This window comes from Actinomadura luteofluorescens (assembly GCF_013409365.1).
In the GTDB taxonomy this organism is placed as follows: domain Bacteria; phylum Actinomycetota; class Actinomycetes; order Streptosporangiales; family Streptosporangiaceae; genus Spirillospora; species Spirillospora luteofluorescens.
On sequence record NZ_JACCBA010000001.1, the window covers coordinates 1,489,129 to 1,544,796 of the forward strand.

The window sequence follows — 55,668 nt, forward strand, 5'->3', positions numbered from 1 at the left end:
GGGCTTGCACCGGGTCGAGGCCAGCTTCGCGACGAACTTGGTGTTCGCGACGCCGACCGAGCAGGTGATGCCCTGCTGGTCGCGCACCTGGTCGCGGATGAGCTGCGCGATCGCCGCGGGACGGCCCAGCCGCCGCCGCGCGCCCGCCACGTCCAGGAAGGCCTCGTCCAGCGACAGGCCTTCCACCAGCGGCGTGACGGAGCGGAAGATCTCGAAGACGGCGGCGGACACGCGGCCGTACTTGCCGTGGCTCACGGGCAGCGCCACGGCCTGCGGGCACAGCCGCCGCGCCCGCGTCATCGGCATCGCCGAGTGGACGCCGAACTTCCGTGCCTCGTAGGAGGCCGCGGAGACGACGCCGCGCGGCCCGGCCCCGCCCACGACGACGGGGCGCCCGCGCAGCTCGGGTCGCTCCAGCAGCTCGACGCTGACGAAGAAGGCGTCCATGTCGACGTGCAGGATGGCGCAGCCGGTGTCGTCGGCCGGCGGACCCGGCTGGGGCCCCGGCCGATGCAGCTGCTGCTTGCGGCTCACGGTGCTAGCCGGCCGGTTTGTCCGCCACCAGGTGCAGCTGGGTGGCGAGGTCCCGCAGGACGGGATGGACGGCCGCGACGGACTCCAGCGCGATCAGCGCGTCGGCGGAGTCGGCGTCGCCGTCCAGCAGGCCGCTCGGCACCAGATCGGCGAAGATCCGGACGCCGTGCAGTTCGGCGACCCGCAGTCCGGCGCCGAGCACCAGCTCCGACAGCGACTCGCGGGTGAACCGGCGGGGCATCCGGTCGCCCTCGCCCCACCGTCCGGACGGGTCCGTCAGCACCCGCCGCGCGTCGTCGAAGTGCCCGGACACCGCGCGGTGCAGCGCGGCCGCGATCTGCCCGGCCGCCAGCACGCTGACCGAGCCGCCCGGGCGGACGGCACCGGTGAGCGCCGCCATCGCCGCGGCCGGGCCGTCGACGTACTCCAGGACGCTGTGGCACAGCACGAGGTCGGCGGCGTCGGGGCCGAGCAGGTCGGGCAGGTCGACGGCGTCGCCCTGGACGGCGCGCACCCGCACCCCCGACTCGGCCGCCCGCCGCTCCAGCGCGGCCAGCGCGTCCGGATTGGCGTCGACCACGGTGACCCGGTGCCCGAGCTCGGCGAGCGGGACGGCGAATCCCCCGGTCCCGCCGCCGACGTCCACGACATCGCTCAGGCCGGCCTCGGGAGTGATGCGTTCGAGGACCGCGCGCAGAGCGTCCCACAGGACGGCACTGCGCACCCGGCTGCCACCCCGCACACGCTTCTGCTGCCGCCCCGTCACGGCCGCTCCCTTTACGTTCGTCATCAAGGAGAGCTTATTGCAGTGCCGCCGTCAGAGGACCGCCAGCCCCAAGAAGGAGTGCACTGCGAAAAACACAGCACACCAACACCAGCCCCCTGCCCAACCCCGCAACAACCTCAGGACCCGCGATCGCGTCCGAAGGCAGGTTCGAGCGAAGCAAGAACCTGATCGCGCAGCGAGCCGCCAGGCGAGCCGAAGCGATGCCAGCGATCGCACGCAGTACCCGACGATGGAGGGCCCCCAAGGCCCGAAGGAGGAGGGCACTGCAATAGGCACAGCAGCGATCGCCCGCTTTTCTCGACGATGGAGGGCCGCCAGGCCCGAAGGAGGAGAGAGAAGCCTAGAGACTGAGCGAAGGCTTGAGTTGTTGGAGGCGGGAGAGGAGGCCGTTGACGAAGCGGGGGGACTCGTCGGTGGACAGTTCGGTGGCGAGGCCTACCGCTTCGCTCACCGCGACGCCGTCGGGGACGTCGTCGACCCACAGGAGTTCGAACGTCCCCATCCGCAGGATGTTGCGGTCGACGACGGGCATGCGTTCGAGGGTCCAGCCGGTGGCGTAGGTGGCGAGCAGTTCGTCGATGCGTTCCCGGTTCTCCTGGACGCCTTCGATCAGCCGGACGGCGTGCGGGTACTCGGCGAGCTCGTCCTGGTTGGGGCGGCCGCGGGCGGCGAGCACCGCCGTCGGCTGCTCCTCCCGGAGTTCGGCGGCGAACAGGATGTCCAGGGCGAGTTTTCTGGCCTTGGTGCGCGCGGCCATCTCAGGCGCGGCCGAGGTACTCGCCGGAGCGGGTGTCGACCTTGACCTTCTCGCCGGTGGTGATGAACAGCGGGACCTGGATCTGCGCGCCGGTCTCCAGGGTGGCGGGCTTGCTGCCGCCGGTGGAGCGGTCGCCCTGCAGGCCGGGCTCGGTCTCGGTGATCTCCAGCACGACGGCGGCGGGCAGCTCGACGTACAGCGGGTTCTCGTTGTTGAAGGCGATCACGGCGTTCTGCTCGGGGAGCAGGTAGTTCGCGGCGTCGCCGACGACGGACGCGGGGATGTGCGGCTGGTCGTAGGTCTCGGTGTCCATGAAGACGAAGTCCTCGCCCTCGCGGTAGAGGTACTGCATCTCGCGCTTGTCGACGCTGGCCACCTCGACCTTGGTGCCGGCGTTGAAGGTCTTGTCGACGACCTTGCCCGACAGCACGTTCTTGAGCTTGGTGCGGACGAACGCGCCGCCCTTGCCTGGCTTGACGTGCTGGAACTCCTGGACGGTCCACAACTGGCCGTCGATGTTCAGCGTCATGCCGTTCTTCAGGTCGTTCGTCGTCGCCACTGCGTTGTTCTCCCGGTCGCGGGCCCGCGCGTCCTACAGGACGAGCAGGTCCTTGGTCGATGTGGTGAGGAGCTCCGGCCCGCCCGCGCGGACCACCAGCGTGTCCTCGATGCGGACCCCGCCCCGGCCCGTGAGGTAGACCCCCGGCTCCGCGGTGATCGGAACCCGATCCATCAGCTTACCGGTCTTGTCGTACCCCATGAGCGGCGCTTCGTGGATCTCCAGGCCGACGCCGTGCCCGAGGCCGTGGGTGAACGCCTCGGCGTGCCCGGCCTCTCCGATGATCTCGCGGGCGGCGGCGTCCACGTCCTTGGTGTCGGCGCCGGGCAGGGCGGCGGCCAGCGCGGCCGCCTGGGCGCGGTGGACGAGGTCGTAGAGGTCCCGCTGCCAGGCCGCGGGCTCGCCGATCGCGACGGTGCGGGTCATGTCGGCGTGGTAACCGCCGTGGAGGGCGCCGAAGTCCATGGTGACGAGATCGCCGCGCTGGAGTTCGCGGCCGCCCGGGTGGTGGTGCGGGACGGCGCCGTTGGGGCCGGAGGCGATGATCGAGTCGAACGCGGGGCCTTCGGCGCCGTGGTCCACCATGGCGCGTTCGAGGGCGATCGCGACGGCGCGCTCGGTGACCCCGGCGCGGATCTCGGGCAGGACGGCCTCGAACGCGCGGTCGGTGACGGCGCACGCCTCCCGCAGCAGGCCGATCTCCTCCTCGTCCTTCACCATGCGCAGCTCTTCGACGAGGTGGCCGAGCGGGACGAGTTCCACGGCGGCGCCGCCGGGAGGTTCGATGCCGAGGAGCGCCGTGTGGTGCTCGACGGTCAGGTCGTGGGCCTCGAAGCCGACGCGGCCGTGGCCGTCCGCGGCCGCCTGCCTCACCAGCGCCTCCGCCACCTGCCGGTCGACCACGACGGGCAGTTCCGGGCAGACCTGCGCGGCCATGCCGGCGTAGCGGCCGTCGGTGGCGAGGACGGCGGGCCCGTCGGCCGGGACGAGCAGCGCGGCCCGCGAGCTGTCCAGGCCGGTCAGGTAGCGGACGTTGACCAGGCGGGTCACCAGCAGCGCGGCGGCGCCCCGGTCGGCGACGAGCGCGGCGAGCCGGCGGCGCCGCGCGTAGTGAGTCTCCCCCATGGCCAGGACTCTAGGTCATCGCGGGACGGCCGTCTCAACGCGGTCACGAACATGAAGAACCCTCGACTTCTCGTCGAGGGCTGGCCTAGCGTGACCGGGCGTGTGCTCCGTCCCCCGAATGTCCCTCCCCCATGGACTTCCCCAGGAGTGATTCCCCTTGACCCGAGTCAGCCGAAGAAGACTGCTGGGCACAGGCGCGCTCACCGCCGCGGGAGCCGTCGTCTCCGCCGCCGCGGCCCCCTCCGCCTCCGCCCGCACGGCGCCCCTGACCGCGGACGTGGTGATCGTCGGCGCCGGGCTCTCCGGGCTCACCGCCGCCCGCGACCTCGTCGCGGCGGGCCGGTCCGTGATCGTGCTGGAGGCGCGGGACCGTCCCGGCGGCCGCGTCTACGGGATGCCGCTCGGCGACGGCACCACCAACGAGGGCGGCGCCGAGTTCGTCGGCCCGACGCAGGACCGCATCGCCGCGCTCGCAGAGGACATGGGCGTCGACACCTACGCGACCTACAACGAGGGCAAGAACGTCTACTACCGGGACGGCAAGCGGTCGCTCTACGCGACCGACGGGCTGCTCGGCGCGGTCCCGCCGGACTGGGGCGTGGTCGACCTGGAGCTGGCCCTGCTGAAGCTCGGCGGCATGGTCAAGGAGGTGCCGGTCGGCGAACCGTGGAAGGCGGCCAAGGCCGAGGAGTGGGACGCGCAGACCTTCCACACCTGGTCGCGGTCCAACTCGCTGAGCAGCGGCGCGCGGTTCCTGATGGACGCGTTCGCCTCCTCCACGCTGTCGATGCGCTCGCAGGAGGTGTCGCTGCTGTACCTGCTGAACTACGCGGCCTCGGCGGGCAACGAGACCAGCCCGGGAACGATCGACCGGCTGATCAACACCAGGGGCGGCGCGCAGGAGTCGCGGTTCGTCGGCGGGTCGCAGGAGGTGCCGATCCGGCTGGCGGCGCGGCTCGGCGACATCGTCCGCTACAACGCGCCGGTCCGGTCGATCGCCACGGAGGCGGGCGGCGCGACGGTGACCGCCGACGGGATCACGGTGTCGGCCCGGCGGGTCGTGGTGGCGATGTCCCCGGCGATCGCCGGGAGGATCGACTTCTCGCCGGCGCTGCCCGCGAGCCGGGCGCAGCTCATGCAGCGCTACCCGATGGGCTCGGTCTCCAAGTTCGTCGCCGTCTACGACACGCCGTTCTGGCGGGCGGACGGGCTGACCGGGCAGGCCGTGGCCGACAGCGGCGCGATCGACGCGACGTTCGACAACAGCCCGCCGGACGGGTCGCGGGGCATCCTGATGGGCTTCATGAACCAGGCCAACATCAGGAGGCTGGACGGCGCGCCGGCCGCGGACGTCCGGGCGGCGGGGCTCGCCTCGTTCACCAAGCTGTTCGGCGACAAGGCCGCGAACCCGAAGCTGACCGCGTTCCAGCGCTGGGACAACGAGACGTGGAGCGGCGGCGGCCCCGTCGGCGTCGCCCCGCCCGGGGCGCTCACCGCGTTCGGCCCGGCCCTGCGGGAGCCGTGCGGCCCGGTCCACTGGGCGGGCACCGAGACGTCCGGCTACTGGACGGGCTACATGGACGGCGCCGTCCGCTCCGGCGAGCGCGTCGCCAAGGAGGTCGACGCGGCGCTCTGAGCCCGCCCCTCCCGGGTCGTCGCCCCGCACGGTTCCGCCGGCCGCGAGAGGTAAGGATCGGATGCCGATCCGGTCGGCGGATCCGCGCGTCTCATCCAGGGACACGGATGGACGACGGGACGGGTTCCGATGGCGGGGTACGGAAATCGGCCGGAATGGGCCCCGGCGGCGCTGCTGGCGGTCGGCGCGCCGCTGACCGGGGCGGCGCTGATCGTCGCGCGGGCCGCCCTGGACGCCTACGGGCCGTCGGCGCTGGCGGGCAACTGGGCGGGCTCGGCGCTGCTCTTCGTGATGATGATGGCCGGATACGCCCTGCTGGTCTTCACCCAGCTGCGCTACGAGAACGTCCTGGTCTTCTTCGGCGCCTTCTTCCTGCTGACCATCGGGGCGTCCATGGTCGCGGGCGCGGTGTCGGACCAGGCGATTCACGAGCGCGGCCGGACCACGGCGTGCACGGTCCAGAAGGTCGACCGGCGCGAGGTCACCAGCACCGACGGCGACGGGAACAGGACCACGGACGTCTTCTACGACCACGACCTCGCCTGCGCCGAGCCGCGGGTGCGGACGATGACGACCGGGTCCAGGGTCGCGGGCCGGGGCGAACGCGTCCAGGTCGTGTACGACCCGCGCGGCCGCCTCGACCCGCGTCCCGCAGGCTCGGTGGGCGATCCGGGCGGCTCCCTGGCATGGGGGGCCGCCCTGTTCGGCGGCGGTGTCCTGCTCCGCGTGCTGTTCGAGCTGGGCGTCCCGCCGTTCGGGCCCGGGAAGGGGCTCCGGCTCCGCCTCCGCCGGTGGCGGCGGAGGCGGCCGGTCAGAGCCCGGCCGCCATCTCCTTGACCTTCTCGATCAGCGCGAGGCGGCCCTTGTGGTCGCCCGCGATCGGGGACACGTTGAGCGTCGTGACGCCGGAGTCCCTCATCGCGGCGAGCCGCTCGCGGACGTGCCCCTCCGGGCCGATGAGGGACATCTTCTCCAGCAGCTCCTGCGGGACCTTCGCGGCGGCCTCGTCCTTCTTGCCGTCCAGGTACAGGTCCTGGATCTCCTCGGCCTCCTTCTCGTAGCCGTAGCGCCGGGCGAGGTCGTTGTAGAAGTTCTTGCCCTTGGCGCCCATGCCGCCGATGTAGAGGGCGGCCATCGGACGGCCGAACTCCAGGAAGCCCTTCACGTCCTCGCCGATGGCGAGCGGGGACTGCCCGACCACGTCGAGCTCGCCCAGCGCGGGGTCGCGCTTGGCCTTCCCGGCCGCGAGGGAGGCGCCCCACACGTCCGCGGCCTTCTCCGGCACGTAGAAGATGGGCTCCCAGCCGTTGGCGATCTCGGCGGTCAGCTCGACGTTCTTCGGGCCGATCGCGGCGACCATGATCGGGATGTCGGCGCGCACCGGGTGGTTGATGAGCTTGAGCGCCTTGCCGAGGCCGGTGCCCTGCCCCTCCGGCAGCGGCAGGTGGTAGTACCTTCCGTCGTGCTGCACCCGCTCGCGGCGCCACACCTTGCGGCAGATCTCGATGATCTCCCGGGTGCGGCCGAGGGGCGCGGTGTAGGGGACCCCGTGGAAGCCCTCGATGACCTGCGGGCCGGACGCGCCGATGCCGAGCGTGAACCGCCCGTCGGAGACGTAGTCCAGCCCCGCGGCGGTCTGGGCGATCGCGGTCGGGGTGCGCGAGTAGATGTTGAGGATGCCGGAGGCGATCTCGACCCGCTCGGTCCTGGCGGCGATGTAGCCCATCTGGCTCACCGCGTCGAAGCTGTAGGCCTCCGCGACGTAGACGATGTCGAGGCCGGCCTTCTCGTAGTCGGCGAGCTCCTCGACGGTCTCCTTGAAACCGCCCGAGTAGCTGAGCGCCATACCGATGCGCATGGTGTCCCGCGCCCCTTCCTAAACCGAATCCGATTCCAGTCGAACGTAACCTACTCCCGGCAGCCGCCCGGGAGGAGGGGTCACGGCAGTGCGGGACCGTTCAGCGCGTCCAGCGCCTGCCGGTACATCGCGGTGCGGATCGTCGCCACGACCGCCCCGTTCTTGCTCGCCAGCGACGCCGCCCACTCCACGGCGGCGGGAAGCACCTCCTCCTCGGGCGCGACGCGCTGCACGATCCCGGCCTCGCGCGCCTGCTCCGCGGCGTAGCGGCGTCCGGTGAGCATCGCCTCGTGCGCGGTGGCCTTCGGCAGCCGCGCCGTGATCAGCGCGTTCATCCCGGGGGTGAAGCTCATCCCGAGATCGACCTCGGGCAGGCAGAAGTAGCCGCGGTCGGTGCGCATGACGGCGAAGTCGTGGGCGAGGGCGAGCATCCCGCCGCCCGCGAAGGCGTGGCCGTTCAGCGCCGCGACCGTCGGCATCGGCAGCGACAGGACGCGCGCGTACAGGGCGTGCACGCGCCGCAGGTACTCCTCGAACCGGTCCTGGTTGGCGCCGAGCCATTCCAGGTCGAGGCCGTTGGAATAGAACTTGCCGGTGCCGATGGTGACGAGCGCGCCCGGGCCGTCGTTCTCGGCCACCGAGTCGAGGGCGCCCTCGACCGCGTCGAGGAAGCCGGGGCCGAACCGGTTCTCGCCCGCGTCGAAACGCAGGACGTACACGTCTCCGTCGCGCTGGAGGTCGATCACGAACGTCTCCTTCTCCCGGCCGGCCCCGGTCCCGGAGCCCGTGCCTGCATCGCCTGCCTGAGCCGACCCTACTCGCGGGTAGTAGCTATGACGTCCGACATAGCCAAAATTCGCCATGACGGTCGTCATGGTCAACGCGAAGACCGTATGATGAATGTCATAATCGTCCCCATGGGGACGGACAGCAGGGAACGCATGGTGCGCAGCGCCGCCTACCTCTTCCGCGAGCGCGGCTACAGCGGCACCGGGTTCCGCGACGTCATCGCGCACAGCGGCGCCCCGCGCGGGTCGATCTACCACCACTTCCCCGGCGGCAAGGCGCAGCTCGCCGAGGAGGCCGTCCGCTACGCCGGAGAGTTCCTCAACGCCGGCATCCTCGCCGCCACCGAGGGCGGCGACGCCGCGTCCGCCGTGGACGCCTTCACGGGCTGGTGGCGGCAGGTCCTGATCAAGAGCGAGTTCCGCGCCGGCTGCCCCGTCGTCGCCGTCACCGTCGAGTCCCACGACGAGGCCCCGCAGCTCGCCGCGGCCGCCGCGGCCGCGTTCGGGCGCTGGCAGGACACCCTGGCCACCGGCCTCGGCAACGCCGGGGTCCCCGACGACCGCGCGTCCCGCCTGGCCCGCCTCATCGTCGCGGCCGTCGAGGGCGCCACGATCCTGTGCCGCGCCCACCGCGACGTCGCGCCGCTGGACGACGTCGTCGCCGAACTCAAGGACATGGCACGCAGCGCCGCGAAAGAGGGCTAGGCGCGCAGGAGGACTAGGAGCTCTCGGCGACCAGTTCGGCCACGGCCTGGAGGGCGAGGACGTAGGACATGGTGCCGAAGCCGGCGATGGTGCCGGTGGCGACGCCGGCGACGACGGAGGTGTGGCGGAACTCCTCGCGCGCAGCCGGGTTCGTGATGTGGACCTCGATGAGCGGGGCGGTGCGCTGGGCGGCCGCGTCCCGCAGCGCGTAGGAGTAGTGCGTGAACGCCGCCGGGTTCAGCACGACGGGGACGCGCTCGTCGGCGGCCTCGTGCAGCCAGCGCATCATCTCGGCCTCGTCGTCGGTCTGCCGCACCTCGACCTGCAGTTCGAGGCGGCGGCCGGCGTCGCGGCAGACGGCGACCAGGTCGTCGAAGCCGGCCGTCCCGTAGGTGTCGGGCTCGCGGACGCCGAGGCGGCGCAGGTTGGGGCCGTTCAGGACCAGGACGCGGGTCATCGGGTGATCTCCCGGTAGGCGGCGGCGAGCAGGTCCTCGTCCGGGCCCTCGAGGCGGCCCGGCTCGGCGATGCCGTCGAGGACGACGAACCGGAGCGTGGCGCCCCGCGACTTCTTGTCGATGGTCATGGTGGCGCGCAGGCCGGGCCAGTCGGCGGCGTAGGAGACCGGCAGGCCCACGGACTCCAGGACGTCCCGGTGCCGCCGCACGACGTCGGCGGGCAGCCGCCCCGCGAGGCGGGACAGCTCGGCGGCGTACACCATGCCGATCGCGACGGCGTGGCCGTGGCGGAACCGGTAGTCCTCGTTCTTCTCGATGGCGTGCGCGAGGGTGTGGCCGTAGTTCAGGATCTCGCGGAGGCCGCTCTCCTTCAGGTCGGCCGACACGACGCCGGCCTTGACCCGCACGGCCCGCTCGACGAGTTCGCGGGTGTGCGGGCCGTCGGGGTGCGCGGCGCCCTTGGGGTCGTCCTCGACCAGGGCGAGGATCTCCGGGTCGGCGATGAACCCGGCCTTGATGATCTCGGCGAGGCCGCTGATGTAGTCCTCCCGCGGCATCGTCACCAGCGTGGCGAGGTCGCACACGACGCCGGCGGGCGGCTGGAACGCGCCGACGAGGTTCTTGCCCTCGGGGACGTTGATGCCGGTCTTGCCGCCGACCGCCGCGTCCACCATGCCGAGCAGCGTCGTCGGGACGAGCACCGCCCGCACGCCGCGCAGCCACGAGGCGGCCGCGAACCCGGCGAGGTCGGTGGTGGCGCCGCCGCCGACGCCGACGACGACGTCGGTCCGGGTCATGCCGAGGCGGGCGAACGACGACCACAGCCCGGCGAGGACGCCGACCTCCTTGGCGGCCTCGCCGTCCGGGACGGGCAGCGCGTGCACCGCGTACCCGGCCTGTTCGAGCGCCCCGCACACGGGGCGGGCGATCTGCGGCAGCCCCTCGGCGTGGACGACCGCGACGGTCCGCGCCCGCTCCCCGATCATGGCGGGCAGCTCGCCGAGGACGCCCGTCCCGATGACGACGTCGTAGGGGTCGGCGCCGCCGACGTGCACCCGCGCCTCCGTCACGCGTCCCCCTCCAGGGCCTTCACGACCTCTTCGACGATGTCGGCGGGCTCGCGGTTGTCGGTGTCGACGTGCACGCTGCCGAGCCGCTCGTAGATCGGGAGCCGCTCCTCCAGGAGCTTGCGCATCTGGCTGCGCGGGTTCAGCACGAGCAGCGGCCGCGCCGACGCCAGGCCGACCCGCTTGATCGCCTCCGACAGGCCGACCCGCAGGTAGACGACGGTGTGCCCGGCGAGCAGGTCCTGCGTCTCCGGCGCGAGGACGGCTCCGCCGCCGAGCGAGACGACGCCCTCGTGGCCGGTCAGCGCCTCGGCGACGGCGGCGCGCTCCAGCTCGCGGAAGCGCTCCTCGCCGTCGTCGATGAAGATCTCGCCGATCGGCTTGCCCGCGGCCCGCTCGACGTCGGCGTCGGTGTCGCGCAGCGAGACGCCGAGACGCTCGGCGAGCGCGGCGCCGATCGTGGACTTGCCCGAGCCGGGCGGCCCGATGATGACGGCCTTCGGTCGCATGGCACCGCTCACTTGATCGTCAGAGAGGACAGGTATCCGCGCAGGTTGCGGGCGGTCTCCTCGGCGGAGTCGCCGCCGAACTTCTCCAGCGCCGCGTCCGCGAGCACGAGCGCGACCATCGCCTCGGCGACCACCCCGGCGGCCGGGACGGCGGTCACGTCGCTGCGCTGGTTGATCGCCTTGGCGGGCTCGCCGGTCGTGACGTCGATCGTGTCGAGCCGCCGCGGGACGGTCGAGATCGGCTTCATCGCGGCGCGCACCCGCAGCACCTCGCCGGTGGTCATGCCGCCCTCGACGCCGCCGGCCCGGTTGGTGCGGCGGCGGATCCCGCCGGGGGTCGCGTCGATCTCGTCGTGCGCCCGCGAGCCGGGCCGCCGCGCGGTGGTGAACCCGTCTCCGAGCTCCACGCCCTTGATCGCCTGGATGCCCATGAGGATGCCGGCGAGCCGGGAGTCCAGCCGCCGGTCCCAGTGGACGTGGCTGCCGAGGCCGGGCGGGAGCCCGTAGGCGAGGACCTCCACGACGCCGCCGAGGGTGTCGCCGGCCTTCTTCGTCTCGTCGATGTGCGCGACCATCCGCGCCGACGCCTCGCCGTCGAAGCAGCGCACCGGGCTCTCGTCGACCCGCGCCAGGTCGCCGGGCTCCGGCAGGACGCCCTCGGGGGCCTCAACCTCGCCCAGCGCGATCACGTGGCTGAGGACGTCCACGCCGAGCGCCTGCTTGAGGAACGCCTTGGCGACGGTGCCGAGCGCGACCCGCGCGGCCGTCTCGCGGGCGCTCGCCCGCTCCAGGACGGGCCGGGCGTCGTCGAAGCCGTACTTCTGCATGCCGACGAGGTCGGCGTGGCCGGGCCTCGGCTGCGACAGCGGGGCGTTCCTGGCCTGGGCGGCGAGGACGTCGGCGGCCACGGGGTCGGCCGACATGACCGTCTCCCACTTGGGCCACTCGGTGTTGCCGACCTCGATCGCGACCGGCCCGCCGAGCGTCACCCCGTGCCGGACGCCGCCGATGATCGTGACCTTGTCCTGCTCGAACTTCATCCGGGCGCCCCGCCCATGGCCGAGCCTCCGGCGGCGCAGCTCCTCGGCGATGTCCTCCGAGGTCACGCGCACACCGGCCGGCAGCCCCTCCACGATCGCGGTCAGGGCCGGGCCATGGGACTCCCCCGCGGTCAACCAGCGCAGCATGGGACGAATCCTATTGACTCCGCGCCCCCGCGCGTGACGGGCGTCCAGCATCTGAGAGTCTCGTCGTGGAGGTGGCGATGAGGAGAGCGGGTCCGGGAACGGCCGACACGAGGCGGGCACTGCTGGGCCAGGCGCGCGCGTCCGCCCAGCTCGGGTCGCCGATGTACGCCGAACTGCTCGCGCGGGCGGCGGACGATCCGGGCGGGGTCGTGACGGGGGTGCTCGGGGAGCGCACGGAGACCGGCCGCATCCTGGGCATGCTGGGGACGGTGCACCGGCTCGTCCTCGAGGGACGGGTGCCGGAACTGGCCGCGCACTACCCGACCGCCGGCGGGACGAGCGACCCTCTGGAGGCCTGGCCCGCGTTCCGGGACGTGCTGGCCGGGCACGCGGCCGAGATCCGCGACGGCCTCCTCGACCCGCCGCAGACCAACGAGGTCGGGCGGGCGGCGCCGCTCGTCGGCGGGCTCCTGACGATCGCGGACGCCTGCCGTCCCGCGCGCGATCCGGCCCGGTCCCTGCCGGTCAGGCTGCTGGAGATCGGGGCCAGCGCCGGCCTGAACCTGCGCGCCGACCACTTCCGGTTCCTGCACGAGAGCGGCGCGTACGGGCCGGAGTCGCCGGTCGTCCTGCCGGACGCCTGGCGGGGCCTTCCCCCGGTGGGCGCGCCGCTCGGCGTCGCCGAGCGGCGCGGATGCGACCCGAACCCGGTGGACGCGTCCTCGCCCGCCGGGCGGCGGCGGCTCCTGTCGTACGTGTGGCCCGACCAGGCGGCGCGGGTGGCGCGGCTGCGGGCGGCGTTCGAGGTCGCCGCGCGGGTCCCCGCGACGGTCGTGAAGGCGGGCGCGGCGGACTTCCTGGACGGGCTGGCCCCCGAACAGGGCGTCGTGACGGTCGTGTGGCACTCGACGATGCGCGCCTACCTGTCGCAGGAGGAGGCGGCACGCGTCGACCGCAGCATCGAGCGGGCGGGCGCGGCGGCCACCCCCGACGCGCCCGTGGCGCATCTGTCGTTCGAGGGGCGCGACGCCTCGCGGCTCGACGTCCAGCACGTCGTGACGCTGCGGCTGTGGCCGGGCGGGGAGCCGGTGGTCCTCGGTGAGGGCCCGTCCCACGGCCTCCCCACGACCTGGTCGCCCTCGGCCTGACGTCAGGGCCGGCCGAGGGCCTTCTCGATCGCGACCCGCACCGGGGACGACGGGGGCAGCGGCCCCGCCGGAAGCAGGGGCGGCTGCGCCATGAAGCGGGGGGTGGTGCCCCGGTGCGCCTGCGCGGCGTGCACCAGGAACGGGTGGCACAGGTACACGTCGCCTGCCTGCCCCGTCGCGTAGGCGAGCGGGCGGTGCTCGCTGGCGGGGACGGCCTTACCCGCCAGGTCCATGAACGTCAGGCCCGCCTCGCCCGCGGGCTCCAGGATCGGCGGGACGTCCCGGTGGGAGCCGACGCGGATGCGGGTGGGCCCGTCGTCCTCCCCCACGTCGGAGAACAGGAACAGCATCAGCAGCGCGCGGCCCTTCGACGCGACGTTCACCCGGTAGGACAGGAAGTCGGCCGGGTCGTCGCCGGGGAAGCTCGCGTCGATGTGCCAGCCGTCGTCACCGGGCGGCTGATCGCTGGGGAACCGCACCGGGAACGTGCCGAGGCCGACGCGCGGCAGCCAGGCGCCCTTCCCGGCGACGGCGTCGAACGCGGCGTGCAGGGCGCCGGTGTTCACCGCGGCCCGGAACGGCTCTTCGGCGTGCTCGCCGAGCCGCACGACCGGGCGCGTCCACGTCGCGGGGTCGGCGGGATCGCAGCCGGTGTCGCGCCACAGGATGTCGCGGCACTCGGCGGCCAGTTCCCGGGGGAACGCCTGCTCCACCCGGACGTACCCGTCAGCGAGGAATGCGTCGACGTCCACCATGGCGCCAGCGTCGCAGAGCGGCCGCGGCGGGGGCCAGCGAATTACCGCGCCCCCGGCCGCCCGCAGGCGGGCTACCTGCGCAGCACGTTCAGTTCGACGCCGCCGACGATACGGCCGCGCAGCAGTTCGGCGAGGCGGTCGGAGACCCGCTGGACGGTGCCGCGCTCGTCGTGCCCGGCGACGACGGCGAACCGGACGGCGATCTCGGCGGAGGTGCCCTCGACGACGCGGACCCCGCTGACCGAGGGGTCCGAGCCGAACGCGGCCTCGACCGCGGCGAGGATGTCGGGGTCCTCGTGGGGCGGCGGGATCGGGCGGCCGTCGGCGAGCAGGTGCAGGCGCAGCCCGTCCACGGCGAACGGGACCGGGCCCGCCACGTCCACGACCAGGGCGTCCGCGCCCTCGTCGAGGGCGGCGCGGCAGGCGTCGCCGGCCCGCACCGCGACCGGGCGGGCGTCGGCGCGCCAGGCCTTCATCGTCTCGGTGCAGGTGAAGCCGAGCACGCCGCGGCGCCCGTCGTCGCCGACCAGGGTGGGCAGCGCCATGTCGCTCGACTTCTCCCGCCGCAGCTCGCCGGGGGCCGCGGGCTCCTCCTCGGTGAGGACGGCGACGATCGGCACGAGGAGCCGCGCGCCCTGCAGCCGCCGCAGCACCGTGTGCACGCCGACGCGGCCGGACGCGTACCCGGCGAGCGCCTCGCACAACCGGGGGTCGGCGCTTCCGTCGTCCCCGGGGAACTGTGGTTCGGGAATGGTCAGTCCGGACACGCCAGGAAGGCTATAGCCTCCGGCGACCACAAGGGGCTACTCCACGGATACTCTCCGCACCTGAGGTGCTTTCAGCCGAGGTCGGCGATGGCCGCGACGGTGCCGCCGCCCGACGGCCCCTGGTGCACCGCCGCGACCGACACGAACACCGCCGGGTCGCCGGTGACGGAGGCGGCGACGCCGCCGACGCACGCCTTGATCTGCCGGTGCCAGTGCACGTCGGAGTCGTCCAGCATGATGTTGCGGCGGCCCCGGACCGAGCCGCCCGGGTCGGCCTCGCACTTGATGAACACGTTGACGAGCCGGTCGCCGAGGTCGGACGTGCGGGGCCGTTCGGGCAGGTCCAGGCCCGCCGACCGGACGGCGTCCCAGATCCCGTCGGCGTCGAGCGCGTCCTTCATCACCCCGTGCCCGGCCCGGTAGCGGCCGCCGATGCCGCGCACGTTGCCGACGACCACGATCTGCGCCCGGTCCAGCTCCACTCCGGACGAGCACGACGCCACCGACGAGTACAGCGACAGGTCCTTGTGGATCTGCTCGGCGGACGGCGCCTCGATCTCGCCGAGCGCGACGGCGATGCCGAGCGCGGTCGTGGAGTTGGAGATGTCCATCGACTTGAGGGTGTCCTCGGTGACGACGTCGCGGCCGCGCGCCTTCGCGTCGTTGATCGTGTCGAGGGTGAGCAGCGGCGTCTTGGTCTGCACGTAGTGGACGTCGGCGGGATCGTCGATCCCGGCGGTCTTCATGGCCTCGCGGACGCCGGCGGCGACGGTCTCCACCATCGCGGGACGGCCGATGTCCTCGGGCAGGATGACCTCGCTCATCGCGACGCCGACCGACAGCCTCGGCTCGCCGGAGGCGGGGACGCGGGCGGGGTCGGCGGTCGCGAAGACGGTCGCGTGCGGGCTGAGCACCCCGTCCGTGCCTCCCGACCACACCAGCGGGACCCGCGCCACCTCCTCCGCCGTCCGGGTGCCCCTGGCGAGGAGCACCTCGCGGAACGCCCGGTCGGCGAGCAGCCGCGTGTAGTCGTTCACGCCGCCGTTGCCCTCGGTCTTGCCGACGACGGCGAGGACCCGGTCGGCCTCCAGGACGCCGTCGTCGATCAGCCGGGCCAGCCCGGACGCGTCGGTCACGCTCTCGATGGGGATCTTGCGGACTTCGATCGGATCGGGCACCGTCATCGCTCCTCAGCTGCTCTGGTGATCGGTCTCTACCCGGGGTCAGCCCTCGACGACCGTCCCGGCCCTGCCGTGCGCGGCGTCGCCGAGCCGGGCCAGCGAGGCGATCGCGGCGCGCCGGCCGCCGCCCGCGACGAACCGCCGCACCGCCTCGACCTTCGGGCCCATGCTGCCGCCGGCGAAGTGCCCGGCGGCGGCCAGCGCGGCCAGCTCCGCGACCGTCGTGCGGTGCAGCGGGCGGGCCCGCGGCGTCCCGAACCCGGTCATCGCGTGCTCCACGTCCGTGGCGATCACGAGGGTGGTCGCCTCCAGGCGGCGCGCCAGCAGCTGCGCGGCCAGGTCCTTGTCGACGACGGCCTCGACGCCGCGCAGCGCCCCGTCCGCCCGGGCCACGGGCACTCCCCCGCCGCCCGCGGCGACCACGACGTGCCCGGCGTCCAGCAGCAGCGCCGCTGCGTCGGCGTCCAGGATCTCCAGCGGCTCGGGCGAGGCGACGACGCGCCGCCAGCCCCGGTCCCCGAACCGCCTCCACACCTCGCCGAGCGCCATCGAGCGGCGGGCCTCGGCCTCCGGGAAGTAGCGGCCGACCGGCTTGGCGGGGGCCGCGAACCCGGGGTCGGCGGCGTCCACGAGCGTCCGCGTCACCACCGTGGACACCGGGCGGGCGAAGCCCCGCGCGGCCAGCGCCCGCTCCAGCGCGTTCATGATCATCACGCCGACGGTGGCCTGGGTCTGCGCGCCGCACCAGTCCAGCGGGACGGGCGGCACCACGCCCGCCGCCAGCTGGTTCTTGATCAGCAGGTTGCCGACCTGCGGGCCGTTGCCGTGCGTGAGCGCGACCCGCGCGCCCGCCGCGGCCAGGTCCGCCACGCGCGCCATCGCCGCCTCGATCGCGGCCGCCTGCGCGTCCGGGGTGGCGCTGCCGTCCGGTGCGGTCATGGCGTTGCCGCCGAGGGCGATCAGGATCCGCTCGCCGCCGAGCGTCCCGCCGCGCCCGCGGTCGCGTCCTTCTGCAGGGACCCAGGTCACGGGACGGACGCTAACCCGGGCGGCCGCCGCCCCTCACGGGCGAATTCCGCCCAAGGAACGGCGTTTCTTCGGCAGGTTCCGGCAATGCTCCGCGCCGCGCGGGCCCCTCAGCGCAGGCGCGCGAGGCGGCTCACTGCCTCGTCGATGACCTCGTCCTTTTTGCAGAACGCGAACCGGACGAAGTGGGCGCCCGCCTCGGCGTGGTCGTAGAACACCTGGCTCGGGATCGCGACGACGCCCGCCTTCTCCGGCAGCGCGCGGGCCAGCTCCCTGCCGTCGGTGAAGCCGAGCGGCCGGATGTCGGCCTGCACGAAGTAGGTGCCCTGCGGGCGGTAGGCCGCGAACCCGGCCGCCTCCAGACCGGTGATGAGCCGGTCCCGCTTGGCCTGGAGCGACTTGCGCAGCTCCTCCACCCAAGGGATCTCGTTGCGCAGCGCGTACGCGGCGGCGTGCTGGTAGGGGGCGCTGACCGCGTAGGTGAGGAACTGCTTCACGGTCTGGACGGCCCGGATGTGGGGGGCGGGCGCCGTCACCCAGCCGGTCTTCCACCCCGTGACGGAGAACGACTTGCCCGCGGACGACACCGAGACCGTCCGCTCGCGCATGCCGTCGAGCGTCGCCAGCGGGACGTGCTCGGTCTCGTCGAACGTCAGGTACTCGTACACCTCGTCGGTGATCGCCACCAGGTCGCGCTCCCGGCAGACGTCCGCGATGGCCTCCAGCTCGTCCCGCGTGAACACGGTGCCGGCCGGGTTGTGCGGCGAGTTCACCAGGATCGCGCGGGTGCGCGGGCCGACGGCGGCGCGCAGCTCGTCCGGGTCGAAGGTGAAGCGCCCCTCCACCGGGCGCAGCGTGACCGGCCTGCGCACGGCCCCGGCGAGCGCGATCACGGCCGCGTAGGAGTCGTAGTACGGCTCGAACACGACGACCTCGTCGCCCGGCCCCGCCAGCGACAGCACGGACGCGGCGATCCCCTCGGTCGCGCCCACGGTCACGAACACCTCGGTCGCCGGATCGAACTCCAGCCCGTAGCGCTCCAGCCGCTGCGCCGCCACGGCCTCCCGGAGCACGGGCAGGCCGGGGCCGGGCGGGTACTGGTTCGCACCCGTCCGGATGGCGTTCACCGCCGCGTCCAGGACCCCGGCCGGGCCGTCCTCGTCCGGGAAGCCCTGGCCCAGGTTGATGGCGCCGGTCCGGACGGCGAGAGCCGACATCTCAGCGAAGATCGTCTCGCCGAATCCCTGCATGCGCTCGACCAATGGCTCGCTCACGCCCCAAGCCTAGGCTGTGTTCCAAAGTCCCGGCCCACTCCGCTCGCCTGGCGGCTCGCTACGTGACCGGGCCTGGGCGAACGCGGCATCGCTTCGCGATCTGCCCGGCTCCGCTCGCCTCCGGCCTCGCTCCACCGGCCAGGTCACGCGTTCGCGCGGCATGGCCAGGGCGACTTCGAGACAGGCCCTAGGCCCCCGCCAAGGCCCGGGCGGAGATCACGGCCCCGCGGGGACGTCTCCCCGCAGGTCAGATCCAGCCCATGTCGATCGCGGCGCGGGCGGCGCGGACGCGGGTGGGTTCGCCCATCTTCGCCATGGCGGTCGACAGGTAGTTGCGGACGGTGCCCTCCGACAGGTGCAGGTCGGCCGCGATGCGGGCGGTCTCGGCGCCGGACCCGGCGAGGCGCAGGACGTCGCGCTCGCGCTCGGAGAGCGGGTTGTCCCCGGCGGCCATCGCGCTGGCGGCCAGCTCGGCGTCCAGGTACCGGCCGCCGCCGTGGATCTTGCGGATGGCGCTGGCGAGCTCGTCGGTGGGAGCGTCCTTGGCGACGAAGCCGCGGACCCCGGCGGACATGGCACGGCGCAGGTAGCCGGGGCGGCCGAAGCTCGTGAGGATGCACACCGCGCAGCGGGCGCCGGAGGCGTTCAGCTCCTCGGCGACGGCGAGGCCGTCCGCGCCCGGCATCTCGATGTCGAGGACGGCGACGTCCGGGCCGTGCGCGGCCACCGCGGCGGCGACCTCGTCACCGCGGCCGACCTCGGCGACGACCTCCAGGTCGGGCTCCAGGCCGAGGAGCGCGGCCACGGCGCCGCGGATGAGGTGCTCGTCGTCGGCGAGCAGGACACGGATCACGCGCGCCTCCCGGCCGGGAGCGCCCGGCCGTTCTCCCGCGCGCCGCCCTCGTCCGGCCCGTGCGGGGGCGGGAGCGGGACGGCGGCGCGCAGCAGGAACCCGTCGCGGCCGTGCCGCCCCGCGGTGATCTCGCCGCCGAGCACGGCGACGCGCTCGGCGAGGCCGGTCAGGCCCGAGCCCTCGGCGGTCTCGGCGCCGCGGACGCCGTCGTTGCGCATCTCCAGGACCACGGAGTCACCGTAGACCGCGTCGCCGTACACGCCGAGCGAGATCGCGCAGTTCCTCGCCTCGCTGTGCTTGATGACGTTGGTGGCGCCCTCGCGGATCACCCAGGCGAGCACCGAGCGGGCCTCGGGCGGCAGGCCGTCCGGCAGCGGGCCGATCTCGCAGTGCACTCCGGCGGCCTCCAGCACGGCCCGGACCCCGGCCAGCTCGGCGTCCAGCTCCACGGCCCGGTAGCCGCGGACGGCGGCGCGGACCTCCCTGAGGGCCTCCCGCGCGGCGCGCTGGACGTCGGCCATCTCGGCGCCCGCCCGGTCGGGGTCGTCGCGCACCGTCCGCTTGGCCAGTTCGCTCTTCACCGCGATGAGGGACAGGCTGTGGCCGAGCAGATCGTGCAGGTCGCGGGAGAAGCGGAGCCGCTCCTCGGTGACCGCGAGCCGGGCGAGGGCGTCGCGGGCCGCGTAGGCCTCCTGGTGCAGCTCCCACATGCGCCGCTGGTACCGGTTGACGAACACGACGACCCCGGAGATCGCGGTGTACACCGCGGCCAGCACCGGGAAGATCACGTACCAGGGGGCGTCGCTGTCGGGGTAGAGGCGGCCCGTGGCGATCGTGCCCACCGCCCCGCAGTACGCCCCGGTGCCGGCGCACAGCGCGACGATCCGCTTCCGTCCCATCGGGGACAGCACCACGGCCGAGACCCAGAAGACGGGGATGACGCTGAACCACGGACTGGTGAGCAGCATCAGGCTCAGCGCGGCGGCGACGACGCCGCTGCCCACGACGTCGCGCCTGGACGCGCCGCCTTCGAGGCCCTCCCGGACGAGCCGCGTGTAGCACCAGGCGAGCACGCAGAGCCCCGCGATGACCGCGGCGATGACGGGCACGCCCGCGTCGCCGTTGGTGTAGGCGTCTTCGAGCCCGTACAGGCCCGGCAGGACGAAGCCCGCTGCGGCGAACATGAACGAGCGGTAGGTCACCCGCCGGTACCGCTCCAGCTTGCGGGCGGCCTGTTCCTCGATGTCCGCCGTGGTCGCGACCGCCATGTACTCGATCCTCCTCGCATCGCACTGTAATGCCGGCCCGCGCGTCCTCAGGCGCGGCGCGGCTCCCACCGGAACCAGCGGGCGGCCAGCAGGCGGCCGAACGCGGCCCAGAAGGCCAGGAGGAAGAACGGCCGCACGCAGCAGAGCCAGCCTTCGGCGATGCCGACGGACGGATGGCCGGGGCGGTGCACGAAGTCCTGGCCGAAGTACCCCGTCCGGACGATCTCCACGACCGGGCTGAGCGGGACCCACCGGCAGGCCTCCTGGACCCAGCCGGGCAGGCCGTCCAGCGGGAACATGACGCCGGCCCCGAGCATGCACCCGAACATGATCGGCAGGACGGTGAGCTGCGCCAGCTCCGCGTTCGGGGTGATCCCCGAGACGGCGAACGCGAGCGTCGCGAACACGGCGGCGCCGCCCGCGAGCCCGGCCAGCACCAGGACGGGGTCGGCGGGGACGCGGCCGCCCATCGCGGCGCCGAGCAGGACGAGCAGCGCGACGGCCTGCACCGCGTACAGCGCGGTCGCGGTGAGGACGCTGCCGGCGGTGATCTCCGCGTCGGACAGGGCGGTGCCGCGCAGCCGCTTGAGCGTGCGGTCCTCGCGGCGGGCGGTGAGGATGTTGACGAGGTTCATGAAGACGGCGAAGACCAGGAAGAACCCCAGATGGCCGGTGCCCTGGAGGAGGGCGCCGTCCACGCCGTCGATCTTCTCGCCGCGGACCGGGACGAGCATGGCCGCGAACAGGACGGGCAGGCCCGCGGCGGTGAACAGGGCGGTCCGGTTCCGCCAGAGCAGGGTGAGGTCGAGCCGGGCGACGCGCAGCACGGCGGCCGGGTCCAGCGAGATGGGGCTCATCGGGGGGCTCCTTCGGCGGTGCGCAGGAAAACGTCTTCGAGGGAGGCGCTGCGCGCCCGCAGGCCGTCGAGCCGGACGCCCTCCTCGTCGGCCCAGCGCAGCAGCTCGTAGAGCGCCGTCTGGAGCCCGGGGTCGTCGCCGTCGCGGGACGGTACGGCGTAGGACGCGAGGGCGCGCCCGCTCTCCACCCGGACGTCGGCGCGGACGCCCCTCAGCGGGGGCAGTTCGGCGATCTGGAGGCGCTCGGGCAGCCGGAAGTCGATGCGGTCGCCGTGCCCGGCGACGACGTCGGCGACCGTGCCGGACGCCTCGATCCGGCCCCGGTGCAGGATCGCGAGCCGGTCGGCGAGGTGCTCGGCCTCCTCCAGGTAGTGGGTGGTGAGCAGGACGGCCGTGCCGCCGGCCACCACGTCCCTGACGATGTCCCAGGTCGCGCGCCGGGCCTCGGGGTCCATGCCGCTCGTCGGCTCGTCCAGGAACAGGACGTCGGGCCTGCCGAGCAGGGCCAGCGCGAGGTCGAGGCGGCGTTTCTGGCCGCCGGACAGCTGCCGCACCCGCACGTCCGCCTTCTCGGCTAGGCCCGCCATGGCGACGGCCTCGTCCCGCTCGCGCGCGCGGCGGGTGAAGCCGCGCCAGTGCTCGACGGTCTCGGCGACGGTGAGGTCGGCGAAGAAGCCGCCGTCCTGGAGCATGATGCCCATGCGCGGGCGGACCTCGCGGCGCTCCCGGTGCGGGTCGTGGCCGAGGACCCGGACCGTTCCCTCGTGGACGGTCCGGTGGCCCTCCAGCGTTTCGAGGGTGGTGGTCTTCCCCGCGCCGTTCGTGCCGAGCAGCGCGAACAGCTCCCCCGCCGCGACGTCGAACGAGATCCCGGCGACGGCCTCGAAGTCCCCGTACCGCTGCCGGAGGGCGTCGACGCGGATGGCTGGGTTCGTCTTCATGCCCCCAGCGTCGCGGCCGCGCGGGCGCCCCGGTAGAAGCGCGTGTCACCGGTTCCGGAGGCGCCCTGTCAGGTGATCGGCATGACAGGTGTCACGCCCCTTCCCCCGGCCCGCGGATCCTCAGCCCGCGACGCTGACGACGTGCCCGATGGTGGACGGGTCGCCGGTGATGTCGAGGAGCGCGGTGGCCAGGTCGGCGCGGGCGATCGACATGCCGCCGAAGACGTTGCGGTCGAGCGCCCTGCGGTAGCGGCCGTTGCCGGGGCCGCCGGTGAGGCGCGGCGGGCGGACGATCGTCCAGGCGAGGCCGCAACCGCGGGTGAGATCCTCGGCGGCGCGCATGTCGGCGAACGCGTGCTTGAGGAGCGGGCCCAGGACGAGCGGCTTGACCACGAACCGGGTGAGCGGGTCGTCGCCCGGCCCGGCGTGGAGCCCGGACGCGCTGGTCAGCACGAACCGCTCGGCCCCGGCCGCGCGCATGGCCGCGATGATGGCACCGGTGCTGGCCGCGCAGACGCTGGTCGGCCGGCGGCCGTCGCGGGTGCCGATCGCGGTGACGACGGCGTCGCACCCCTTGACCGCCTCCTCGATCGCGGCCGGGTCCATGGCGTCGGCCTGGACGACGTCGGCGCAGGCGCGGACCTCGCCGGGCAGGGCGGTGGGGTCGCGGACGACGGCGGTCACCTCGTGGCCGGCGTCCAGCGCGCGCCGGGCGACCTGGACGCCGGTGCCGCCGGTCGCCCCGAACACCGTGAGTCTCATCGTGTCCTCCTGGAAAGTCGACGGGTCTGGGGGGGGTGAGTGAGTGCTTACTAACCTCTATCGTGGTGAGCGTTCACTCACCTGTCAAGGGGGCCTCATTGAGCGCGCGCGAACGGATCCTCGACGCCGCGGCGGACATCATGCGGCGGCACGGGGTAGCCCGCGCCACCACCAAGGAGATCGCGAAGGCGGCCGGCTACTCCGAGGCGCTGCTCTACAAGCACTTCCGCGACAAGGAGGAGCTGATGCTCAGCGTGCTGAAAGAGCGCATGCCACCGTTCACCTCGACGGCCGTCCCGGGCGAGGGCACCGTCGAGTCCAACCTCGTCAAGGTCGTCCACGGCGCGCTGCGCTTCTACCGGCGGGCGTTCCCGATGATGATCTCGATGGTGGCGCAGCCCCGGCTGATGCACGCCAGCCGCGAGTCGCTGCGCAAGTACGGCGCGGGCCCGCAGGAACCGGTGCGCGCGCTGGCCCGGTACCTGGACGCCGAACGCGACCTCGGCCGGGTCGCAGCGTCCGCCGACACGCGGGCCGCGGCGGCCCTGCTGATGGGCGCGTGCTTCCAGCAGGGCTTCCTGCTCTACTTCGCGGAGGGCGAGGAGGCCCCCGACCATCCCGAGCCGTTCGCCCGCGACCTGGTCCGGCCCGTCCTCCCCGAACTCCTCCCCTAGAGCTCGCCCAGGCGGGCCTTGACGACCTTGCCCATGGCGTTGCGGGGCAGGGAGCCGACCAGGTGGACGACGCGGGGCCGCTTGTGCACCGACAGGCGCTCGGCCACGAAGTCGATGAGCTGCTTCTCGCCGATCCCGTCGGCTACGACGTAGGCGGTGACCTGCTCGCCGAGGTCGTCGTGCGGAGTGCCGACGACGGCGGCCTCCCGCACGGCCGGGTGGGCGAGCAGCGCGTTCTCGATCTCGCCCGCGCCGATCCGGTAGCCGCCGCTCTTGATGAGGTCGGTGGACGCGCGCCCGACGATCCGGTGCCAGCCGTCCGGGCCGATCGTGGCGATGTCGCCGGTGCGGAACCAGCCGTCCGCCGTGAACGACTCCGCCGTCGCCTCCGGCCGGTTGAGATACCCCTTGAACAGCAGCGGCGCACGGACGTGCAGCTCACCGGGCGTCTCCCCGTCCGGCGGGACGGGCGAGCCGTCCTCGGCGGCCAGGCGGGTCCGCACACCGGGCAGCGGCGTGCCGACGTAGCCGGGGCGCCGGTCGCCCTCCGCGCGGGCGCTGACCGTGATGAGGGTCTCGGTCATGCCGTACCGCTCGACCGGACGGTGCCCGGTGAGGGCCGAGAGCCGCTCGAAGACGGGTACGGGCAGCGGCGCGCTGCCGGACACGAGCAGCCGCGCGCCGCGCAGGGCCTCCGCGGTGGACGGGTCCGCCGCCGTCCTCGACCAGACGGTGGGGACGCCGAAGAACAGGCTGCCGCCGTCGTCCTGCGCCGCCGCCGCGTACAGCTCCGGCTTGGGCCGCCCGGTGTGGACGAGCCGCGAGCCGACCCGCAGGGGGCCGAGCACGCCGAGGACGAGGCCGTGCACGTGGAACAGCGGAAGCCCGTGGACCAGGACGTCGGCGGGCGTCCAGGCCCAGGCCTCGGCCAGGGCGTCGAGCCCGGCGGCGATCGCGCTCCGCGAGACCAGCACGCCCTTCGGCGCGCCCGTCGTCCCGCTCGTGTAGAGGATCAGGGCGGTCGCGTCGGGCGCGACCTCCGCGTCCACGCCGCCGTCGTGAGGCGACAGCCAGTCGACGGGGAGGAGCGGCGGCTCCGTGCTGGAGACCTCCGTCCTCCCGCCCGCGAGGATCAGGCTCGCGCCGGAGTCGCCGAGGATGTGCGCGCGTTCGGCGGGCCCGGAGTCGGGGGGCAGCGGCACCACGGGGACGCCCGCGAGGAGGCCCCCCACGACCGCCGCGACCGTCTCCAGGGACGCCGTGGCGTGCACGGCGACCGCGTCCGCGCCCCGGATCTCCGCGGCGACGGCCGACGCCCAGCCGAGCAGCTCGTCGCGTGGCATTTCCCGTCCGGCGATCCGCACCGGGCCGCCCGTCCCGCCGAGCAGATCCATCACTCGCCCCTCTCCTCGCGCTCTCTGTCCTCGAGCCAGGCCATGACCGCGGCGGTGTGCTCCCCGAGCAGCGGCGGCGCGGTGTGCCCGCGCGGCGGCGCGCCGTCGAAGCGCAGCGGCGGCCCCGGCAGCTCGATCGGTCCGAGCTGCGGGTGGTCCACCTCGATGACCAGGCCCTGCGAGCGGGTCTGCTCCCACTCGTACACCTCGTCGATCGACCGGATCGTCCCCGCCGGGACGCCCGCCTCGCCGAGCCGGCCGAGCCAGGCGTCGCGCGTGCCGCCCGCGAGGACCCGCTCGATGTCGGCGGCCAGTTCGGCGCGCCGGGCCGCGCGGTCGGGGATCGTCGCGTAGCGGGGGTCGTCCGGGTCCAGGCCGACGATCGGTGCGAACCTGCGCCACAGGCTCTGGTTCGCGACGCCGATCTGGAGCTGCCCGTCCTTGCAGCGGAACGTCCCGTAGGGGGCGATGGACGGGTGGTCGTTGCCGACCGACTCCGGGACCTCCCGGGCCACGGTCCAGCGCGTCCCCTGGAACATGTGGGCGCCGACCACCGACGCCAGCAGCGAGGTGCGCACGACGGACCCGCGCCCGGTGCGCGACCGCTCGTACAGGGCGGCCAGCACGCCCGCGACGCCGTTGCCCGCGGCGAGGATGTCGGCGATCGACAGGCCGACCTTGCTCGGCGCGCCGGGCGGCCCCGTCACGCTCATGATCCCCGCCTCGCCCTGCATGATCGCGTCGTAGCCGGGGCGCCCGCCCTCGGGCCCGTCGTGCCCGAACCCGGTGATGGACAGGACGACCAGTCCCGGGTTCAGCTCGTGCAGCCGCTCCACCGGGAAGCCGAGCCGGTCGAGCACGCCCGCCCGGAAGTTCTCCACGAGCACGTCGGCGTGCCGGACGAGCCGGGCGAGGACGTCGCGGCCCTCGTCCGACTTCAGGTCGAGGGTGATCGACTCCTTGTTCCGGTTGATCGACAGGTAGTAGGTGCTCACCCGCTCCCCGCCCGCGAACGGCGGGCCCCAGCCGCGGGTCTCGTCCCCGTCGCCGGGCCGCTCGACCTTGATCACGCGGGCGCCGAGGTCGGCGAGCGTCATGGTGGCCTGCGGGCCCGCCACGACGCGGCTGAGGTCGACGATCACGACGCCTTCGAGCGGTCCGGGCAAGGGCGTTCTCCTTCTCGGGCTGGCACCTGGAAGTATGCCGTCCGTGCCGCAGTCCGCCATGCCCTCCCCCGCTGGGCCCCGCCCCAGCGTGACCTACCCCGCGCTCGCCGCGCGGCTGCTCGCGCTGCCGCCGTCCTGCGGCCCGGTGCGGATCGTCGCGGTCGACGGCCCGAGCGGCGCGGGCAAGTCCACGTTCGCGGACCACCTCGCGGAGGTCCTGGTCGGCGCCCCGGTCGTCCGGTCGGACGACTTCCGGGTGCCGTGGGACGCCGACCCGCTCACCTGGTGGGAGCCCCTGCGCCACGCGGTGCTCGACCCGCTCCGGGACGGGCGCCCCGCCGTGCTGCGCCGCTACGACTGGCACCGCGACCGCTACGGCCCCGAGGAGCGCGTCCCGCCCGCACCCGTCCTGATCATCGAGGGCGTCGGCTCCGCCTGGGCGAAGTCGCCCGCCGCCTACCGGATCTGGATCGACGCACCGTACGACCTGCGCCGCGCCCGCGCCCTCGACCGGGACGGCCCCGAATACACCGGAGCCTGGGAGGACTGGGCCGTCCGCGAGCAGGCCCACTTCGCCGCCGACGCCACCCTCGACCGCTGCGACCTCCTCGTGGACGGCACCACCTTCACCCCGCACCGCCTCTAGGCCCGCCCCGCGGGGCGGGCCTAGAGGAAGCGGCGGATCGGCGTGATCGACATCTCCTTGGCGCGCTGCGTCACGGAGCGCCGGGCCCACCGCGCGTGATCGACCCGCTCGCTGCGGGCGAGGTCCTCGTCGAAATGGGCGTCCAGGGTCGCGGTCAGCCCCTGGTCGATCACGGCGAGCATGACCTCCTCGTCGTGGTCCATCGAGCGCCGGTTGAAGTTCGTGGACCCGATGAGCGAGACCATTCCGTCCATGGTGAGGATTTTCGTGTGCAGCATCGCGGGCTGGAACTGGTGAATGCGAACTCCGCACTTCAGAAGATCCTCGTAATGGCGCTGGCTCGCCAGCCGGCTCACCCGCTTGTCGGCGTGCGGGCCGGGGAGGAGCATCTCCACCTCGACGCCGCGGGCGACGGTCTCGCACAACAGATTGACGAAATAGTCGTCGGGCGCGAAATAGGCGGAGGCCAGCCGCAGCCGGTTCTCGGCGAGCTGGAGGACGACGCGCAGGAGGGTCTGCATGTCCTGCCAGCCGACGCTGGCCGACCCCCGCACCACCTGCACCACGGCGTCCCCGGCCGGTTCGTGGCCGACGAAACGGTCGCGGTCGTCGAACAGCATGTCGTGGCACTCGGCCCAGTTCTGCGCGAAAGCGGCGGCGACCCCGTCCACCGCGGGCCCGCGGACCTCGAAATGGCTGTCGCGCCACTCGCTCTCGTCGCGGGCGTCACCGCACCATTCCTCCGCGATGCCGACACCGCCGGTGAAGGCCACCTGCTCGTCCACCACCAGCACCTTGCGGTGGCAGCGGTGGTTCTGCTTGAACGGCGACACGTAGACGGGCTTGCGGAACCAGGCGACCGTCACTCCGGCCTCCTCCATCCGCTCCACCAGGTCTTTCTCGATCTGCCAGGCGCCGATGCCGTCCAGGAGCAACCGGACCCGCACCCCGTCGCGGGCGCGCTCCGACAACGCGTCGGCGAACCGGTGCGCGATGTCACCGCGCCAGTACACGTAGGTCATCATGTCGATGGTGCTCCGCGCCCCGGCGATCTCGTCCAGCATCCGGGGGAAGATCTCGTCCCCGTTGCGCAGGGGCGTCACGGCGTTGCCCTCCGTCGCCGCCACGCCGATCAACCGCTCCAGAGCGCGGCGGATCCGGTGCGCGCGTTCGTCGGACGGGGCGTCGGACGCAGAGGAGAGCAGGTCGTCTCCGGGGGGCGTCGGCTCCTGCTGCGACACGGTCATCTGCTGTCTTCTCCTTAAACCAAGGCCGGCGATCGAGGGGGCTCGTGCCGCAACACCGAAAGCACGAAATGATCGCCGCTCGGCGGGGATGCGTCCCCCCGGATACGCGTTTCATGCCGCCGCGCCGCGAGGTGAGAGCAAATCGACATCATTTCCCACCACACAATGCACGCATGCGGACACCGAGCGTACCTCCACCCGACAGTGGTCCTTACCAGGCCCGGAAAATGCGCCCCGCAGCGAAGACCAGCCGAAATCTAGATCGAAATGCCGGTCGGGCATACACCCCGGGCACGGCCGCACGACTTCTGCCTCGCCGTCGAAGATCTCGACCCGGCTGCGCGACCTGGGCGTGGCGTCGGACGGCGGACCCGCGGCGGGCCGGGCGGGGTGGGAACGCGTCCGGGGGGTGCGGCGAAGGGTCGGTGATGATCGACCACCTCAGTCAGGGGAACGCTGATGGAGACACGAACGTGACCGCTGACGTCGACCGGCAGCAAGCGGACGCGGAGCTCGTCGCCCGGTTCCGGCGGGATCCGGACGAGTTCACCGCCGTCTACGACCGGTACTTCCGCGATGTGTACCGGTACGCGGTCGGACGGCTGGACGTGCAGGCAGGCGAGGACATCGCCGCGGAGACGTTCTGCGTGGCCTTCGCGCAGCGGGATCGCTTCGACCTGTCACGGGGCGGCCTGCGGCCGTGGCTGTTCGGCATCGCCACGAATCTGGTGGCGCGGCACCGCCGCAAGGAGGCCCGCCACTACAAGGCACTGATGCGGGCGGGCACGGTGCCCTCCGCCGAGGGCCCCGAGAGCCGTGTCGTCGCCTCGCTGGCGGCGCGGGGCCTGCAGCCACAGCTCCTCAAGGCCCTCACCAGGCTGAACCGGGGCGAGCGTGACGTCGTCCTGCTCATCGCCCTCGGCCAGCTCAGCCATGAGGAGGTGGCCCGGACCCTCGGCGTAGCCGACGGCACGGTCCGCTCCCGGCTCAGCCGGGCCCGCAGGAAGTTCCAGCAGCTGATCAACAGGGAGGAACTCGATGGATGACCTGCAGCTTCTCGAGGCCGCGCTGACCAAGCCCGAGCCGTCGGCCGAGACGCTCGACCGCCGCCGGCACCAGCTCCAGAACACCATGCGCGGCCCCGCCCGCACGCACCGGTCGCGCCGCCCGATGCTCGCGATCGGAGCGACCGCCGCCGCGGGCACCGTGGCCGTCGCCGTCGCCGCCACGGGCGCGCTGGCCCCGGGCTCGGCGCACAAGGACCGCACGACCACGGCCGAGATGTCGGGCTCGCAGGTCCTTCTCGTCGCGGCCACCACCGCGGAGACGAAGCCGGCGGCCTCGGGCACCTACTGGCACGTCAAGAACGTCGGCGCGACCGGCACCGCCCAGACGTTCGAGAGCTGGACGACGACCGACGGCCGCAGATGGGTCCGCGTCCAGGGAGGGGCGGTCACCGAGCTCCCCGGGCGGCACCCCATCACGGTGCGCCGGACCCGCCTCCGGATGGAGCAGGTCGCGAAGCTGCCGGCCTCCCCCTCCGCCCTGAAGGCGAGGCTGCTGGGCAGCGCGACCGTTCCGGCCAAGGACTCCAAGGACCCGGCCGTGAGGGAGACCCTCACGATCATGCTCCTGGAGAACCTGCTCTCCGAGGTCCCGGCCCCGCCCAAGGTCCGCGCCGCGGCCCTCCGCGCCCTCGCCTCCCTGCCCGACGTCAAGAACCTGGGCAGGGTCCCCGGCGGGCAGAGCCTGCAGTTCTCAGGCCAGGGCGGCGGGACGAAGCTGGTGGTCGACCCGAAGACCTCCGCGGTGAGCGGCGAAGGTTACGCCGACATCAACGGGAGGCAGGAGTCGATGGGGCAGACCACCATCACGGCAGCCTGGACCAACGAGCCGCCCCGATAACCGGCCTCCCACGAACGACGGCCACCGCTGCGGACACCTGGGCGTCTCAGACCCAGCCGACCAGCGGTGGCCGCGCCGGCGTTCCCGAGGGGGCGCCCAGCAGCGCCGCCCAGCCGGCGGGCGCGTCCGCTCGGTAGTCCCGCCTCCGCCGGAGCGATGCGGTCGCGCCGCACGCGCGGGGTGGCGCCCAAGGCCGCGTCCTCGGTGGCCATGCGGCCGATTCTCGCCGGTCACGCCCGGTCGAGGGTGGTACCCGTGTTCCTACCGTCGATCCGTCTCTTGAAGGGGGCCGCGCCGTCGGCGAAGTTGATCGCATGAGCATCGCCTTCTCCCATGACCACATCGGCCTCAGCGTGACCTCTGAGGACCTCGAACCCACCATCGACTGGTACTGCCGGACGCTCGGCTTCACCGTCGAACGGCGATTCGACACCCACGGCATGATCTTCGCGTTCCTCATCTGCGGTGACGTGAGAATCGAGCTGATGGCGACCGCGTCCAAGCGCCAGGCGCCGACCGGCGACATCCTGTCGAGCATGGACCCGGCGCGCGTGCACCACTTCTGCCTCGCCGTCACAGATCTCGACGCTGCCGTTTCCGAGCTGCGCGACCGGGGCGTGAACCTGATCGGCGGCCCGATGGCCGTGGCGGAGATCGGTCAGCGCGTCGCGTTCATCACCGACAACCTCGGCAACATCATCGAACTCGCCGAACCCGGCACCCGCCCCTCGGACCCCCGCCAGACCTGACCGGGCCACCGCCCCATACGCCATGATCTGCACGTGACCAACGAGCAGATCGCCTGGGACCGGTGGCTCACCGGCCTCCCGGCGCAGCAGCGCACCGCCGCGACCGGGCTGCGGGACCGCTTCGCCCGGCTCGGTGCCCCAGGGCCGGGCGAGTGGGCCCGGTCGGAGGTCTCCGAAGACATCCCCCAGATGGCACGCTTCCTCCTGCTCCGCCGGCTGTGGGACGAAGCCGTCAACGGCTGGGGCGATCCGGGCGCGGTGGAGAACATCCCGGCGGCGGCCCGCCTGCTCACCGCCGGAGCGAACCGCGACGACATCGTGCTCGCCATGCGAACCGCCGCGTTCGAGGCGGTCTTCGCCACACTGCTCGCGATCGACGAAGGCGGCCCGATCACCGCGGACGACCAGCCACTCCCGGGCTGGCGTCTTCACGAGACCGACTCCACTGCTCAAGACACCGGCCGACGCCTGGGCGGCCTCCACGAAAGCCTCCGCGAAACAGCCCCATCCGAACGCGACGCTCAAGACCTATGAGCCTGGCATGCCCCGCCGAGGTCCGCGCGCCGGAGTTCAACGACAAGCGCACCGGCCCTGCGTCGGCCATGGCGTTCAAGCTGACCGAGTGGGCCCAGGCCCGCCGGCGCGCGGTGAACGCTCCCCGCCTGGTCGCCGCCGTCGGCGCCGGGGCTCGCTTCGAACACGGCCGGCTTGTCGAGCGTCCCGAAGGAGCGGCCGCGTGAGCAGCCCCACTGACGGCCCCGCCGAGCCGGACGAGCACCACCGCTACGCCTGCCACCTGCAGGCCCTGGCCAACGTGGACGCCGACGATGAGCCCACGTTGGTGAACGAGATCCTGCAGGATCCCGACCAGGTGATGGCAGAGTCCGCAGTGGCCCGCCACATCGACGACCGGGCACGCCTCCTGCTGACCGACGAACGGTTTCCTGGCTGGGCCCACACCATGACCGGCGTCATCGGTGAGCGGGACTTCCTCACCCGCCGCCTTACCGAATGGACGCTGCTGGCAACTATCGCCCAGGACAAACCATGGGCACCCGCCCAAGTCACCGAGGCATCCGACTGGTTCCAGCGAAAGGCCGTCGAAGTCCTGACATCACCCGATGCCCTCGCCCTCCTTGCCGGCCAAGGAAGGACACGACGGGTTCGAGCGACAGCAGAGCGCCGTCAGGTGCGGCGATTGACGTAGCGCCACGCGGTGGTGATGGAGACGGCGAATCCGGCGCCCAACCCGGCTCAGGTCTCGCCCTTGCGCAGGTAGACCTGGGTCATCAGAGCCTGCATTCCCGGGGGTAGGCACCGGCCCTTGCTGCCGAGGGCCTAGCGGTGGCGGCGGACGGGACGGAAAACCCAGAACCCCCCTCGTGCCAGGGGTGGGAGCGCCCCGCAGGCTTGACATGCGGTGGGCCGCGTCCGGAAGAATCGGGAGCCGGCGGGGTTGATCATGATGTGTGGAGGCTTTCATCAACGAGTGGGCGCGGGAGTGGCTGCCTGTACACCTGGAGCGTATGGAGGACAACCTTCCGGATACGGTGACCTCTCGGGAGACCTGGCGGTGGCTCGCCCATCCGAACCTGATCGACCACGTCGTGCGAGCTCCGGTCCCGGTCACGCCCGGGCGGATTGTGCATCATACTCAGACGTTCGGTCAGCTGTTCCTGATGGTCAGTTCCTTCCCGTCGGCGAACTTCCGGAAGATTCGCAAGAAACTGCTTCCGGAGGGTTACCTGGCGATGCTGGATCCGGTGATGCACTCGTCCGGTTTCTCCAGCGGCTCGGTAGACCTCGCGCATTGGCTGCTGTTCAAGGACGAGGACGGCAGCGCACTGGTGCTGCTCTGCTACCTGGCGGCCAACCGAGAGGCGATCCCGCTGCTGCCGTTGGAGTTGCTGTCCTCCAAAGAACGCCGCCAAGTCGGTTCTTACATCATCTGATGCCATGAGGAGCGGGGCCTCCGATCCTCGTGACGGTTCCGGCGTCCGAGCGCGCTCGTAGTTCTGCAGGACGGCCAGAGGTAGGCCTTGTCGGCCAGGGTGAGGATGCCTGCCTTCTGCAGCGCGCGCCCTCGCACAGGCCTCCGAAACGATCAGCAGCGCATCGTCGAGAACGTGCAAATAGCCCCATTTGTAAACCGAGCCCCGGCCAGCGTCCGCGCCAACCCCACCGCCGCCACCGCCGCCGAGGTCGATCTCACCCTGGACGATCTCGACCTGTCCGAGGAGGCGTTCGACGACAACGACGGTGGAGGCTGCACATCGTCCCGGCCCTGTCCTCGGCGTGCGGGGCCATGCGCGATCCCTGCGGAGGCAAGCGGGTCTGGGCCCGAATCATTCCTTAGGTACAACTGGCCTGAAATCTCAATGAATGGCGCATTTCGACGCTCGGTCCAGGGGGGCGGAAAGGGCGGGGTTGCGTTCATGGAGGTGTTCGGGGGACGATGCTCCGAAACCCCGCCACGACCGTGTTCGGGTGGGTTCATGAAAGTGATCAGCACTGAGCCTTTTTCAGCGGCAGTTCGATGTGCGCTGATCACAGCATGATCGCGGACGGTGTGGGCGGTGCCGGACGTCAAGAAACCCCTGGTAGGACGGTTGGTCTCTCACAACGTCCCGTCCCCACCAGAGGCCTCACATGCTTTTGTACCGTGCTTCGCTGCCGTTGTCGCGCCGGACCCTGGCCTACGCCACCGGTGTCGTCCGCCGCCACCGCCAGGCCCTCGGCAGCAGGGGCCGGTGCCTGCCCCCGGGCATGCAGGCTCTGATGACCTTGGTCTACCTGCGCAAGGGCGAGACCTACGCCGAGCTGGGCGCCGGATTCGGCGTCTCCACCGCCACCGCGTGGCGCTACGTCAACGAGACCGTCGACCTTCTCGCCGCCCGAGCGCCCAAACTCGGTGCGGCGCTGGCCAGAGCGGTCAAAGCCGGGCTGCCTTACCTGGTGCTGGACGGCACGTTGGTCTCGATCGACAGGGTCGCCGCCGACCGGCCCTACTACTCGGGAAAACACCGCCGCCACGGCATGAACCTCCAGGTCATCGCCGCACCGGACGGGACCTTGCTGTGGGTGTCGGGACCGCTGCGCGGCTCGGTCCACGACCTGACCGCGGCCCGGATCTGGGGCGTCGTCCGGGCACTGGCGGCCACCGGGCTGCTGGTGCTGGCCGACAAGGCCTACCAGGGCGCCGGCGCGCACATCCTCACGCCCTACAAGGGACGCGACAAGCCCGAACCGCAAAAGGACGCCAACCGTGCACACGCCAAGCTCCGCGGCCCCGGCGAACGCGCGAATGCCCAGCTCAAGTCATGGCGAATCCTGCGGAAGCTGCGCTGCTGCCCCCACCGCGCCGGACGCCTCGCCAAGGCCATCCACACCCTGCAACTCCGCGAGACCGCAGCACGCTGAAAAAGGCTCACTGCCGAGGTACCGGCGGTCGAGCGATTCGCCTTCTGGCACGAGGTGACTTCGAAAGTCTGGGTCCCCTATGATCTGCGCTGCGAACCGCACCTGGAAAGCCGCTTCCAAGCGCGTCTCTGCGTCAGCGAATTCGGGCCCGTGCAGGCCTCGTTGATGACGGCCACGCCGTACTCGGTGCAGCGCACTCCCAAGCTGATCCGCCAGGCCGATCCCGGGGTCTTCAAACTGGTGTGCACGGTGCGCGGGCGCGGTGTGATGGCACAGGACGGCCGGCAAGCGGAACTCGGACCCGGTGACCTGGTGTTGGCCGACACCTCGCGTCCCTTTCAGGCGGAGTTATCGCCGCACGTCCCCGGCGGTCAGGTGCTGGTCCTGTGCCTTGCGCGCTCGTTGCTGCCGTTCCCGCATCGGGATCTCCGGCGCCTGACCGCGGTCCGTCTCAAGGGGGATCAGGGCATGGGCGCGCTGTCGTCGCAGTTCCTGCTGCAACTGGCCCGGCACATGCACGAACTCGGGCCGTCCGACACCGCCCGGCTGTCCACCCTGACGCTCGACGTGTTCAGCACGGCGCTCGCCACCGCGCTGGACGCCCAGGGCGCGGTTCCGCCCCATGCGAGGCGGCGTGCCCTGATGGCCCAGATCTTCAGCTTCATCCGGCGGAATCTGGGGGACCCGCATCTGACCCCGGACGCGATAGCAGCGGCGCACCACATCTCGCTGCGCTACCTCCACAAGCTCTTCCACCAGGAAGGGCACACCGTCGCCGGATGGGTCCGCGAGCGCCGCCTGGAGCGGTGCAGGCGCGACCTCGCCGATCCCCGGCTGGCCGATCGTCCGATCAACGCGATCGCGGCCCGGTGGGGGTTCAGCAGCGCCGCGCACTTCAGCCAGGTGTTCCGCGGGGCCTACGGCCTCTCCCCCGGCCAGTTCCGGCGGCAGTGCGCTCAGTCGACAGGCATGTGCGCGCACACGTAACGACAGGTCAGGGCGATGCCCTGCACTCTCGTTCGTGGAAACCACGCGAGGCCGGACGCTCCCTGCAAGATCCGACCTCCCCGCCCTGCATCGCTCCTGCAAGAGGCACGACCTCGCGGCACACGAGAAAGGTTGTCCTCTGATGGCACCACGAACGATGAGCAAGGCACTCGGGCTGGTGATCGGCCTGATGGTGCTCCTCGCCGGCACCGGCGCCGCCTACGCCGCGGGTCCCGGCGGCGGGGGCCGTGCGGGCCGACGGCACGCGGATCGCCTCCGCTGCGGCACAGGCCCCGCGGGACCACGGCAACGACAACGCCTCGGTGGTCGGCGTCCCCTACTGCGCCAATATCAACGTGAGCGCCGACTGCTGGACGTGGATCAAGACGACCAGCGGCACTCCCTGCCCGACCGGCCACTTCTGCATCTACACGAACGTCCTGGCCGCCGAGGGCGGCAAGGTCTTCTCCTTCTTCCACTGCCGTCGTGGCGGTTCGGACTGGGTCCTGCGGGCGTGGAACGGCGTCGGTCTCTACGACAACTCCAACACCGGCGGGGCGCACGCCTTCATCAAGGGCGCCGCGCACAACGTCCTGGTCAACGTCGCTCCCGGCACCGACGGCTCGTACGACTTCAGGCCCGCGTACTACGTCCAGGCATGCTGACCTGACGGTCCTCGAACGAACAGGACGCCGCGTCCCGTCGCCATCCGGCGGCGGGACGCGGTCGCGCCGGCAAGGGGGATACTGGCGGGTGCGGAAGGCGGCGGAACATTGATCATCGAGGTGGATCGCGGCAGCGTGGCGGCGGGCGACGACGTCCTGCCCCATGCCCGGAGCATCGACGTGCCGTCCGGGACCCCGTTGGGCGACGTGGTCGCGGGGCTCCTGGAGGAGCATTTCCTTGCCGTGATCGCCAGCGGGCGGGCGACGTGGATCCTCGTGGCCGACGGTCCGCTGGCGGTCGTGGCGCAGCAGTGGGACGAGCCGCGCTACCTCGTGGACGCCTCGCAGCCGATCAGCTCGTTCGGCGGCAACGGGGGCCGGGTCTCGCTCATGTTCCGCTACTGGAAGCAGCACGACCCCGACCACGTCTTCGCCGAACTCGCCGCCGGCCGCGAACCCCGGCGGTAGCGCTCAGGGGTCGACGTCGGCGGAGGTGGCGCCGCCGGGTGGGGATATGCCGGCGAACTTGCGTTTGCCCTGGTCGCGGATGGCGGGTCACGTGGGGCTCGAACCGGCCATCGGGGCTTGCTCCCGCGCCCGGAACGGGTATCGCCGGGTGGACGTCGTAAGGATCATGCTGAGAGTTGAGGACTTCATGGCGCCGGCCGATGTGGACACCGACGTCGCGGCCAACGTGCTCGCCTATGTGGCCGAGTTGGAGCGGCGTGGTGTCGTCGTCTCCGAGGTGGAGCACGAGCCGGACGCCGACGGCGCGGAGGAGTGGTCGTTCCGCCTCAAGATCGCGAATCGGTGGCTGGTGCGCGTCATGATGCCGGTCTGGCCGCTGGAATGGGTACAGCGCCCCGCGGAGTTCGAGGAGCAGATCGCAGGAACCGAGTGGCAAGGCGGCATGTACGTCGACGGGAGCCTGGACGGCCCGACCGACTTCGACGACGAGTACCCGACCTGGGAGGAGGCCGTCGAAGCGGGCGTCCGCATCGCCCAGGGCGCTGAGCAGGAGGACTGACCGGCCCCAGATGAACGGCGGATATCGCAAGGTCGCGGCCATACCGCGTATCTCGCGTAGCAGCAGGTTCGAAGCCTGGTCGTCGAGACCGAAGCACGCCAGTTCACGGCCATTGTGCCGAGGAGTGGAGAGGCCTCCGCGAAGCCGGGGCGGGACCGTGACCTTGACGCCTCGTTCGGGGCTCATGGTCCCAGGGGTCGAGGGAGTCGACGGGGGCGGAGGTGGCACCGGCGGCGAGTCGCGGGTAGCCGGGGCCTCGGTCGAAGAACGGGACGGGGCCGCGTTCCGCTCGCAGACGCGCCCTCAGGGTCGCGGTCGCCTCGGTGTCCACCGCCCCGTCTGTCAGGATCACGCCGTCATGCGGTGGCGAGCAGTTCGGTCTCCGCCGCGCCGGCGTCGCCTTCCCCGACGATGACCCGGAACCGCAGGCCGAGGGCGTGCCCGAGCCGGTTCAGTACGGCCAGGGTCGGAACTCCTCCACCGCCGGATTCGATGCGGGAGACCGCTGGCTGCCGCATCCCGGCGCGGCGGGCCAGTTCGGTCTGGGACATGCCCAGCTCGGTTCTCCGAGCGTAGACGGCACGGCCGAGGGCGATCGCCAGGCGCGCTTCCTCGTGGGCGAGCCGGTACTCGTCGGTGTCTCGCTTGGCGGCCAGGCCGGGGTGGTCGCCGAGGAGAACGTGCGGGCTGCTCCGCTGACTGCTCATGAGCCCTCCGGACTCTCGATGACGCTGATGATCTGGTCGGTGTCGTGTTCGGCTTCGCAGACCTTCTGTGCTTGTTTGGCCCGTCTCACCTGCGCGGTCTCGGCGTCTCGGGTCTTGCGGAACACCGTTGACAGTACGACCCGGTCGTGCCCGGGAAACCAGTAGGTGATCCGGATGTCCTTGGGGTGGAGGTTGATCCGCAGTTCCCACACGCCGTCACCAAGTGGTCTGGACAGGGGCATGCCGAGGCAGGTTCCTTCGACCGCGAGCATGCCGCACACCACGTCCGCTCGCGCCAGTTGAGCGGACGCGAGCTACATGAGCCAGTCGACGACTTCCGGCTCAGCCTGGATCTCGAACAGCCCCATGCATCCAATGTTATAGCCAACGCACCCCCTGGCATCCGCTGGCGGCGACAAGGCCGGATCGGATCGGGCTGGTGTGAGTAGGCCATCCCCGCGCCGCAGAGCTGCACGAGGAGCACTCGAAGGAGTGCCAGGCCGGCGAGGGGTCAGGGGTCGAGGGAGTCGACGGCGGCGGAGGTGGCGCCGGCGGCGAGTCGCGGGTAGCCGGGGCCTCGGTCGAAGAACGGGACGGGGCCGCGTTCGGCGCGGAGGCGGGCGCGGAGGGTGTCGGTCGCTTCGGCGTCCACGGCTCCGTCCTTCAGGACGACGCCGTAGTCGTCGCGGGCGCCGGACAGGGAGACCTTGCCGTCGCGGACGTCGTCGGCCACGCGGGACGGGTCGCGGTTCAGCGGGTCGCCCCAGCCGCCCCCGCCCGTCGTGCGGATGCGGATGACCTGCCCTGCGCGGACGGGACGATCGTCGACGAGGCCGTCCATCTCCTCGCCGTCGATGTCGACGCGGAAGGGCCGTCCGGCGCGGCCGCCGTTGACGCCCCAGCACGAAAGGATGGAGCGGTCGGCGATCGACATGTAGTGGGCGTCGCGGAGCATCCGGATGTGCTTGTCGTAGCCGAGGCCGCCGCGGTACTCCCCCGGCCCGCCCGAGTCGACGGCGAGGCCGAGGCGTTCGACGACGAACGGCCAGCGGGCCTCGGCGAACTCGGCGGGGATGTTGCGGGAGTCGGGCACGACGTGGATGGTGTCCTCGCCGTCGGCGTAGTAGCGGCCGCCGGAGCCGCCGCCGAGCACCTCCCGCATCAGGTAGGGGCCGCGGTCGTCCTCGCCGTAGACGCCCGTGTAGCGGATCGTCTCCTGGTCGGCGGGCATGCGGCCGCCCGTCGCCTTGGCGAGCACGCCCGCGAGGACGCCGAGCAGCCGCAGGATGACGAACGTGCGGGCGTTGGTCGGGGCGGGGAAGACGGGCGTGAGCAGGGTGCCCTTCTCCGGGAAGCGCATCTCGATGAGCGGCACCACGCCCTCGTTGACGTCGAGTTCGGCGGCGCGCTCGGGGGTGTCGGCGAGGTTGCGCAGGACGGGCGCCAGCCACTTCTTCAGGAACACCCCGCCGGAGTAGTCGCCGGCGTGGTTGATGGGCCCCTTGGCCTGCGGGGACGTCCCGGTGAAGTCGATGACGAGGGGGACGGCGGCCGCCTTGTCGACCGTGAGCGTGATGCGCTGGGCGTGCAGGCGGGGCGGGTCGACGCCGTCGTGCTCGGCGTAGTCCTCCCACACGAACGTCCCGTCCGGGATCTTGGCGAGCAGCTCGCGGCGGAACGTCTCGGTGGTCCGGTCGATGATCGCGTCGAAGCAGGCCTCGACGGCGGCGCGGCCGTAGCGGGCGAACAGCTCGCCGAGGCGGCGGGCGCCCATCAGGCACGCCGAGCACTCGGCGTCCAGGTCGCCGGCGAGCGAGTCGGGCATCCGGGAGTTGCGGGTCATGATGGCCAGCGCAGCCCGGTTCGGCACGCCCCGGTCCCACAGCTTGATCGGCGGGACCATCAGGCCCTCCTCGAACGCGCTGCGGGCGTGGCTCGGCATGGACCCGGGGACCGCGCCGCCGATGTCGTCGTGGTGGCCGAACGCCTGGACGAACGCGACCACCTCGTCGTCGTGGAACACCGGGACCGTCACGCACAGGTCCGGCAGGTGCCCGATGCCGCCTTCGGACAGGTAGACGTCGTTGTGGAAGAACACGTCGCCGGGCCGCATCTCCTCCGGCGGGAAGTCGCGGGCGATCGGCTGGACGAGCGCCGAGTAGGACCGTCCGGTCAGCTTGCGCAGGCGGCGGTCGTGGATCCCGGCGCGGAAGTCGTGCGCGTCGCGGATCATCGGGGAGCGGGCGGTGCGGGCGATGGCCGTCTCGACCTCGCGCTCCACCGACGCCAGCGTCCCCTCGACGATCTCCAGCAGGATCGGGTCGGTCGCGGGGCCGGTCATCGGGTCACCACCAGATTGCCGTGGCCGTCGAGGGTCGCCGTGAAGCCGGGGTGCAGCGGGAGCGTCGAGCCGAACTCCTCGATGACGGCCGGGCCTGCGACGGCGTCGCCGGGCGCGAGTTTCTCGCGCCGGTAGACGGCCGTCTCCTCCCAGGCGTCGAAGTAGACGGTCCGGGTGCCGGTGCGGGCCCGTGACGGGTCGCCGTCCCCGGGTGGACGCTCGGCCGGCCGCGGCCGTTCGATGGGTCCTATGCCGGAGACCCGTAGGTTGACCCATTCGACCGGATGGTGTGGGTCGTCCCGGTAGCAGTAGCCGTAGAGGGCCTCGTGGGCGTCGTGGAAGCGGCGGACGACCTCGGCGCGCAGCCCCTCGTCCGGAGGCCCGGCGGGGGCCGCGACCCGCACCTCGAACGCCTGCCCGTAGTAGCGCAGGTCGGCGGACCGGGCGAAGCGGCGGCGGTCCTCGGGGAACCCCTCGCGGGCCAGGGCCCCGGCGGCCTCGGCTTCGAGGTCGGCGTAGACGCCGGCGAGCAGCGCCGGGTCCAGTTCGGCGTCGCGAACGACGCGGGTCCGGACGTAGTCGTTCTTGACGTCCACCGTGAGCAGCCCGAACGCCGACAGGTTGCCGGGGTTCTCCGGGACGACGGCGGCGGGCAGGCCGAGGACGTCGAGCAGCCGGCACGCCAGCAGGGGCCCGGAGCCGCCGAACGCGACGAGCGGGTAGTCGCGCACGTCCAGGCCGCGCTTCACGGTGATCTGCCGGATGGCGTTGGCCTGGTTCCACGCGGAGATCTCCAGGATCCCGGCGGCGGCGCGCTCGACCGGCATGCCGAGTTCCGCGGCGAGGGCCGCGAGGCCCCGGCGGGCGGCGTCCACGTCCAGCGGCACCTCGCCGCCCAGCAGGTGCGGCGGGACGCGGCCGAGGACGGCGTGCGCGTCGGTCACCGTGACCTCGGCGCCGCCGCGCCCGTAACACAGCGGCCCGGGGTCGGCCCCGGCGCTGCGCGGCCCGACCTTCAGCGCGCCCTCGGGCGAGCGCCACGCGACCGATCCGCCGCCCGCGCCGACGGTCACGATGTCGATCATCGGGATCTTGACGGGATGGCGGCCGATCGACCCCTCGGTGGTGAGGGTCGGCTCGCCGTCCAGGACGACCGCGACGTCGGTGGACGTCCCGCCGCCGTCCAGCGTCACCACCGAGCCGTGACCGCTGCGCGCGACGACGAACGCCGCGCCGAGCGCCCCGGCCGCCGGGCCGGACAGCACGGTCGTGATCGGCTGCCGCGCCACCTCGTCCGCCGACAGCACGCCGCCGTTGCTCTTCATCACCAGCAGCCGGGACGCGGCGCGCTCGGCGATCCGCGCGAGGTAGCCGTTCATCGCGGGCTTGACGGCGGCGTCGACGAGCGTCGTGACCGACCGCTCGTACTCGCGGTACTCGCGCAGCACCTCGCACGACAGCGACACGACGGCGCCCGGATGCTCGCGGGCGAGGACGTCCCGCATCGCGAGCTCGTGGGACGGGTCGGCGTAGGAGTGCAGGAGGCACACCCCGATCGCGAGAACGCCCTGGTCGCGGAACCAGCGGGCCGCCGCGACGGCCGACTCCTCGTCGAACGGGCGCAGCTCGGCGCCGGTGTGGTCGAGGCGCCCGCCGACCGCCCGCACCCGGTGCGCGGGGACGATCCGCGGCGGCTTCACCCAGAAGTAGCTGTTGCCGTAGCCGTCCGGGACGCTCTGCCTGGCGATCTCCAGGATCGACTCGAAGCCCTCGGTGGTGACGAGCCCGAGATCGTCGATCCGGTCCTCCAGGAGCCGGTTCGTCGCGACCGTCGTGCCGTGCGACAGCGCCGCGACGTCCCGCGGCTCCGCGCCGGCCAGCCGGAGGATCTTGGCGACGCCGTCGGCGAACCCCTCGGCCGGGTCGGCGGGCGTCGAGGGCGTCTTGGTGGTGACGAGGGCCCCGTCCCCGTCCAGCGCGACGACGTCGGTGAACGTCCCGCCCGTGTCGATGCCGATCCGCAGCCGCCTCACCATGCCCAGAGGTCTACCGGACGCCGGCCACCTGCGAAACCGTCGCAATCTGCCAACGGGAGCGGCGTACTTTCGTGACCCGGGTGCGGATAGGCTGAGCAGCTCTGTTCTGTCCTCACATCTGACGAGACCGCTGGAGCCCGTTCATGGCGCTTGAACGCCCCGAGATCGACTTCCCCGAGGGCCAGCCGCCCGCCTACCTCGACATCACCGACATCACCGAGGGCGACGGCCCGGAGGCCGTCAAGGGCTCGCAGGTGTCGATGCACTACGTCGGCGTGTCGTGGTCGACCGGTGAGGAGTTCGACGCGTCCTGGAACCGCGGCGGCACGCTGGACTTCGAGCTCGGCTCCGGCCGGGTCATCAAGGGCTGGGACATGGGCATCGCCGGGATGAAGGTCGGCGGACGCCGCAAGCTCGTCATCCCGCCGCACCTGGCCTACGGCGACCGCAGCCCGAGCCCCGCCATCAAGCCCGGCGAGACGCTCATCTTCGTCGTCGACCTGGTCGGCGTCAGCTAGCCGCCTCCGACGGCGGGCGCCCTGGAGAACGCTCCGGGGCGCCCGCCGTCGCCGTTCCCGGGCGGGCCCGTCAGCGGGAGCGGCGGCCGATGAGGTAGCCGACGGCGACGCCCGCCAGGGCGACCGCGCCGCCGGTACCGAACGCGACGGCCATCGGGAGCCATACCGGGGACGGGGCCTCGGCGGCGGCGCGTCCCGGGTACACGGTCCCGGCGGGTGCGGCCGGGCCGGCGGTCACCGGCTCCGGTGCCGGGGCCAAGGCCGGGGCCGGGGCCGTGAGGTCGCGTTCGACGGCGGCGAAGAACTCTCCGGCGGTGCGCTTGGCGACGCTGCCGAGCATCCGCTGCCCGACGCCACCGACCATCCCGCCGACGACCGCGTCGGCGTCGTAGTCGACGCGGGTCGCGCCGTCGCCGTCCGACAGCCGGACGCGGACCGTGGCGTCGACCGTGCCGGGCGCGCCCTGGCCGCGGGCGCGCAGCACGAACGAGCGCGGCGGGTCGGGGTCGGCCAGCTCGACCTGCCCCACGTAGGTGCCCTGGATCGACGCGACGCCCGCGGTGACCGTCATGCGGTAGGTGCCGTCCCCCGTCTCCTCCAGGGAGCGGCACCCGGGGATCGTCCTCGCCAGCACGGCCGGGTTCTGGAGCGCGTCCCAGACGCGGTCGAGCGGCGCGGCGACGCTGGCACTGCCGGTGAGCTGCATGACCCGACTTTAGAGAACCCCGCCGCCTCCCCGAACGGCAACTTCTGCCGAGTACACGCCGAGGATTGGGCAGATGCACCCCCGAGGGCTCTGGGAATGGTCAGATATGTCCGCCAGGTTGCGCGCGGCGGCGAACCCCGGTCGCCGCTCGCGCGTCAACCGATGCGGACCCACTGCAGGCCCCTGAGAACTGCACCTCCCCGGGAACTGCAGACCCCCGAGCGAACGGAGTACGCGGCCGATGCCAGGGAAGACGCCCGTGATCGCCATGGTCGCCGCCGGAGTGTTCGGCGTGGCCGCGGGCGGCTGGCCCGTCGTGACCGCCGGGCTGGGCGGCGAGTCCGGCCCGTCCATGCGCACGCAGCTGGCCTCCGTGCTCGACGACCAGCGGTGGGCGACGCCCAAGCCCGGGTCGTGGACGATGCCGCAGCCCGCCGCGAACGGCCTGCCGCCCGTCATCAAGCAGATCCAGACGCAGGAGCGCGTGGTCTTCCTGACCATCGACGACGGCTACACCTACGACTCGGAGTTCGTGAACCTCGTCCGCAAGGAGAAGGTCCCCATCCTGACGTTCCTGACCTCCACCTACATCAAGGGGCAGGGGCAGTACTTCTGGGCCATGCGCAACGCGGGCTCGCCGATGGAGAACCACACCGTCGACCACCCCAACATGGCGACGCTGGGCGCCGCGGCGCAGAAGAAGCAGATCTGCGACTCCTCCGACGCCATCCAGAAGCAGTACGGGCACCGGCCGCAGATCTTCCGGCCCCCGTTCGGCAGCTACAACCAGACGACCTTGCAGGTCGCCAAGGAGTGCGGCATCAAGTCGGTGCTGCTGTGGTCGGCGGAGTTCTACAACGGCACCTCCGGGCCCGGCGTCGGCTACAACGGCTTCGCGCGCGCCGACGGCGCCAAGGGGTTCAAGCCCGGCGACATCATCCTCATGCACTACCGCAAGGGCCTCGCCCAGGAGTTCCAGATGATCCTCGGCTGGATCAGGCAGGCGGGCTTCCGGCCCGCCGCCGTGCAGAACTACCTTCCGCGGTCGCTCGGCGGAAATGCCCCTGACCAGCCGTCCCACGCCTGAAACCGACCTTCCCGGAGGAAACCCGGTTGAGCGGGAGGCCGGGACGATCTGTGCCTAAGGTCAACACGCTGGCGGGGCCGAGGTCCCCTGCTTTCCCGAGCCGGCCCCGCCAGCCATCGACCGAGGCCCGTACGGGGAACCGCCCCTGGAAGAGGGCGCGGAAACAGGCGCCGCCTCAGGTGACGTCGGCGGCCTCGCGGACGCGCAGCGACGGGTCGTCCGCGGCGCGCAGCCGGAGCGTGTACAGCTCGTCCGGTGACAGCGGCATCGCGTCCACCCGCAGGCCCTCCGCGTCCTCGACCGCCGACGCGATCACCGCCGACACCGGAATGACGCCGGCCTCCCCCGCCCCCTTGATGCCGAGCGGGTTCAGCGGCGACGGCGTCTCCAGGTGGTCGGTCTCGATGCGCGGGACCTCCGTCGCGTACGGCATCAGGAAGTCCATGAACGAGGCGTTGAGCAGCTGCCCCGACTCGTCGTACACCATCCGCTCGTACAGCGCGCCGCCGACGCCCTGCGCGACGCCGCCGTGGATCTGGCCCTCCACCACCATCGGGTTGATGAGCCGCCCGCAGTCGTGCACGACCGCGTACCGCAGGATCGCGACCTCGGCCGTGTCCGGGTCGACCTCCACGATCGCGGCGTGCGCGCCGGAGGAGAACGTCGAGCGCACCGGCGAGTAGTAGTCGCGGCCCTCCAGGCCGGGCTCGTCCCCGGGCGCGACGGGCGGTTCGGTGACCGGGCGCCCCACCGCGAACTGCGTCGCCGCCGCGGCCTCCTCGTCGAACGCGTACCGCAGCGGGTTGGACAGCACCGCCACCGTCCGCAGCGGGACGGCCGCCGACCGGTCGCCGCGCACGTGCACGACCCCGTCGGTGATCTCCAGGTCCTCCGGGTCGGCCTCCAGGGCCTCCCCCGCGATGCGCAGCGCCTTGCCGCGGACCTTGCGGCACGCCAGCGCGATCGCGTTGCCGCTCATCACGGCCGCGCGGGACGCGAACGTCCCGACCGCGTACCCGAACCGCCGGGTGTCGCCCGTCGTGACGTGCACGTCCTCGATGGGGACGCCGAGCTCGGCGGCGGCGATCTGCGCGAACACGGTCTCGTGGCCCTGGCCTTGCGAGGTGAGCCCGGTCGACACGTGCACCCGCCCCGCGGTGTCGATCTCGACGTGCCCGCCCTCGTAGGGGCCGACGCCCGTGCCCTCCACGTAGACGCCGAGGCCGACGCCGATGCGGCGGCCCCGGGACGCGGCGGCGGCGCGCTCGGCCTCGAAGCCGTCCCAGCCGATCAGCTCGCGCGCCTTGCGGAGCAGCTCCGGGTAGTTCCCCGAGTCGTAGATGAGCGGGCGGCCGTCCTGGAACGTCAGGCCCTGGTCGTAGGGGAACTCGTCCGGCTGGATGAAGTTGGCGGCGCGCACGTCGGCGCGGTCGCGGCCGAGATGGCGGGCGATGCGGTCCATCGTCCGCTCCATGCAGAACACCCCTTGCGGGCGGCCCGCGCCCCGGTACGGGGTGACGATGAGGGTGTTGGTGTAGAGGCTGACGACCTCCGCCCGGTACGCGCCGATCCTGTAGGGGCCGAGGAGCTGGGTGGAGGTGACGATCGGGATGATGATCCCGTACGGGGTGTAGGCGCCGTGGTCGTGCAGGATCCGCACGTCCAGGCCGAGGACGCGGCCCTCGCCGTCGAAGCCGACCCGCACGTCCTGCAGCTGCCCGCGCTCGTGCGCGGCGGAGACGAAGTGCTCGCGGCGGTCCTCGGTCCACTTGATCTCGCGGTCGAGCAGCCGCGCCGCCCACGGCACGAGGACCTCCTCCGGCCACGGGTGGACGATCTTCACGCCGAAGCCGCCGCCGACGTCCGGCGCGATCACCTCGACCTTCCCGTTGGGCAGCCCGAGCCGCGCCGCGATCGCCGCCCGCACGCTGGTGGACGCCTGCGTCGAGGAGTACACGCGCAGCGACCCGTCGTCGGCGTCCCAGCGCGCGTAGACGCCGCGGCCCTCCAGGGGCATGGACGCGCTGCGCTCGATGGAGAGCCGGAACTCCAGCACGTGCGGCGCGGCGTCGATCGCGGCGGCGGCGTCGCCGTTCTCCTGGACCAGGACGGCGCCCACGTTGCCGGGGACGTCGTCGTGGACCAGGTGCTCGGCGCGCTCCGCCGTCCCGATGCCGACGACGGGCGGCAGCGGCTCGTACTCGACGCGGATGCGCTCGGCGGCGTCCTCGGCCAGGTAGCGGTCGCGGGCCACGACCATCGCGACGGGCTCGCCGACGTGCCGGACGACGTCGCGGGCGAGCGGGTACCCGGTGCGGCCGTGGGTCAGCGCGGGGTGCGGGATGAGGAGCGGCAGCGGGTCGCCGACCTTCCCGGGCAGGTCCTCCCAGGTGTAGACGGCGACGAGGCCCTCGACGTCGAGCGCCTCCGACACGTCGATGTCGACGATCCGCGCGTGCGCGTGGGGGGAGCGCACGAACGCCGCCGCGAGCGCGTCGCGCCCGAGGTCGTCGAGGTAGCGGCCGCGCCCGGTGAGGAGCCTGCCGTCCTCGCGCCGCTCGACCGGTTCACCGAACACCCGCGTGCCCATTCACGTCTCCTCGGTGAGCAGGTCGGCGGCGCGGTGCACCGACTTGACGATGTTCTGGTACCCGGTGCAGCGGCACAGGTTCCCCGAGATCCCCTCCAGGACCTGGTCCTCCGTCGGGCGCGGCGTCTCCCGCAGCAGCGCCGTGACGGTGCACAGGAAGCCCGGCGTGCAGAACCCGCACTGCAGCCCGTGGCACTCGCGGAACGCGCGCTGCACCGGCGACGGCGTCCCGTCCGGCTCGGCGAGCCCCTCGACGGTGGTGACCTCGTGGCCCGCGGCGGTGACGGCGAGCATGAGGCACGACCGCACCGGCTCCCCGTCGAGCAGGACGGTGCAGCAGCCGCAGACGCCGTGCTCGCAGCCGACGTGCGTGCCGGTGAGCCCGAGGTCGTGCCGGAGCAGGTCCGACAGCAGCCGCCGCGCCGGGACGCGGGCCGCGCGGTGCGTCCCGTTGACGGTCAGGGCGACCTCGAAGCTCTCGGCCATCAGTCCTCCGCCCGCCGCAGCGCCTCGGCCGCGGCCGCGTTCAGGGCGCGCTCGGCGAGCACGCCGGTGAGGTGGCGCCGGTAGGCGGCGCCCGCGTGGATGTCGGGCTCGGGGTCGATCCGCTCCCGGACGTGGGCGGCCGCCGCCGCCCAGTCGCCCCGGGACCCGGCGGCGCCGGTCAGGTCGAGGACGAGCGGCACCGGCGCGATGCCGAGGAAGCCCGCCCGCACGGAGGCGACCCGTAGGTCCTCGTCGAGGCCGACGACGGCGGCGACGCCGCTGAGCGCGTAGTCGCCGTGCCGGCGCGCCGTCTCGGCGAACGCGGAGCCGGTGCGGGGCGGCGCGGCCGGGAAGAACGCCGAGACGGCCAGCTCGCCGGGCTCCAGCGCCGACTCCAGCGGCCCGAGGAAGAACGCCTCGGCCGCGATGGTGCGCCGGCCCCGCACGGACGCCGCCTCGACCGTCCCGCCGAGGACGGCCAGCACCGCGGGCATCTCGGCGGCGGGATCGGCGTGCGCGAGGCTGCCGACGACCGTCCCCCGGTTGCGGATCACCGGGTGCGCGACGTGCCGGAGCGCCCGGCCGAGCAGCGGCTGCACGGCCGCCGCCTCCGCCGAGCGCTCCACCCGCGCGTGCCGGGCGAGCGCGCCGATCCGCACGCCCTGGTCGCCGACGTGCAGCGCGTCCAGCTCCGCGACGCGGTTGACGTCGACGAGGGCAGGCGGCGCGGCCAGCCGCATGTTCAGCAGCGGGATGAGGCTCTGCCCGCCCGCGAGGACCTTCCCGCCTGGCGTGGCGGCCAGCGCGTCCAGGGCTTCGCCGAGGGTGCGCGGCGCGTGGTAGCCGAACGGAGGTGGTTTCACCGCGCCGCCCTGTCAGCTCGCATCACTGTCGGCTCACATCCCGGTCAGCTCGCATCGCTCCTCGGTGTACCCGTTTCGGGCGGCTCGTGTCCGGAGTGCCTGACGGGGCCGCCGATCTCCTCCTCCGCCGGGGCGATGACGCCGCCGCCGGTGTCCTCCGGCCGGCGCAGCACGTTCAGGACGTGGTAGCCGAGCAGGACGGCGATGGTACCGAGCGCGATGCCCTGCAGCGGGAAGTCGTCGGTGATCTGGAGTGTCACGTTCCCGATCGCCAGGATGATCGCGGCCGCCACCGGGACGAGGTTGACCGGGTCGGCGAAGTCGACCCGGTTCTCGATCCAGATCTTGGCGCCGAGCAGCCCGATCATCCCGTAGAGGACGACGGTGATGCCGCCGAGGACGCCGCCCGGCGTCGCGGCGACGAGGGCCCCGAACTTCGGGCACAGCCCGAACAGGATCGCCACGACCGCGGCGACGAGGTAGGCGGCCGTCGAGTAGATCCGCGTCGCGGCCATGACGCCGATGTTCTCGGCGTAGGTGGTGGTGGGCGAGCCGCCCACGGCGGTGGCGAGGGCGGTGCCGACGCCGTCGGCGGCGATGGCCCGGCCGAGGACCGGGTCCAGGTCGTCGCGCGTCATCGCGGCGACGGCCTTGACGTGCCCGGTGTTCTCCGCGATCAGCGCGATGACGGCGGGCAGCGCCAGCAGGATCGCCGAGGTCTTGAAGTCCGGGGCGTGCAGGTCGGGGAAGCCGAACCAGTCGGCGGCCCTGACTCCGGAGAAGTTCACCCGCTCGTGCGGGAACGCGGTGGCGACGCAGTAGGGGCCCTCGGCCGCGCACGGCTTGCCCGCCCCGTCCAGCAGGTTCTGGCCCGGCAGCACGGAGGTGATCTTGCCCGCGGTGGCGTCGAGGAGCCACGACAGGACGAAGCCGAACACCAGCGCCAGCAGGATCGTGATCCGCGCCCAGAACCCTCGCAGCAGCACCGCGCAGAGCACCGCGAACGCCAGCGTCGCCAGCGCCACCCACTGGTCCTGCGGCCAGTACACGGTGGCGACGACCGGGGCCAGGTTGAAGCCGATCAGCATGACCACGGCGCCGGTCACCACCGGGGGGAACACCCTGTGGATGACGTCGCCGCCCACGACGTGGATGAGCACGCCGACCGCCGCGAGCACCAGTCCCGCGACGAAGATCGCCCCGGTGACGGTGGCGCTGTCGCCGCCCGCCGCGCGGATCGCCGCGACCGCGCCGACGAACGAGGCGCTCGTGCCGAGGTAGCTCGGCACCCGGCCGCCCACGATGAGCAGGAACAGGATCGTCGCGATCCCCGACATCATGATCGCCAGGTTGGGGTCCAGGCCCATCACGATCGGGAACACGAACGTCGCCCCGAACATCGCCACCACGTGCTGGGCGCCGATGCCCGCGGTCCGCGGCCACGACAGCCGCTCGTCCGGCCGCACGACCTCCCCGGGCGGCGGCGTCCTGCCGTCCCCGTGCAGCTTCCAGCCGATCACCATCGGGGGTCCTCCTGCTCAGCCGGCCGCGTTCCCGCGGGCCATTCATGCGGGCAAGGTAGATCTACCCTGCCCGGCGGACATCGGCGACTTCTGCCAAACCCCGCGTCCAGGATTGGGAGGACCGGCCGGTGCGCCGGCGGGCCGATCTGGGACGACGGCCCTCCGGGCGCTCCGGTGCGGCGTCCCGGGGCCACCGGGACGCCGGCGCTACCCTCAGATACCCCGCATGCGCAGCACGTGAAGGGCGAGGGTGAGGTTGAGCCGCAGATGAGCGTCTTCGGTGAACGCTCCGAGCATCCGTTCCAGCTTCCCGATGCGGTACCGCAGCGTGTTGTAGTGGAAGTGCAGCCGGCGCGCCGTCTCGGCGACGTTGAGGTTGGTCTCCAGCAGCACCTGGAGGGTGCGGCGCAGGTCCACCAGCTCCGGCTCGTCGTCGGCGGCGAGGTCGCCCAGCGTCTCGCGGACGAACGCGTGCAGCTCCTCGGGGTCGGAGACGAGGCTCAGCAGCCGGTACACGCCGAGCTGGTCGAAGTGCGCCCGCGCGCCCGCGCCGTTGAGCTGGCGGCCGACCCGCACGGCCTTCACCGCCTGCTCGTAGGCCTCGGGCAGCGCGGCCGGCGAGGTCACCGTCCGGCTGATGCCGGTGGAGAACGTCCGCCGCACCGGCAGGTGCTCGGCGAAGATCGACGAGGCCTCCTTGACCATCGCCTGGACCGGGCCCGCCGTCCACTCGGCGGGGTCGTCGCCCTCGGCGCCGACGATCGCGACGACCTCGTGGGCGAAGCTCGCGACGGCCGCGCCCCGGTCGTGCCGCCGGACGGCCGTCGTCCACGCGGCCGCGAGCCGCTCCTGCGCGGCCCGCTCCTCGGCGCCGCGGACACCGCGCGGGCCGCCGTCGGGCTCCGCCGCCGCCTTGCCGCGGGCCTTGCCCTCGGCGTCCTGGGCGACGGCTCCGCGCGGGCGCCCGTCCAGCTCGGCGACGACCACCATCATCGGGCGGTCCAGGTCCCAGCCGAACCCGCCGCAGTGCGCGACGATCCGGTCGTCGCCGCCCGCGCGTCCCGCGAGGATGTCGCGCAGGAAGTCGGCGCGGTACTTGCTCTCCACGGCCGCGACGGCCTGCTGCTTGGTCACCACGAGCGCGGCGACGGTCGCGGCGCGCTCCAGGATGCCGAGGTCGGTGCCGCGCAGGGTGCCGGCGGGGCTGAACGCGACGATCCGGCCGTGGTCGAAACCGCCCGCCATCACCGGCACGACCAGGTGGTCGCCGGTGCCGTGCGCGCCGATGATGCCGCAGCCGCCGCGGCCGCACGCCGCGTGCCGGCCCGCGTCGAAGGCCCGCATCGCCTGGACGTGCTCGTCGGGGCCGGCGCCCGCGAGCGCCCGCTGCTCGCCGTCCAGCACCACGACCGCCACGTCCAGCAGCGTCGCGACCTCGTCCACGACCTCCTGGAGGCCGCCGCCGCACAGCACGATCTGCACGAGCGCCCGGTGCACCTCCTCGGTGCGGGCGAGGACGGCCGCCTGCCGGTTCAGGATGTCGGTCAGCACCTGGTTCAGGATGTCGTCGAAACCGACGTCGTTCGGGAGCAGGATCAGGGGGAAGCCGCGCCGGTCCGCCTGCGCGATCATCTCGGCGGGCAGCGAGTCCAGGTAGCGGCCGAGCTTGATGGCGAGGGCGGCCAGGCCGCGCTCGTCCAGGTCCGACACCAGGTTGTCGAGGGACTGGGGGGTGTTGCGGAGGGGGTAGCCGGTGGTCAGCAGCAGTTCGTTCGGTTTGACCCACGACAGGATGTCGGGGACCTCCATCACGTTCAGCCGCTGGACGACGCGTTCGAGTCCGGCTCGTCCGGCGATGAGGCGGGCGCCGTTCAGGGTGCTGACGCCGAGGACCTCGCCGACCGAAAGGCCGTAGGTCAGTGTTCCGGTACTCGCGAGCCGGAGGGCCGGTGGGCCCGGGTCCGCAGTGGTGTAACTCATGCCAGGGGTCACCTCGCCTTTTGGTGCGTACATCGCCCGTGACGGCGTGATCGCTACCGATTCCTGATCAACACTGACAACAAAGACGAACGATGACAACCATCCTTGGCAGAATTCTCCATACGTCCGGTGCCGGGCCCGTTCTACCGTCATGCCGGAGGCCGGGCCGCCCGCACGCCGTGCGGCCGCCGACACCGGCCTCGGGAGGATCCGTGACCGCTCTCGTCCGCGACCCGATCCGGCTCCCGGCCCGTCCCACCGGACGGCCCCCCGCCGCAGGCGCCGCGAGCCTCGCGCTGCGGCCGCTGCTCGACCCGCCGCGCCGCCCGGCCCGCGTCATCGCGGTGTTCCCGGCCGCGCTGTACCTGGAGATGCGGGGCGGCCCCGAGCCGCGCGTGCTCGCCGTCGTCACCTCCGACGCGGGACGCCTTCCGAACGCGGTGGTGGTCGTCGCCAGCCGCCGCGAGCACCCGTTCCGGTCCGTCCGCGAGGGCGCGGACGCGTTCGTCGGCGACGGCCGGATCGAGGCGGAGGGCCTCACCGTGCGCGTGCGCCGCTGGTGGGACCCCTCGCCCGCGCTCGGCGGGCTGCGCCCGGACGCGCTCGCCCTGGGCGTGCGCGCCCTGGAGGCCGAGCTGACCGCCGCGGGCGCGCTCACCGCCGCCGGGCCGTCGGGCGGCGGCCTCGCCGGGCATCCCGACCCGGACGCGCTGGCCGCCGCGTGCGCCGCCGGCGACCTCGCGGGCGCGGTGGAGGCGGCCGAGCGGATCGTCGGCCTCGGCCCCGGGCTGACCCCGACCGGAGACGACATCCTGTGCGGCCTGCTGGTCGCGCTGCGGCTGGTCGGCGGCGCCGTCCGGCACGGCGGGGCGGTGCGGCTGGCCGACTGGCTCGGCGCGGCCGTCACCGCCGACGCGGGCACCCGCACGACCGCGCTGGCCGCGACGCTGCTGCACTGCGCGGCGGCGGGCCACGCGGGCGCCGAGGTGGCCGCCGTCCTGCGCGGCGTCGCGGGGCACGAGCCGCCGCAGGCCGCCGTCCGCCGCCTGCTCGCGGTGGGCCACACCTCGGGCACGGACCTGGCGCACGGCGTCCTCGCCGGGTGCCGCGCCGCCCTCGGAGGGCGCGTATGAGGGACTGGGTCGAGGTGCGGCGGGGGGGCTACCACGATTCGGTCACGCTGATGCGGGTGAGCCGGCAACTGTCGGAGCGGCCGGACGTCGCCGGGGCCATGGTCGCGATGGGCACCGAGCTGAACCGCGAGATGTTCGGCCGCATGGGCTTCGCCGTGCCGGACGACGCCGGGCCCGACGACCTGGTCGTGGCGATCCGGGTCGAGGACGAGGGGCCGGACGGAACCGGGCTGGACGAGGCCAGGGGGGCGCTGGACGGGCTGCTGCGCGGGGCGTCCCGCCCGTCCGCGCGGGCGGGGGTGCTGGGGGAGCCTGCGCCGGCCAGGACGACCGGGGCCGCGGCGGCCCGCGGCGACGCGACCGTGGCGCTGCTGTCGGTGCCGGGGCCGTACGTCTTCCCCGAGGCGATGGACGCGCTGGACGCCGGCCTCAACGTGATGATCTTCAGTGACAACGTGCCGGTCGCGCAGGAGATCACGCTGAAGGAGGCGGCGGCGCGGCGCGGGCTGATCGTGATGGGCCCGGACTGCGGGACGGCCGTGGTCGGCGGCGCGGGCCTCGGGTTCGCCAACGCGGTGCGGCCCGGCCCGGTGGGCGTCGTCGCGGCGTCCGGGACGGGCGCGCAGCAGCTGATGTGCCTGCTGGACGCCGCGGGCACCGGCGTCAGCCACGTGCTCGGCGTCGGCGGCCGGGACCTGTCGCCCGAGGTGAGCGGACGGTCGGCGCTGGCGGCGCTGGCCGCGCTGGACGCCGACCCGGCCACCGAACTGATCGTGCTGGTGTCCAAGCCGCCCGCGCCGCAGGTGCTGGACCTGATCCGGGAGGCGGCGCGGCGCCTGGACACGCCCGTGGTGTTCGCGCTGCCGCTGCCCGGCGAGGACGACCTGACGCGGGCCGCGGAGAAGGCGCTGAGGGCGCTCGGCCGGCCCGTCCCGGCATGGCCGCGCTGGACCTCGCGGGGCGGCGCCGCGCCGGTGCCCGGCCGGGCGCTGCGCGGCCTGTTCGCGGGCGGGACGCTGCGCGACGAGGCCGAGATGATCGCGCGGGACGCGCTCGGCCGGGAGCTGGAGGCGCGCGGGCACCGGTTCACCGACTTCGGCGACGACGCCTACACGCGGGGCCGCGCGCACCCGATGATCGACCCGACGCTGCGCCTGGAGGCCCTGCGCGCCGAGGCCGCCGACGACGGCTGCGGCGTCCTGCTCCTGGACGTGGTGCTCGGGTACGGCGCCGAGCCCGATCCGGCCGCCGCGCTCGCCCCGGCCGTCGCCGCGGCGCTGCGGGACCGCCCCGGCCTCCGCGTCGTGGTGTCGCTGTGCGGGACGGCGGCCGACCCGCAGGACCGCGACCGGCAGGCCGTCGCGCTGTGCGAGGCGGGCGCCGACGTGTTCGCCTCCAACGCGCAGGCGACCCGGCACGCCCTCACGCTGGTGGACGGGTCGATCGTCGAAGGGACGCCCCGATGAGCGACCACCGCGACCCGAACCGCGACCCGAACCGTGCGCACCGGCTGGGCGGGCTGCTCTCCCGCGAGCCGAGCGTCGTCGCGACCGGCGTGGAGGTGCTCGCGAGCGCCCTCGCCGACCAGGCCGTCCCGGTGGAGGCCGTCGACTGGCGGCCGCCGCCCGCCGGGACGCGCGACGCGCTGGCGGCCGTCCTCGGCGCCCCCGGGCATGCCGAGGCCAACGCGCGGGCCGTCCAGCGGATGGTGACGGCGCGCCCGCACCTGGTGGACGTGCGCCCCGCGCGCGAGGTGCTCGGCCTGGAGCCGGGGACGTTCCTGCACGCGGGCCCGCCGCTGGACTGGGACCGCGCGTCCGGCCCGATGCGCGGCGCCCTCATCGGCGCGATGCTCCTCGAAGGGCTCGCCGAGACACCGCGCGGCGCCGAGCGCGAGCTGGAGCGCGGCGCGGCGGTGTTCGAACCGTGCCACCACCACGCCGCGGTCGGCCCGATGGCGGGCGTCGTCGCCCCGTCCATGTGGATGCTCGTGGTCGAGGACGCCGAGCACGGCGGGACCTCCTACTGCTCGCTCAACGAGGGCCTCGGGAAGGTCCTGCGGTACGGGGCGTACGGGCCGGAGGTGATCGAGCGGCTGGCGTGGATGGGCGAGGTGCTCGGCCCGGCGCTGCGGGAGGCCGTGCGGCGGCACGGGCCGGTCGACCTGATGGCGCTCATCGCGCAGGCCCTGCAGATGGGCGACGAGCTGCACAACCGCAACCGGGCGGCGACGTCGCTGCTGCTGCGCGAGCTGGCGCCCGCGCTCGCGGCGGCCGAGGAGGTGCCGAGGGCGCGGGCCGCCGAGGCGCTGAAGTTCGCGGCGGGCAACGACCACTTCTTCCTGAACGCGGGGATGGCGGCGGCGAAGGCGTGCGCGGACGCCGCGCGCGGCGTGCCGGGGTCCAGCCTCGTCGTGGCGATGGCCCGCAACGGCACCGACTTCGGCATCCAGGTGTCCGGGACGGGCGACCGCTGGTTCACCGGCCCCGCCGGCGTCCCCGACGGCCTCTACCTCGGCGGCTACGGCCCGGACGACGCCAACCCCGACATCGGCGACTCGGCGATCACCGAGACGGCCGGGATGGGCGGGTTCGCGCTCGCCGCCGCGCCCGCGATCGTCCGGTTCGTCGGCGGCGAGGTCCCGGACGCCGTCGCGGCGACGCAGCGGATGTACGAGATCACCCTCGCGGAGCACCCGGTGCTGCAGATCCCGCTGCTGTCGTTCCGCGGGACCCCGGTGGGCGTGGACGCCGCCCGCGTCGTCCGCACCGGGATCCTGCCCGTCATCGACACCGGCATCGCCGGGCGGGAGGCCGGCACGGGCCAGGTCGGCGCGGGTCTGGTCGAGCCGCCCGCGAACGTGTTCACCGACGCCCTGCACGCTCTCGCGGAGATCGCGCACACGCCCTAGCGACCCGCGGCGGCCGTCGCCGCAGGGCGTGACGGTCACGGCGAGGCGCAACCGGGCCGGCGGGCGCGGTCGTCGGCGGGAGGCCGGCTCGTCGGGGCGGGGTAAC

General features: G+C 73.2%; 56 protein-coding genes and 2 pseudogenes (1 of these 58 only partly in view). 23 read left to right on the top strand and 35 right to left on the bottom strand.

Translation table 11 applies throughout. The features are described 5' to 3' along the window. From BJY14_RS06590 to BJY14_RS06610, 5 genes are all read right to left on the bottom strand, one after another. Positions 1-534, bottom strand: partial view of a DNA polymerase IV gene (locus BJY14_RS06590; RefSeq protein WP_179842791.1) — the start only. 732 nt of this gene lie to the left of the window's left edge; 534 of the gene's 1,266 nt are visible here — the first part of the coding sequence; the start codon lies at positions 532-534; its stop codon lies beyond the left edge, outside the window. Between the two features lie 4 nt (positions 535-538). Continuing rightward, complete coding sequence (locus BJY14_RS06595; protein ID WP_179842792.1) at positions 539-1,324, bottom strand: methyltransferase domain-containing protein; 786 nt, start codon at positions 1,322-1,324, stop codon at positions 539-541. Positions 1,325-1,661: 337 nt separating this feature from the next. Continuing rightward, on the bottom strand, positions 1,662-2,078 hold the full coding sequence (nusB, locus tag BJY14_RS06600; protein ID WP_179842793.1) for a transcription antitermination factor NusB: 417 nt from the start codon (positions 2,076-2,078) through the stop codon (positions 1,662-1,664). 1 nt (position 2,079) lies between these two features. After that, the gene (efp, locus tag BJY14_RS06605) at positions 2,080-2,637 is read right to left on the bottom strand and encodes an elongation factor P (protein ID WP_179842794.1); all 558 of its coding nucleotides are present in this window, start codon (positions 2,635-2,637) and stop codon (positions 2,080-2,082) included. Positions 2,638-2,670: 33 nt separating this feature from the next. After that, complete coding sequence (locus BJY14_RS06610; RefSeq protein WP_179842795.1) at positions 2,671-3,762, bottom strand: M24 family metallopeptidase; 1,092 nt, start codon at positions 3,760-3,762, stop codon at positions 2,671-2,673. A 157-nt stretch (positions 3,763-3,919) separates the two neighbouring features. On the opposite strand from BJY14_RS06610, the gene BJY14_RS06615 reads away from it, so the two are divergent. Further along, positions 3,920-5,398, top strand: coding sequence for a flavin monoamine oxidase family protein (locus BJY14_RS06615; protein ID WP_218905166.1), 1,479 nt, complete (start codon positions 3,920-3,922; stop codon positions 5,396-5,398). A 129-nt stretch (positions 5,399-5,527) separates the two neighbouring features. After that, a complete protein-coding gene (locus BJY14_RS06620) occupies positions 5,528-6,235 on the top strand; it encodes a hypothetical protein (RefSeq protein WP_179842796.1) in 708 nt (235 codons plus the stop codon). On the opposite strand, the gene BJY14_RS06625 is transcribed toward BJY14_RS06620, so the two are convergent. Then, positions 6,210-7,256 (bottom strand): LLM class F420-dependent oxidoreductase, encoded by a 1,047-nt coding sequence (locus tag BJY14_RS06625; protein ID WP_179842797.1) that lies wholly within the window; start codon positions 7,254-7,256, stop codon positions 6,210-6,212. The genes BJY14_RS06620 and BJY14_RS06625 overlap by 26 nt on opposite strands. Before the next feature lie 80 nt (positions 7,257-7,336). Beyond that, complete coding sequence (locus BJY14_RS06630) at positions 7,337-8,002, bottom strand: enoyl-CoA hydratase-related protein (RefSeq protein WP_179842798.1); 666 nt, start codon at positions 8,000-8,002, stop codon at positions 7,337-7,339. A 171-nt stretch (positions 8,003-8,173) separates the two neighbouring features. Between BJY14_RS06630 and BJY14_RS06635 the strand changes: the two genes are divergently transcribed. Beyond that, complete coding sequence (locus BJY14_RS06635; RefSeq protein WP_179842799.1) at positions 8,174-8,749, top strand: TetR/AcrR family transcriptional regulator; 576 nt, start codon at positions 8,174-8,176, stop codon at positions 8,747-8,749. A 13-nt stretch (positions 8,750-8,762) separates the two neighbouring features. Here the strand turns inward: BJY14_RS06635 and aroQ are convergent, their stop codons facing one another. From aroQ to aroC, 4 genes are read right to left on the bottom strand one after another with little or no spacing between them, the layout of a single operon-like run. After that, the gene (gene aroQ, locus BJY14_RS06640; protein ID WP_179842800.1) at positions 8,763-9,206 is read right to left on the bottom strand and encodes a type II 3-dehydroquinate dehydratase; all 444 of its coding nucleotides are present in this window, start codon (positions 9,204-9,206) and stop codon (positions 8,763-8,765) included. After that, positions 9,203-10,276, bottom strand: a complete 1,074-nt coding sequence (gene aroB / locus BJY14_RS06645) for a 3-dehydroquinate synthase (RefSeq protein ID WP_179842801.1) — start codon at positions 10,274-10,276, stop codon at positions 9,203-9,205. The genes aroQ and aroB overlap by 4 nt, the downstream gene beginning before the upstream one ends. Next, the gene (locus tag BJY14_RS06650; RefSeq protein WP_179842802.1) at positions 10,273-10,782 is read right to left on the bottom strand and encodes a shikimate kinase; all 510 of its coding nucleotides are present in this window, start codon (positions 10,780-10,782) and stop codon (positions 10,273-10,275) included. Before BJY14_RS06650 ends, aroB begins: the two co-directional genes overlap by 4 nt. A gap of 8 nt (positions 10,783-10,790) precedes the next feature. Further along, positions 10,791-11,969, bottom strand: coding sequence for a chorismate synthase (gene aroC / locus BJY14_RS06655; protein ID WP_179842803.1), 1,179 nt, complete (start codon positions 11,967-11,969; stop codon positions 10,791-10,793). A 77-nt stretch (positions 11,970-12,046) separates the two neighbouring features. On the opposite strand from aroC, the gene BJY14_RS06660 reads away from it, so the two are divergent. Next, entirely contained in the window at positions 12,047-13,117 is a 1,071-nt protein-coding gene (locus BJY14_RS06660) for a DUF2332 domain-containing protein (protein ID WP_179842804.1), read from the top strand. Positions 13,118-13,119: 2 nt separating this feature from the next. Here BJY14_RS06660 and BJY14_RS06665 read toward each other — a convergent pair whose 3' ends face one another. The 10 genes from BJY14_RS06665 to BJY14_RS06710 form a co-directional block, all read right to left on the bottom strand. Further along, positions 13,120-13,872 carry a phytanoyl-CoA dioxygenase family protein gene (locus BJY14_RS06665; RefSeq protein ID WP_179842805.1) on the bottom strand — a complete coding sequence of 251 codons (753 nt, stop codon included), beginning with the start codon at positions 13,870-13,872 and terminating at the stop codon, positions 13,120-13,122. 71 nt (positions 13,873-13,943) lie between these two features. Further along, positions 13,944-14,639, bottom strand: a complete 696-nt coding sequence (locus BJY14_RS06670; protein ID WP_179842806.1) for an SseB family protein — start codon at positions 14,637-14,639, stop codon at positions 13,944-13,946. A gap of 71 nt (positions 14,640-14,710) precedes the next feature. Then, positions 14,711-15,823 (bottom strand): barbiturase, encoded by a 1,113-nt coding sequence (gene bar, locus BJY14_RS06675; RefSeq protein WP_218905167.1) that lies wholly within the window; start codon positions 15,821-15,823, stop codon positions 14,711-14,713. A 39-nt stretch (positions 15,824-15,862) separates the two neighbouring features. Beyond that, complete coding sequence (locus BJY14_RS06680; protein ID WP_312879031.1) at positions 15,863-16,849, bottom strand: carbamate kinase; 987 nt, start codon at positions 16,847-16,849, stop codon at positions 15,863-15,865. Between the two features lie 107 nt (positions 16,850-16,956). Then, positions 16,957-18,120: a pyridoxal phosphate-dependent aminotransferase gene (locus tag BJY14_RS06685; protein ID WP_179842807.1), complete on the bottom strand. Its 1,164-nt coding sequence runs from the start codon at positions 18,118-18,120 to the stop codon at positions 16,957-16,959. A 247-nt stretch (positions 18,121-18,367) separates the two neighbouring features. Next, positions 18,368-18,973 carry a response regulator transcription factor gene (locus BJY14_RS06690; protein ID WP_179842808.1) on the bottom strand — a complete coding sequence of 202 codons (606 nt, stop codon included), beginning with the start codon at positions 18,971-18,973 and terminating at the stop codon, positions 18,368-18,370. Beyond that, positions 18,970-20,241: a sensor histidine kinase gene (locus BJY14_RS06695; RefSeq protein ID WP_246395825.1), complete on the bottom strand. Its 1,272-nt coding sequence runs from the start codon at positions 20,239-20,241 to the stop codon at positions 18,970-18,972. Before BJY14_RS06695 ends, BJY14_RS06690 begins: the two co-directional genes overlap by 4 nt. A gap of 47 nt (positions 20,242-20,288) precedes the next feature. After that, on the bottom strand, positions 20,289-21,098 hold the full coding sequence (locus BJY14_RS06700) for an ABC transporter permease (protein WP_179842809.1): 810 nt from the start codon (positions 21,096-21,098) through the stop codon (positions 20,289-20,291). Beyond that, a complete protein-coding gene (locus BJY14_RS06705; protein WP_179842810.1) occupies positions 21,095-22,039 on the bottom strand; it encodes an ABC transporter ATP-binding protein in 945 nt (314 codons plus the stop codon). The genes BJY14_RS06700 and BJY14_RS06705 overlap by 4 nt, the downstream gene beginning before the upstream one ends. Positions 22,040-22,159: 120 nt before the next feature. Beyond that, positions 22,160-22,801 (bottom strand): NAD(P)-dependent oxidoreductase, encoded by a 642-nt coding sequence (locus BJY14_RS06710; RefSeq protein WP_179842811.1) that lies wholly within the window; start codon positions 22,799-22,801, stop codon positions 22,160-22,162. Between the two features lie 98 nt (positions 22,802-22,899). On the opposite strand from BJY14_RS06710, the gene BJY14_RS06715 reads away from it, so the two are divergent. Further along, positions 22,900-23,475 carry a TetR/AcrR family transcriptional regulator gene (locus tag BJY14_RS06715; protein ID WP_179842812.1) on the top strand — a complete coding sequence of 192 codons (576 nt, stop codon included), beginning with the start codon at positions 22,900-22,902 and terminating at the stop codon, positions 23,473-23,475. Here BJY14_RS06715 and BJY14_RS06720 read toward each other — a convergent pair. Together BJY14_RS06720 and BJY14_RS06725 are read right to left on the bottom strand one after the other, a co-directional pair. After that, a complete protein-coding gene (locus BJY14_RS06720; RefSeq protein ID WP_179842813.1) occupies positions 23,472-24,869 on the bottom strand; it encodes an acyl-CoA synthetase in 1,398 nt (465 codons plus the stop codon). The two genes, BJY14_RS06715 and BJY14_RS06720, sit on opposite strands and share 4 nt — an antisense overlap. Further along, on the bottom strand, positions 24,869-26,035 hold the full coding sequence (locus BJY14_RS06725) for a CaiB/BaiF CoA transferase family protein (protein ID WP_246395826.1): 1,167 nt from the start codon (positions 26,033-26,035) through the stop codon (positions 24,869-24,871). Before BJY14_RS06725 ends, BJY14_RS06720 begins: the two co-directional genes overlap by 1 nt. A 43-nt stretch (positions 26,036-26,078) precedes the next feature. On the opposite strand from BJY14_RS06725, the gene BJY14_RS06730 reads away from it, so the two are divergent. Then, positions 26,079-26,681 carry a uridine kinase family protein gene (locus tag BJY14_RS06730; protein ID WP_312879032.1) on the top strand — a complete coding sequence of 201 codons (603 nt, stop codon included), beginning with the start codon at positions 26,079-26,081 and terminating at the stop codon, positions 26,679-26,681. Positions 26,682-26,701: 20 nt separating this feature from the next. Here BJY14_RS06730 and BJY14_RS06735 read toward each other — a convergent pair whose 3' ends face one another. Continuing rightward, a complete protein-coding gene (locus tag BJY14_RS06735) occupies positions 26,702-27,928 on the bottom strand; it encodes a phospholipase D-like domain-containing protein (protein WP_179842815.1) in 1,227 nt (408 codons plus the stop codon). Positions 27,929-28,401: 473 nt separating this feature from the next. Here BJY14_RS06735 and BJY14_RS06740 point away from each other — a divergent pair, with 473 nt between their 5' ends. From BJY14_RS06740 to BJY14_RS06765, 6 genes and pseudogenes are all read left to right on the top strand, one after another. Next, positions 28,402-28,974 (top strand): RNA polymerase sigma factor, encoded by a 573-nt coding sequence (locus tag BJY14_RS06740; protein ID WP_312879033.1) that lies wholly within the window; start codon positions 28,402-28,404, stop codon positions 28,972-28,974. After that, entirely contained in the window at positions 28,967-29,833 is an 867-nt protein-coding gene (locus BJY14_RS06745; RefSeq protein ID WP_179842817.1) for a CU044_5270 family protein, read from the top strand. Before BJY14_RS06740 ends, BJY14_RS06745 begins: the two co-directional genes overlap by 8 nt. A 314-nt stretch (positions 29,834-30,147) precedes the next feature. Beyond that, the gene (locus BJY14_RS06750; RefSeq protein ID WP_179842818.1) at positions 30,148-30,582 is read left to right on the top strand and encodes a VOC family protein; all 435 of its coding nucleotides are present in this window, start codon (positions 30,148-30,150) and stop codon (positions 30,580-30,582) included. A gap of 33 nt (positions 30,583-30,615) precedes the next feature. Then, positions 30,616-31,116 (top strand): hypothetical protein, encoded by a 501-nt coding sequence (locus BJY14_RS06755; protein WP_179842819.1) that lies wholly within the window; start codon positions 30,616-30,618, stop codon positions 31,114-31,116. Positions 31,117-31,169: 53 nt separating this feature from the next. Then, positions 31,170-31,322, top strand: a pseudogene (locus tag BJY14_RS06760) (IS256 family transposase); the annotation flags it as partial. Continuing rightward, entirely contained in the window at positions 31,319-31,789 is a 471-nt protein-coding gene (locus BJY14_RS06765; RefSeq protein WP_179842820.1) for a hypothetical protein, read from the top strand. The pseudogene BJY14_RS06760 and the gene BJY14_RS06765, both read left to right, overlap by 4 nt. Positions 31,790-31,839: 50 nt before the next feature. Here BJY14_RS06765 and BJY14_RS44955 read toward each other — a convergent pair. Then, positions 31,840-31,917 (bottom strand): annotated as a pseudogene (locus BJY14_RS44955) (IS5/IS1182 family transposase); the annotation flags it as partial. 134 nt (positions 31,918-32,051) lie between these two features. Here BJY14_RS44955 and BJY14_RS06770 point away from each other — a divergent pair. The 6 genes from BJY14_RS06770 to BJY14_RS06795 all read left to right on the top strand — a co-directional run bounded on the left by BJY14_RS06770 (position 32,052) and on the right by BJY14_RS06795 (position 36,681). Continuing rightward, entirely contained in the window at positions 32,052-32,534 is a 483-nt protein-coding gene (locus BJY14_RS06770) for a hypothetical protein (RefSeq protein ID WP_179842821.1), read from the top strand. A 697-nt stretch (positions 32,535-33,231) separates the two neighbouring features. Then, positions 33,232-34,002, top strand: a complete 771-nt coding sequence (locus tag BJY14_RS06775; RefSeq protein WP_179842248.1) for a transposase family protein — start codon at positions 33,232-33,234, stop codon at positions 34,000-34,002. 54 nt (positions 34,003-34,056) lie between these two features. Then, entirely contained in the window at positions 34,057-34,989 is a 933-nt protein-coding gene (locus BJY14_RS47150) for a helix-turn-helix domain-containing protein (protein WP_179842822.1), read from the top strand. A gap of 248 nt (positions 34,990-35,237) precedes the next feature. Further along, positions 35,238-35,654 carry a hypothetical protein gene (locus BJY14_RS06785; protein WP_179842823.1) on the top strand — a complete coding sequence of 139 codons (417 nt, stop codon included), beginning with the start codon at positions 35,238-35,240 and terminating at the stop codon, positions 35,652-35,654. A gap of 108 nt (positions 35,655-35,762) precedes the next feature. Then, entirely contained in the window at positions 35,763-36,122 is a 360-nt protein-coding gene (locus BJY14_RS06790; protein WP_179842824.1) for a hypothetical protein, read from the top strand. Between the two features lie 166 nt (positions 36,123-36,288). Then, positions 36,289-36,681 carry a hypothetical protein gene (locus tag BJY14_RS06795; RefSeq protein WP_179842825.1) on the top strand — a complete coding sequence of 131 codons (393 nt, stop codon included), beginning with the start codon at positions 36,289-36,291 and terminating at the stop codon, positions 36,679-36,681. A 356-nt stretch (positions 36,682-37,037) separates the two neighbouring features. Here the strand turns inward: BJY14_RS06795 and relB are convergent, their stop codons facing one another. From relB to BJY14_RS06815, 4 genes are all read right to left on the bottom strand, one after another. Further along, complete coding sequence (gene relB / locus BJY14_RS06800; RefSeq protein WP_179842826.1) at positions 37,038-37,388, bottom strand: type II toxin-antitoxin system RelB family anti-toxin; 351 nt, start codon at positions 37,386-37,388, stop codon at positions 37,038-37,040. Further along, a complete protein-coding gene (locus BJY14_RS06805) occupies positions 37,385-37,660 on the bottom strand; it encodes a type II toxin-antitoxin system RelE/ParE family toxin (RefSeq protein ID WP_179842827.1) in 276 nt (91 codons plus the stop codon). Before BJY14_RS06805 ends, relB begins: the two co-directional genes overlap by 4 nt. Before the next feature lie 239 nt (positions 37,661-37,899). After that, positions 37,900-39,729 (bottom strand): hydantoinase B/oxoprolinase family protein, encoded by a 1,830-nt coding sequence (locus BJY14_RS06810; RefSeq protein WP_179842828.1) that lies wholly within the window; start codon positions 39,727-39,729, stop codon positions 37,900-37,902. Beyond that, positions 39,726-41,765, bottom strand: a complete 2,040-nt coding sequence (locus BJY14_RS06815) for a hydantoinase/oxoprolinase family protein (RefSeq protein WP_179842829.1) — start codon at positions 41,763-41,765, stop codon at positions 39,726-39,728. The genes BJY14_RS06810 and BJY14_RS06815 overlap by 4 nt, the downstream gene beginning before the upstream one ends. 143 nt (positions 41,766-41,908) lie before the next feature. Here BJY14_RS06815 and BJY14_RS06820 point away from each other — a divergent pair, with 143 nt between their 5' ends. Further along, positions 41,909-42,283: an FKBP-type peptidyl-prolyl cis-trans isomerase gene (locus BJY14_RS06820; protein WP_179833837.1), complete on the top strand. Its 375-nt coding sequence runs from the start codon at positions 41,909-41,911 to the stop codon at positions 42,281-42,283. Positions 42,284-42,353: 70 nt separating this feature from the next. Here BJY14_RS06820 and BJY14_RS06825 read toward each other — a convergent pair whose 3' ends face one another. Further along, positions 42,354-42,989 (bottom strand): SRPBCC family protein, encoded by a 636-nt coding sequence (locus BJY14_RS06825; RefSeq protein WP_179842830.1) that lies wholly within the window; start codon positions 42,987-42,989, stop codon positions 42,354-42,356. Positions 42,990-43,230: 241 nt separating this feature from the next. On the opposite strand from BJY14_RS06825, the gene BJY14_RS06830 reads away from it, so the two are divergent. Continuing rightward, complete coding sequence (locus BJY14_RS06830) at positions 43,231-44,076, top strand: polysaccharide deacetylase family protein (RefSeq protein ID WP_179842831.1); 846 nt, start codon at positions 43,231-43,233, stop codon at positions 44,074-44,076. Positions 44,077-44,251: 175 nt separating this feature from the next. Here the strand turns inward: BJY14_RS06830 and cutA are convergent, their stop codons facing one another. The 5 genes from cutA to BJY14_RS06855 form a co-directional block, all read right to left on the bottom strand. Then, complete coding sequence (gene cutA, locus BJY14_RS06835; RefSeq protein WP_179842832.1) at positions 44,252-46,666, bottom strand: aerobic carbon-monoxide dehydrogenase large subunit; 2,415 nt, start codon at positions 46,664-46,666, stop codon at positions 44,252-44,254. Further along, positions 46,667-47,152 (bottom strand): (2Fe-2S)-binding protein, encoded by a 486-nt coding sequence (locus BJY14_RS06840; RefSeq protein ID WP_179842833.1) that lies wholly within the window; start codon positions 47,150-47,152, stop codon positions 46,667-46,669. Further along, positions 47,152-48,015, bottom strand: a complete 864-nt coding sequence (locus BJY14_RS47155) for an FAD binding domain-containing protein (protein WP_179842834.1) — start codon at positions 48,013-48,015, stop codon at positions 47,152-47,154. Before BJY14_RS47155 ends, BJY14_RS06840 begins: the two co-directional genes overlap by 1 nt. A 44-nt stretch (positions 48,016-48,059) precedes the next feature. Continuing rightward, on the bottom strand, positions 48,060-49,538 hold the full coding sequence (locus tag BJY14_RS06850) for a uracil-xanthine permease family protein (RefSeq protein WP_179842835.1): 1,479 nt from the start codon (positions 49,536-49,538) through the stop codon (positions 48,060-48,062). Between the two features lie 213 nt (positions 49,539-49,751). Next, positions 49,752-51,518: a PucR family transcriptional regulator gene (locus BJY14_RS06855; protein ID WP_179842836.1), complete on the bottom strand. Its 1,767-nt coding sequence runs from the start codon at positions 51,516-51,518 to the stop codon at positions 49,752-49,754. 212 nt (positions 51,519-51,730) lie between these two features. Here BJY14_RS06855 and BJY14_RS06860 point away from each other — a divergent pair, with 212 nt between their 5' ends. The 3 genes from BJY14_RS06860 to BJY14_RS06870 are packed head-to-tail and all read left to right on the top strand — an operon-like array spanning position 51,731 to position 55,562. Further along, positions 51,731-52,651, top strand: coding sequence for an oxamate carbamoyltransferase subunit AllH family protein (locus BJY14_RS06860; RefSeq protein WP_312879035.1), 921 nt, complete (start codon positions 51,731-51,733; stop codon positions 52,649-52,651). Further along, the gene (locus BJY14_RS46420; protein ID WP_179842838.1) at positions 52,648-54,117 is read left to right on the top strand and encodes an AllF/FdrA family protein; all 1,470 of its coding nucleotides are present in this window, start codon (positions 52,648-52,650) and stop codon (positions 54,115-54,117) included. Before BJY14_RS06860 ends, BJY14_RS46420 begins: the two co-directional genes overlap by 4 nt. Then, a complete protein-coding gene (locus BJY14_RS06870; RefSeq protein WP_179842839.1) occupies positions 54,114-55,562 on the top strand; it encodes a YlbE family protein in 1,449 nt (482 codons plus the stop codon). Before BJY14_RS46420 ends, BJY14_RS06870 begins: the two co-directional genes overlap by 4 nt. Positions 55,563-55,668: the final 106 nt, after the last annotated feature.

What these genes read in the sequence shown, in the direction of transcription:
- nusB (WP_179842793.1), bottom strand. Translation starts at nt 2,078, where the DNA reads ATGGCCGCGCGCACCAAGGCCAGAAAACTCGCCCTGGACATCCTGTTC.
- BJY14_RS06705 (WP_179842810.1), bottom strand. Translation starts at nt 22,039, where the DNA reads ATGAAGACGAACCCAGCCATCCGCGTCGACGCCCTCCGGCAGCGGTAC.
- BJY14_RS06660 (WP_179842804.1), top strand. Translation starts at nt 12,047, where the DNA reads ATGAGGAGAGCGGGTCCGGGAACGGCCGACACGAGGCGGGCACTGCTG.
- BJY14_RS06815 (WP_179842829.1), bottom strand. Translation starts at nt 41,765, where the DNA reads ATGGTGAGGCGGCTGCGGATCGGCATCGACACGGGCGGGACGTTCACC.
- BJY14_RS06805 (WP_179842827.1), bottom strand. Translation starts at nt 37,660, where the DNA reads ATGCTCGCGGTCGAAGGAACCTGCCTCGGCATGCCCCTGTCCAGACCA.
- BJY14_RS06795 (WP_179842825.1), top strand. Translation starts at nt 36,289, where the DNA reads ATGCTGAGAGTTGAGGACTTCATGGCGCCGGCCGATGTGGACACCGAC.
- BJY14_RS06825 (WP_179842830.1), bottom strand. Translation starts at nt 42,989, where the DNA reads ATGCAGCTCACCGGCAGTGCCAGCGTCGCCGCGCCGCTCGACCGCGTC.
- aroC (WP_179842803.1), bottom strand. Translation starts at nt 11,969, where the DNA reads ATGCTGCGCTGGTTGACCGCGGGGGAGTCCCATGGCCCGGCCCTGACC.
- BJY14_RS06650 (WP_179842802.1), bottom strand. Translation starts at nt 10,782, where the DNA reads ATGCGACCGAAGGCCGTCATCATCGGGCCGCCCGGCTCGGGCAAGTCC.
- BJY14_RS06635 (WP_179842799.1), top strand. Translation starts at nt 8,174, where the DNA reads ATGGGGACGGACAGCAGGGAACGCATGGTGCGCAGCGCCGCCTACCTC.
- BJY14_RS06620 (WP_179842796.1), top strand. Translation starts at nt 5,528, where the DNA reads ATGGCGGGGTACGGAAATCGGCCGGAATGGGCCCCGGCGGCGCTGCTG.
- BJY14_RS06810 (WP_179842828.1), bottom strand. Translation starts at nt 39,729, where the DNA reads ATGACCGGCCCCGCGACCGACCCGATCCTGCTGGAGATCGTCGAGGGG.
- BJY14_RS06820 (WP_179833837.1), top strand. Translation starts at nt 41,909, where the DNA reads ATGGCGCTTGAACGCCCCGAGATCGACTTCCCCGAGGGCCAGCCGCCC.
- aroQ (WP_179842800.1), bottom strand. Translation starts at nt 9,206, where the DNA reads ATGACCCGCGTCCTGGTCCTGAACGGCCCCAACCTGCGCCGCCTCGGC.
- BJY14_RS06775 (WP_179842248.1), top strand. Translation starts at nt 33,232, where the DNA reads ATGCTTTTGTACCGTGCTTCGCTGCCGTTGTCGCGCCGGACCCTGGCC.
- BJY14_RS06710 (WP_179842811.1), bottom strand. Translation starts at nt 22,801, where the DNA reads ATGAGACTCACGGTGTTCGGGGCGACCGGCGGCACCGGCGTCCAGGTC.
- cutA (WP_179842832.1), bottom strand. Translation starts at nt 46,666, where the DNA reads ATGGGCACGCGGGTGTTCGGTGAACCGGTCGAGCGGCGCGAGGACGGC.
- BJY14_RS06735 (WP_179842815.1), bottom strand. Translation starts at nt 27,928, where the DNA reads ATGACCGTGTCGCAGCAGGAGCCGACGCCCCCCGGAGACGACCTGCTC.
- BJY14_RS06595 (WP_179842792.1), bottom strand. Translation starts at nt 1,324, where the DNA reads ATGACGAACGTAAAGGGAGCGGCCGTGACGGGGCGGCAGCAGAAGCGT.
- BJY14_RS06830 (WP_179842831.1), top strand. Translation starts at nt 43,231, where the DNA reads ATGCCAGGGAAGACGCCCGTGATCGCCATGGTCGCCGCCGGAGTGTTC.
- BJY14_RS46420 (WP_179842838.1), top strand. Translation starts at nt 52,648, where the DNA reads ATGAGGGACTGGGTCGAGGTGCGGCGGGGGGGCTACCACGATTCGGTC.
- relB (WP_179842826.1), bottom strand. Translation starts at nt 37,388, where the DNA reads ATGAGCAGTCAGCGGAGCAGCCCGCACGTTCTCCTCGGCGACCACCCC.
- BJY14_RS06665 (WP_179842805.1), bottom strand. Translation starts at nt 13,872, where the DNA reads ATGGTGGACGTCGACGCATTCCTCGCTGACGGGTACGTCCGGGTGGAG.
- BJY14_RS06750 (WP_179842818.1), top strand. Translation starts at nt 30,148, where the DNA reads ATGAGCATCGCCTTCTCCCATGACCACATCGGCCTCAGCGTGACCTCT.
- BJY14_RS06840 (WP_179842833.1), bottom strand. Translation starts at nt 47,152, where the DNA reads ATGGCCGAGAGCTTCGAGGTCGCCCTGACCGTCAACGGGACGCACCGC.
- BJY14_RS06870 (WP_179842839.1), top strand. Translation starts at nt 54,114, where the DNA reads ATGAGCGACCACCGCGACCCGAACCGCGACCCGAACCGTGCGCACCGG.
- BJY14_RS06700 (WP_179842809.1), bottom strand. Translation starts at nt 21,098, where the DNA reads ATGAGCCCCATCTCGCTGGACCCGGCCGCCGTGCTGCGCGTCGCCCGG.
- BJY14_RS06610 (WP_179842795.1), bottom strand. Translation starts at nt 3,762, where the DNA reads ATGGGGGAGACTCACTACGCGCGGCGCCGCCGGCTCGCCGCGCTCGTC.
- BJY14_RS06850 (WP_179842835.1), bottom strand. Translation starts at nt 49,538, where the DNA reads ATGGTGATCGGCTGGAAGCTGCACGGGGACGGCAGGACGCCGCCGCCC.
- bar (WP_218905167.1), bottom strand. Translation starts at nt 15,823, where the DNA reads ATGACGGTGCCCGATCCGATCGAAGTCCGCAAGATCCCCATCGAGAGC.
- BJY14_RS06720 (WP_179842813.1), bottom strand. Translation starts at nt 24,869, where the DNA reads ATGGATCTGCTCGGCGGGACGGGCGGCCCGGTGCGGATCGCCGGACGG.
- BJY14_RS06625 (WP_179842797.1), bottom strand. Translation starts at nt 7,256, where the DNA reads ATGCGCATCGGTATGGCGCTCAGCTACTCGGGCGGTTTCAAGGAGACC.
- BJY14_RS06745 (WP_179842817.1), top strand. Translation starts at nt 28,967, where the DNA reads ATGGATGACCTGCAGCTTCTCGAGGCCGCGCTGACCAAGCCCGAGCCG.
- BJY14_RS06855 (WP_179842836.1), bottom strand. Translation starts at nt 51,518, where the DNA reads ATGAGTTACACCACTGCGGACCCGGGCCCACCGGCCCTCCGGCTCGCG.
- BJY14_RS06695 (WP_246395825.1), bottom strand. Translation starts at nt 20,241, where the DNA reads ATGGCGGTCGCGACCACGGCGGACATCGAGGAACAGGCCGCCCGCAAG.